At 47.8% G+C, this 57,671-nt stretch carries 51 protein-coding genes (2 of these 51 cut by a window edge); 27 read left to right on the forward strand and 24 right to left on the reverse strand.

Annotated features, from left to right (window positions below; genetic code table 11):
- A protein-coding gene (locus tag IRJ16_RS19225) for a CshA/CshB family fibrillar adhesin-related protein (RefSeq protein ID WP_194113271.1) crosses the window boundary here: on the reverse strand, positions 1-2,412 show its 5' portion. It extends 7,239 nt beyond the left edge of the window; only the first 2,412 of its 9,651 coding nucleotides appear in the window; the start codon lies at positions 2,410-2,412; the stop codon falls past the left edge of the window.
- 1,016 nt (positions 2,413-3,428) lie between these two features.
- Between IRJ16_RS19225 and IRJ16_RS19230 the strand changes: the two genes are divergently transcribed.
- Entirely contained in the window at positions 3,429-4,046 is a 618-nt protein-coding gene (locus tag IRJ16_RS19230; RefSeq protein WP_194113272.1) for a response regulator transcription factor, read from the forward strand.
- 21 nt (positions 4,047-4,067) lie between these two features.
- On the opposite strand, the gene IRJ16_RS19235 is transcribed toward IRJ16_RS19230, so the two are convergent.
- From IRJ16_RS19235 to IRJ16_RS19245, 3 genes are all read right to left on the reverse strand, one after another.
- A complete protein-coding gene (locus IRJ16_RS19235; protein WP_194113273.1) occupies positions 4,068-4,454 on the reverse strand; it encodes a helix-turn-helix domain-containing protein in 387 nt (128 codons plus the stop codon).
- A gap of 47 nt (positions 4,455-4,501) precedes the next feature.
- The gene (locus IRJ16_RS19240) at positions 4,502-4,684 is read right to left on the reverse strand and encodes a type II toxin-antitoxin system HicA family toxin (protein WP_194113274.1); all 183 of its coding nucleotides are present in this window, start codon (positions 4,682-4,684) and stop codon (positions 4,502-4,504) included.
- Positions 4,685-4,807: 123 nt separating this feature from the next.
- The gene (locus IRJ16_RS19245; protein ID WP_194113275.1) at positions 4,808-6,253 is read right to left on the reverse strand and encodes an aminotransferase-like domain-containing protein; all 1,446 of its coding nucleotides are present in this window, start codon (positions 6,251-6,253) and stop codon (positions 4,808-4,810) included.
- A gap of 74 nt (positions 6,254-6,327) precedes the next feature.
- Between IRJ16_RS19245 and IRJ16_RS19250 the strand changes: the two genes are divergently transcribed.
- Entirely contained in the window at positions 6,328-6,834 is a 507-nt protein-coding gene (locus IRJ16_RS19250) for a GNAT family N-acetyltransferase (RefSeq protein ID WP_194113276.1), read from the forward strand.
- Positions 6,835-6,843: 9 nt separating this feature from the next.
- Positions 6,844-8,031, forward strand: coding sequence for an aminotransferase class V-fold PLP-dependent enzyme (locus IRJ16_RS19255; RefSeq protein WP_194113277.1), 1,188 nt, complete (start codon positions 6,844-6,846; stop codon positions 8,029-8,031).
- 194 nt (positions 8,032-8,225) lie between these two features.
- Here IRJ16_RS19255 and rlmF read toward each other — a convergent pair whose 3' ends face one another.
- Complete coding sequence (gene rlmF, locus IRJ16_RS19260) at positions 8,226-9,191, reverse strand: 23S rRNA (adenine(1618)-N(6))-methyltransferase RlmF (RefSeq protein WP_194113278.1); 966 nt, start codon at positions 9,189-9,191, stop codon at positions 8,226-8,228.
- A 169-nt stretch (positions 9,192-9,360) separates the two neighbouring features.
- Between rlmF and IRJ16_RS19265 the strand changes: the two genes are divergently transcribed.
- The gene (locus tag IRJ16_RS19265) at positions 9,361-9,873 is read left to right on the forward strand and encodes a hypothetical protein (RefSeq protein ID WP_194113279.1); all 513 of its coding nucleotides are present in this window, start codon (positions 9,361-9,363) and stop codon (positions 9,871-9,873) included.
- Positions 9,874-9,880: 7 nt separating this feature from the next.
- Here IRJ16_RS19265 and IRJ16_RS19270 read toward each other — a convergent pair whose 3' ends face one another.
- Entirely contained in the window at positions 9,881-10,678 is a 798-nt protein-coding gene (locus tag IRJ16_RS19270; protein ID WP_228080333.1) for an SDR family NAD(P)-dependent oxidoreductase, read from the reverse strand.
- 55 nt (positions 10,679-10,733) lie between these two features.
- Here IRJ16_RS19270 and IRJ16_RS19275 point away from each other — a divergent pair, with 55 nt between their 5' ends.
- The 3 genes from IRJ16_RS19275 (at position 10,734) to IRJ16_RS19285 (ending at position 13,308) form a co-directional block, all read left to right on the forward strand.
- On the forward strand, positions 10,734-11,228 hold the full coding sequence (locus IRJ16_RS19275; RefSeq protein ID WP_194113280.1) for a Pvc16 family protein: 495 nt from the start codon (positions 10,734-10,736) through the stop codon (positions 11,226-11,228).
- A gap of 87 nt (positions 11,229-11,315) precedes the next feature.
- The gene (locus IRJ16_RS19280) at positions 11,316-12,326 is read left to right on the forward strand and encodes an aldo/keto reductase (protein WP_194113281.1); all 1,011 of its coding nucleotides are present in this window, start codon (positions 11,316-11,318) and stop codon (positions 12,324-12,326) included.
- Between the two features lie 70 nt (positions 12,327-12,396).
- Positions 12,397-13,308, forward strand: coding sequence for a helix-turn-helix domain-containing protein (locus tag IRJ16_RS19285; RefSeq protein WP_194113282.1), 912 nt, complete (start codon positions 12,397-12,399; stop codon positions 13,306-13,308).
- Positions 13,309-13,310: 2 nt separating this feature from the next.
- Here IRJ16_RS19285 and IRJ16_RS19290 read toward each other — a convergent pair whose 3' ends face one another.
- Positions 13,311-14,612, reverse strand: a complete 1,302-nt coding sequence (locus tag IRJ16_RS19290; protein WP_194113283.1) for a DASH family cryptochrome — start codon at positions 14,610-14,612, stop codon at positions 13,311-13,313.
- Positions 14,613-14,845: 233 nt separating this feature from the next.
- Between IRJ16_RS19290 and IRJ16_RS19295 the strand changes: the two genes are divergently transcribed.
- From IRJ16_RS19295 to IRJ16_RS19310, 4 genes are all read left to right on the forward strand, one after another.
- Positions 14,846-15,499, forward strand: a complete 654-nt coding sequence (locus tag IRJ16_RS19295; RefSeq protein ID WP_194113284.1) for a TetR family transcriptional regulator C-terminal domain-containing protein — start codon at positions 14,846-14,848, stop codon at positions 15,497-15,499.
- Positions 15,500-15,701: 202 nt separating this feature from the next.
- Complete coding sequence (locus IRJ16_RS19300; protein WP_194113285.1) at positions 15,702-17,021, forward strand: ABC1 kinase family protein; 1,320 nt, start codon at positions 15,702-15,704, stop codon at positions 17,019-17,021.
- A 243-nt stretch (positions 17,022-17,264) separates the two neighbouring features.
- Entirely contained in the window at positions 17,265-19,292 is a 2,028-nt protein-coding gene (locus IRJ16_RS19305) for a hypothetical protein (RefSeq protein WP_194113286.1), read from the forward strand.
- A gap of 129 nt (positions 19,293-19,421) precedes the next feature.
- On the forward strand, positions 19,422-20,117 hold the full coding sequence (locus tag IRJ16_RS19310; protein WP_194113287.1) for a DUF4397 domain-containing protein: 696 nt from the start codon (positions 19,422-19,424) through the stop codon (positions 20,115-20,117).
- 79 nt (positions 20,118-20,196) lie between these two features.
- On the opposite strand, the gene IRJ16_RS19315 is transcribed toward IRJ16_RS19310, so the two are convergent.
- The 6 genes from IRJ16_RS19315 to ruvX all read right to left on the reverse strand — a co-directional run bounded on the left by IRJ16_RS19315 (position 20,197) and on the right by ruvX (position 24,942).
- Entirely contained in the window at positions 20,197-21,288 is a 1,092-nt protein-coding gene (locus IRJ16_RS19315; protein ID WP_194113288.1) for an AI-2E family transporter, read from the reverse strand.
- Positions 21,289-21,316: 28 nt separating this feature from the next.
- Positions 21,317-22,120, reverse strand: a complete 804-nt coding sequence (locus tag IRJ16_RS19320; RefSeq protein ID WP_194113289.1) for a peptidase associated/transthyretin-like domain-containing protein — start codon at positions 22,118-22,120, stop codon at positions 21,317-21,319.
- 115 nt (positions 22,121-22,235) lie between these two features.
- The gene (locus IRJ16_RS19325) at positions 22,236-23,144 is read right to left on the reverse strand and encodes a glucosaminidase domain-containing protein (RefSeq protein WP_228080334.1); all 909 of its coding nucleotides are present in this window, start codon (positions 23,142-23,144) and stop codon (positions 22,236-22,238) included.
- A gap of 8 nt (positions 23,145-23,152) precedes the next feature.
- Positions 23,153-23,707, reverse strand: a complete 555-nt coding sequence (locus IRJ16_RS19330) for a glucosaminidase domain-containing protein (RefSeq protein WP_194113290.1) — start codon at positions 23,705-23,707, stop codon at positions 23,153-23,155.
- A gap of 3 nt (positions 23,708-23,710) precedes the next feature.
- Positions 23,711-24,349 carry an O-methyltransferase gene (locus IRJ16_RS19335; RefSeq protein WP_194113291.1) on the reverse strand — a complete coding sequence of 213 codons (639 nt, stop codon included), beginning with the start codon at positions 24,347-24,349 and terminating at the stop codon, positions 23,711-23,713.
- Positions 24,350-24,531: 182 nt separating this feature from the next.
- Positions 24,532-24,942, reverse strand: a complete 411-nt coding sequence (gene ruvX, locus IRJ16_RS19340) for a Holliday junction resolvase RuvX (protein ID WP_194113292.1) — start codon at positions 24,940-24,942, stop codon at positions 24,532-24,534.
- 162 nt (positions 24,943-25,104) lie between these two features.
- Between ruvX and IRJ16_RS19345 the strand changes: the two genes are divergently transcribed.
- The 3 genes from IRJ16_RS19345 to IRJ16_RS19355 are packed head-to-tail and all read left to right on the forward strand — an operon-like array spanning position 25,105 to position 28,380.
- The gene (locus IRJ16_RS19345) at positions 25,105-26,247 is read left to right on the forward strand and encodes a DNA polymerase III subunit (protein ID WP_194113293.1); all 1,143 of its coding nucleotides are present in this window, start codon (positions 25,105-25,107) and stop codon (positions 26,245-26,247) included.
- Between the two features lie 2 nt (positions 26,248-26,249).
- Positions 26,250-27,914: a PSP1 domain-containing protein gene (locus tag IRJ16_RS19350; RefSeq protein WP_194113294.1), complete on the forward strand. Its 1,665-nt coding sequence runs from the start codon at positions 26,250-26,252 to the stop codon at positions 27,912-27,914.
- Positions 27,883-28,380, forward strand: coding sequence for a gliding motility lipoprotein GldH (locus IRJ16_RS19355; RefSeq protein ID WP_228080335.1), 498 nt, complete (start codon positions 27,883-27,885; stop codon positions 28,378-28,380). Before IRJ16_RS19350 ends, IRJ16_RS19355 begins: the two co-directional genes overlap by 32 nt.
- Before the next feature lie 14 nt (positions 28,381-28,394).
- On the opposite strand, the gene IRJ16_RS19360 is transcribed toward IRJ16_RS19355, so the two are convergent.
- The gene (locus IRJ16_RS19360) at positions 28,395-28,946 is read right to left on the reverse strand and encodes an STM3941 family protein (protein ID WP_194113295.1); all 552 of its coding nucleotides are present in this window, start codon (positions 28,944-28,946) and stop codon (positions 28,395-28,397) included.
- Between the two features lie 81 nt (positions 28,947-29,027).
- Here IRJ16_RS19360 and IRJ16_RS19365 point away from each other — a divergent pair, with 81 nt between their 5' ends.
- The gene (locus tag IRJ16_RS19365; protein WP_194113296.1) at positions 29,028-29,258 is read left to right on the forward strand and encodes a hypothetical protein; all 231 of its coding nucleotides are present in this window, start codon (positions 29,028-29,030) and stop codon (positions 29,256-29,258) included.
- A 5-nt stretch (positions 29,259-29,263) separates the two neighbouring features.
- On the opposite strand, the gene IRJ16_RS19370 is transcribed toward IRJ16_RS19365, so the two are convergent.
- Positions 29,264-30,553: a tetratricopeptide repeat protein gene (locus tag IRJ16_RS19370; RefSeq protein ID WP_194113297.1), complete on the reverse strand. Its 1,290-nt coding sequence runs from the start codon at positions 30,551-30,553 to the stop codon at positions 29,264-29,266.
- A 211-nt stretch (positions 30,554-30,764) separates the two neighbouring features.
- On the opposite strand from IRJ16_RS19370, the gene rmuC reads away from it, so the two are divergent.
- Positions 30,765-32,117 (forward strand): DNA recombination protein RmuC, encoded by a 1,353-nt coding sequence (rmuC, locus tag IRJ16_RS19375; protein WP_194113298.1) that lies wholly within the window; start codon positions 30,765-30,767, stop codon positions 32,115-32,117.
- A 90-nt stretch (positions 32,118-32,207) separates the two neighbouring features.
- Here the strand turns inward: rmuC and IRJ16_RS19380 are convergent, their stop codons facing one another.
- Positions 32,208-33,710, reverse strand: a complete 1,503-nt coding sequence (locus IRJ16_RS19380; RefSeq protein WP_194113299.1) for an NAD(P)H-hydrate dehydratase — start codon at positions 33,708-33,710, stop codon at positions 32,208-32,210.
- 81 nt (positions 33,711-33,791) lie between these two features.
- Between IRJ16_RS19380 and IRJ16_RS19385 the strand changes: the two genes are divergently transcribed.
- The gene (locus IRJ16_RS19385; RefSeq protein WP_194113300.1) at positions 33,792-34,439 is read left to right on the forward strand and encodes a YceH family protein; all 648 of its coding nucleotides are present in this window, start codon (positions 33,792-33,794) and stop codon (positions 34,437-34,439) included.
- 45 nt (positions 34,440-34,484) lie between these two features.
- Here IRJ16_RS19385 and IRJ16_RS19390 read toward each other — a convergent pair whose 3' ends face one another.
- Positions 34,485-34,793: a type II toxin-antitoxin system RelE/ParE family toxin gene (locus tag IRJ16_RS19390; RefSeq protein ID WP_194113301.1), complete on the reverse strand. Its 309-nt coding sequence runs from the start codon at positions 34,791-34,793 to the stop codon at positions 34,485-34,487.
- Positions 34,783-35,037 carry a hypothetical protein gene (locus tag IRJ16_RS19395; protein WP_194113302.1) on the reverse strand — a complete coding sequence of 85 codons (255 nt, stop codon included), beginning with the start codon at positions 35,035-35,037 and terminating at the stop codon, positions 34,783-34,785. Before IRJ16_RS19395 ends, IRJ16_RS19390 begins: the two co-directional genes overlap by 11 nt.
- A 101-nt stretch (positions 35,038-35,138) precedes the next feature.
- On the opposite strand from IRJ16_RS19395, the gene ku reads away from it, so the two are divergent.
- Complete coding sequence (gene ku / locus IRJ16_RS19400; protein ID WP_194113303.1) at positions 35,139-35,909, forward strand: non-homologous end joining protein Ku; 771 nt, start codon at positions 35,139-35,141, stop codon at positions 35,907-35,909.
- Between the two features lie 3 nt (positions 35,910-35,912).
- Positions 35,913-38,453 (forward strand): DNA ligase D, encoded by a 2,541-nt coding sequence (gene ligD / locus IRJ16_RS19405; protein ID WP_194113304.1) that lies wholly within the window; start codon positions 35,913-35,915, stop codon positions 38,451-38,453.
- 126 nt (positions 38,454-38,579) lie between these two features.
- Here ligD and IRJ16_RS19410 read toward each other — a convergent pair whose 3' ends face one another.
- The gene (locus IRJ16_RS19410) at positions 38,580-40,397 is read right to left on the reverse strand and encodes an FAD-dependent oxidoreductase (protein ID WP_194113305.1); all 1,818 of its coding nucleotides are present in this window, start codon (positions 40,395-40,397) and stop codon (positions 38,580-38,582) included.
- Between the two features lie 51 nt (positions 40,398-40,448).
- Between IRJ16_RS19410 and IRJ16_RS19415 the strand changes: the two genes are divergently transcribed.
- Both IRJ16_RS19415 and IRJ16_RS19420 read left to right on the forward strand, forming a co-directional pair.
- On the forward strand, positions 40,449-42,128 hold the full coding sequence (locus IRJ16_RS19415; protein ID WP_194113306.1) for an amidase: 1,680 nt from the start codon (positions 40,449-40,451) through the stop codon (positions 42,126-42,128).
- Between the two features lie 7 nt (positions 42,129-42,135).
- The gene (locus IRJ16_RS19420) at positions 42,136-42,663 is read left to right on the forward strand and encodes a YfiT family bacillithiol transferase (protein ID WP_194113307.1); all 528 of its coding nucleotides are present in this window, start codon (positions 42,136-42,138) and stop codon (positions 42,661-42,663) included.
- On the opposite strand, the gene IRJ16_RS19425 is transcribed toward IRJ16_RS19420, so the two are convergent.
- Positions 42,638-43,480, reverse strand: a complete 843-nt coding sequence (locus IRJ16_RS19425; RefSeq protein ID WP_194113308.1) for a DNA-formamidopyrimidine glycosylase family protein — start codon at positions 43,478-43,480, stop codon at positions 42,638-42,640. The two genes, IRJ16_RS19420 and IRJ16_RS19425, sit on opposite strands and share 26 nt — an antisense overlap.
- A gap of 126 nt (positions 43,481-43,606) precedes the next feature.
- Between IRJ16_RS19425 and IRJ16_RS19430 the strand changes: the two genes are divergently transcribed.
- Complete coding sequence (locus tag IRJ16_RS19430) at positions 43,607-44,107, forward strand: DinB family protein (RefSeq protein ID WP_194113309.1); 501 nt, start codon at positions 43,607-43,609, stop codon at positions 44,105-44,107.
- Positions 44,108-44,637: 530 nt separating this feature from the next.
- On the opposite strand, the gene IRJ16_RS19435 is transcribed toward IRJ16_RS19430, so the two are convergent.
- The 3 genes from IRJ16_RS19435 to IRJ16_RS19445 all read right to left on the reverse strand — a co-directional run bounded on the left by IRJ16_RS19435 (position 44,638) and on the right by IRJ16_RS19445 (position 49,917).
- Positions 44,638-45,264 (reverse strand): hypothetical protein, encoded by a 627-nt coding sequence (locus IRJ16_RS19435; protein WP_194113310.1) that lies wholly within the window; start codon positions 45,262-45,264, stop codon positions 44,638-44,640.
- 68 nt (positions 45,265-45,332) lie between these two features.
- Positions 45,333-46,649 (reverse strand): amidohydrolase family protein, encoded by a 1,317-nt coding sequence (locus IRJ16_RS19440; RefSeq protein WP_194113311.1) that lies wholly within the window; start codon positions 46,647-46,649, stop codon positions 45,333-45,335.
- Between the two features lie 19 nt (positions 46,650-46,668).
- Entirely contained in the window at positions 46,669-49,917 is a 3,249-nt protein-coding gene (locus IRJ16_RS19445) for an amidohydrolase family protein (protein WP_194113312.1), read from the reverse strand.
- Between the two features lie 150 nt (positions 49,918-50,067).
- Between IRJ16_RS19445 and IRJ16_RS19450 the strand changes: the two genes are divergently transcribed.
- The 4 genes from IRJ16_RS19450 to trpC all read left to right on the forward strand — a co-directional run bounded on the left by IRJ16_RS19450 (position 50,068) and on the right by trpC (position 53,871).
- On the forward strand, positions 50,068-50,508 hold the full coding sequence (locus IRJ16_RS19450) for a cytochrome B (RefSeq protein ID WP_194113313.1): 441 nt from the start codon (positions 50,068-50,070) through the stop codon (positions 50,506-50,508).
- A 276-nt stretch (positions 50,509-50,784) separates the two neighbouring features.
- Positions 50,785-52,194, forward strand: coding sequence for an anthranilate synthase component I family protein (locus IRJ16_RS19455; RefSeq protein ID WP_194113314.1), 1,410 nt, complete (start codon positions 50,785-50,787; stop codon positions 52,192-52,194).
- A gap of 207 nt (positions 52,195-52,401) precedes the next feature.
- On the forward strand, positions 52,402-52,977 hold the full coding sequence (locus tag IRJ16_RS19460; protein ID WP_194113315.1) for an anthranilate synthase component II: 576 nt from the start codon (positions 52,402-52,404) through the stop codon (positions 52,975-52,977).
- A gap of 108 nt (positions 52,978-53,085) precedes the next feature.
- The gene (trpC, locus tag IRJ16_RS19465; RefSeq protein WP_194113316.1) at positions 53,086-53,871 is read left to right on the forward strand and encodes an indole-3-glycerol phosphate synthase TrpC; all 786 of its coding nucleotides are present in this window, start codon (positions 53,086-53,088) and stop codon (positions 53,869-53,871) included.
- Between the two features lie 195 nt (positions 53,872-54,066).
- Here the strand turns inward: trpC and IRJ16_RS19470 are convergent, their stop codons facing one another.
- Positions 54,067-55,602 (reverse strand): serine hydrolase, encoded by a 1,536-nt coding sequence (locus IRJ16_RS19470; RefSeq protein ID WP_194113317.1) that lies wholly within the window; start codon positions 55,600-55,602, stop codon positions 54,067-54,069.
- 97 nt (positions 55,603-55,699) lie between these two features.
- On the opposite strand from IRJ16_RS19470, the gene IRJ16_RS19475 reads away from it, so the two are divergent.
- Positions 55,700-57,671: the 5' portion of a S9 family peptidase gene (locus tag IRJ16_RS19475; RefSeq protein ID WP_194113318.1), read on the forward strand. 182 nt of this gene lie beyond the right edge of the window; the window shows 1,972 of its 2,154 coding nt (coding positions 1-1,972); it begins with the start codon at positions 55,700-55,702; its stop codon lies beyond the right edge, outside the window.

The following is a 57,671-nucleotide window of genomic DNA, read 5'->3' on the forward strand; positions in this document are numbered from 1 at the left end:
ATTATCCGGCACACCGATAGGCACAGCGCTCACAGTAACAGTTACTGTGATAGGATCTGATACCAATGCACCGTTAGTTAAGGTGTAAGTATAGGTATCAACACCTGTAAAGCCTGTGTTTGGTGTGTAGGTTACCTGGTTGCCGGCTGTTACCGTTGTACCATTGGTTGGCTGGGTAGCGATCACTGTAGCCGTAGCATTCACGGCGCCGTCGTTAGCCCTTACATTGGTAGTTACCGGGGTGTTGATGAGGGTGATATCTGTATCGTTAACACCCGCCGGCCTTACGGTGGCGCTGATCTGTGCTACAAGGTTAGTAGCGCTTGGTGCACCGTAGTTATCGCGGATAGTATAAGTTACCGGGGTGCTTGTACCTGCAAAGGTGATCAGCGGGGTAAAGGTAACCACACCGTTAGTAGTGTTCACTGTATAAGTACCCTGGTTAGGGATGGTAACCGATGTTTTGGCGACGTTGTCGGCAGGATCAATGATACGTACCGATGTGATGTCGACCGTACCGTCGGGATCCGAATCGTTAGCCAGCACGTTAATGGCTAATGGCTGACCGGCAACAGCAGTTACGTTATCGGTGACGGCGATAGGAGCCTGATCCAAACCAAAATCCAGACCGGTAACATCAAGGCTGGTGCCTGGCGTAGATACCGCTATCTGCAGGTTAGGCGTACCCGTCTCGATACCTGTACCTGCGCCGTTGTTAAGGCCAAAGGCCTCGCCCGATGGCACCCACGATAAAGGCAGGTTGGGCGCGACAGATGCTAACGTGCCACCAATGGCTGCGTTATTAGTAGATATAGCGACGATATAAGTACCGTTATCGGCACCGGCAAAAGTATAAGTGCCATTAGCGGCTACAGCAGCTTTATTAACAATGGTAGTACCGCTTACTAAATAAGCGAACAACTGCGAACCTGCTACAGTTGATATGCCTATGCCGGAAATAGATGCATCAAGGTTACCGTTAGGGTCGTTCACTACCGTACCCGAAATGGATATACCGATAATGCTCTTTAGGTTATAATCCTCGGCCTCGCCATCGGCGGCAAAGGCTGTACTGCGCTCATCCACCGTAGTTCCAGCAACATCAACCAAATTGGTGGTGGAGATACGGAAACGGGCATATAAAAGACCGGACCTGATGATACTCGAGAATAGCGCATTAGGATAATTAAGCGTAATATTTTGATTGGTTGTATTAGCCGGGATAGTTGCCGTGACCACCTCATTAGCGCCAAAAACACCATCGCGGTTAAAATCTATCCAGCCGTATAAAGTGGCAGGTACATTCTTACCGTTGGTTACGGGAAGGGTAACGGAGTAATCGCCGGGTTGGTTAACTCTCAGATCAGGCAGAGCACTTGGAGTGAGTGTGGCCTCATCATTAGCGCCGGTAAGGTCATCGTTGGTAGCAGCGGCACCAAATATCTGGTTACCATCAGCATCAACGTTGTTAGCCCCTATGTAAACGTTGGCTTGCGGGATCAGCGGTGTAGTTGGATAGTTAACTACAGCGTAAGTACCATCGCCCGAAAAAACATCGGTAATGGCAAAATTATCAATATAGTGGCCGGTTGCCCCGTAGGTTGCCGGGTTATCGCCAAGATCAAAAGGTAACACAAAGCCGATAGCCATAGCTGTGATACCCGAACCACGCATAGATACGTTATTAAGGTTACGGGCACCACGGGCAAACATTACCGCCTGTACACCAAAGTTTCCCGGTGCAAGGTCTGCACGCAAGCGGAAAGAGCGGCCACCGTTAGACAGGTCCATCAGGTAGTGATCATCAGACGCGCCCCCTTGCGAACGTTTGTTCAGCAACTGCCAGGCCACAGGGTTAGGGGTATCACCCGAGATATATTCGCCCTGCGAATCGATAGACTCGGCATCGCCGATCACCATACCCGGGTAGTTAACATCCGTATAAACACCGTTGATCAGGATAGCTACCTTAACGTCGATATCAAAAGTTGCGGTAGAGTTACCGGTGGTTGCCAAACCTGTACCTGCTATACCACGCGAACCTGGCTTGGGTAAATTATTCCCCGAATAGAGCAGATCCAACCCATCACCCTCAAAGTTACCGGGGGTGTAAGGGACCATGGTTATGGCGTTGGTGAACACCTGGTTAGACATGATAGCCGTGATACGCACCGTAGGCGAATATTGCCAAACGTAAGTACCCTCGGTAACGTGGTTAGCATCTGAACTGGCGGGTGCTGATATTAGCGTAGACCCTGCGACAGTAGGATCCCAGTTAAGCCAGAAAACCGACCCCGTAAGTGTAGAGCCGGCGGTACCGCCAACGGCATAGTGCTGCGCTTTAGCTTGGTTAAAAAGCTGAAAAACAAGCACAAACACAATGAAAAACCTTAAAAAGTATTTATTGCCCATATTAGGAGATATGATCGTGAAAAGGCGGAGTTACCACCGTAAAATTTAAAATAAAGGTGCGGAAGGCTGCGGCGCGGATGCCGCCTTGCTTAATAAGATATTGTGACAACGTAAAATTTATTTATACAGTAACTATTAAGTAAAACCATCACACTTTTCCGCTTACAAAAGTCTCAAAACGTGCATCATCTATCAATTACTTAAACAAGTAAACGGTTGCAGTGTATAAATAACAGGTCAAAATGCAGGCCATTTTTTTGCCGGCCCCATTTTGGCGTTAAAAGTAATCATTTATAACAAATTTTACACAGCATGCAAATAAGTTTGGCACGCTAACAACCAATAGTTGTTAGTTAAAATATTTGCCTTTCGAAGAAGCCATTATTAACGTTAAGTACATTATAAAGTTGTCCTAACAAAAATCTGCGAAATACCTGCCAGATCTTTTGCCAAAAAATTGATCAATATTTTTAAAGCCCTCCGCGCCTGCCCAAGGATTTGAAGATCAGGGGCAGATCGGCGCATTGGGCCATCACGCCCGATTGTGCCAAATATGTGGTAGAATATATTGAGCGGTTTGGTTTTAAACGATTGTTAAGGTATATGATCAATACCGAGAAAATTTCTTTTTCAGTCCATCACCATGCGATCATCATTTAAAAATTCGGTATCAATAATAACTATCGCTACGTTGACAGACCTGCCGACGGGCACGGGGCCGGATATTAAAGGTCAGCGACCTGGGCAACCTGCTTAACTCTGATCGTTTGTTCGCAGGCCGGTTCGACATCCGCGAAGACGAAAAGATATTTAGCCTGATAGATGAAGCCGTCGACCAAAAAGCGGCACTGCAACAATAACCGATAAACGGTTATAAGCCACTCCTAAAATTTATAGCCGATACAACCATCAAAAATTTTATATATAATTGTGCGTTAAAATAAACCGCAATTAGTATACACGTATAAACTTTTTGTTATAATTAAAAAGTAAACCAAGGCTTAAATTTTGCGCAAATGAAGGAGATAGCTCTTATTGAGGATGACCACGTTTTAAGGAATAGCTATCTTAAATATTTTAACCTCACCAATGCTTTTTCGGTACTTTTTTGTGTGAACGATATCCCCGACGCGATAGAGGTTAATCACCTGCAACCCCAGATCATTCTACTAGATATCAATTTGCCATCCGGCTCTGGTATTGATCAGATCGGCATCCTTAACCAGCATTTCCCGAACAGTAAGATCGTTATACTATCAAGTCTGGAGAACCCGGCTTTGACCCGTAAAGCATTAGAGGCAGGTGCAGTAGGCTTCCTGCTTAAATCGAGCAGTTTGGCTTACATTGCCGAATCGATATCTAAATTAGACGACGGCGGATCGCCATTCTCTCCCGGTACCATGTCGCACGTATTGCAACACAACGACGAACCGATAGAAGAACCCGGCGAATTTACCAAACGTGAATTGGAGCTGATCAAACTCATCAGCGAAGGCGTGGCCAACAAAACCGCTGCCGACAAGCTGAACGTGACCTACTTCACCATCAACCAGCACCTAAAGAATATCTACAAAAAACTGAATATCAATTCAAAATCCGAATTGATATCGTGGTATTTGAACAGGCGGAAGTAGGCCATCGCTAACTACGAGAGGCTAAGCAAACTCTGCCATTTCTGTTAACTCTTTACCAAGCTCCTTAAGCCCAGTGAGTATTTTGGCCGCTTGCTTGGGTGTCACGGTACGCTTGCCGTTAATATATTCTGATAACTGACTGTTTTGCATCTTAATACGCTTTGCAAAGCCGGTAGGACTGATCTCTTTGTGTAGCTCAAAAAACGAGCTAAGATCAAATAAAAAAGTGATCTGATCTTCAGTAATAGTTTTTTTGGTATCCTCGAAGAACAAGTTATAAGCCTGAACAACATCAGCTTTCAATTCAGTTATCGTTTGACCGTAACCTGCGATCAGACCGTTCGACTCCTCCCGGTGCGCCCAGTAACCATCTTGGTTCTTTTCAACTGTGAATTTCACGATCTTCATGATGATATTTTTAATTAAATATATGTATAGTACTAAAAGCAGCGTTCTTAAATTCCCGCCTGTTTCTTGATGGCATTTTCTAACCCTTTTGGAACCTCCTTTGCTCCATGATACGGGAAAATGATCGTCGCTGTTTTAATCGAGTGTTTCATCTTAATGTGGCTACCCTCTTGACTAACGGCGAACCAACCATCCTTCTTCAGTTTTTTAAATAGTTCTGATGATTTCATCTTCGTTCTTGCGGGGCTTATTCAAAAGTAAGATATATTTCACTATTCACCGACAGAGAGTGAAATATATTTCACTTAAATTACACCATCTATGTATCCGACCAACCTACTTCGTCTCAGCTATCAGTTCATTAACCCCTTCACCAATCCTCCCAACACTTTAAAACTCTTATCTACCGCATCGTCATATGGTATCCCAAAGCTTATCCTGATAAAATTGGTAAAGCGGGCATCGGTACTGAATATTTGCCCCGGCGCTATGCTGATGTTCTTTTGGATAGCGGCTTTATAGAGTTCAAAAGCGTCGATGCTTTTATCCAGCTCTACCCACAAGGCGTACCCTCCTGCCGGTCGGCTGATCTTCGTCCCCTCGGGGAAGTAATTATTGATCGCTTGCGAATACTGCAGGTGCTGTGTGTACAGCGCCTTGCGTAGCTTACGCATGTGCAGATCATACCTCCCCGTCTCAAAAAAATGCGCTACCGCCGCTTGTGTCGGTGTGGCCGAGGTAATGGTATGCATCATTTTGATGTTGATGATCTGCTGCTTGAACCTGCCGGGGATGCACCAACCTACCCGGTAACCCGGCGCTAAGGATTTGGATACCGACGAACACAACATAACCCAACCCTCGGTATCGTAACTTTTGCAGGTGCGCGGTCGGCGGTCGCCAAAGTAAATATCGCCGTAAAGATCATCTTCGATCAGCGGGATCTGTCTTTCGGTCACCATGTTCACCAGGCGCTGCTTGCGCTTATCGCTCATACAACTGCCTACCGGGTTGCTAAAGTTGGTGACGAACAGGCACGCTTTGATGTCGGTCTTATCCATGGCCTGCTCCAGATGATCCAGATCTATGCCGGTCTCCGCGTCGACCGGTATCTCCAAAACCTTCAGATCCAAACTCAGCATCACGTTAAAGATCCCAAAATAGGTAGGGCTTTCTATCGCGACGGTATCACCCGGTTTGGTGACCGCGCGCAAACAAAACAGCAAAGCTTCCTTGCAGCCCTGGGTAGTAACCACATCATCCGCAGTAATGTGCCCGCCCCAGCTAAAGGCATTCTTGGCGATCTGTTTACGCAAGGCCGGCGTGCCCTGTACCGATTCGTAATGCACATTGGCCGTCGGGCTGTTGCGTATCGCTTCCATCATCGACTTACTTAACTTAGCCAATGGCAGCAAACTCAAGGGCGGCGCAGCTAAAGACAATCGTAGCACCCCTTCCTCGGCCATGTTGTTGTACACCATCGCGATCATGTCCGTCACGCTGGTGGGGCAATGCTCATTGGCGGGCATTTTGGTCTCAGGCAGTTTGACGGAGCGCTGCGCCAAGTACTTCACATAATAGCCTGACTTAGTGCGGGCCTCGATCAAACCCATATTCTCTAACTCGGTGTAAGCTTTAAACGCGGTACTGATGCTGATACCCTGCTCTTTGCTTAATGCACGTACCGACGGCAGCTTGTCTCCTGCTTTGATCAGTTTCCCGCTTATCTGCTCGGCTATATGTGATACAATACGGCCGTATAAAAAATCGGTTTCGGGTGTGAGTGATGTGGCTAACATAACAGATCTGTTATGGTCAAAATTAATAATTCTGCATCTGTTTTGCTATTTATTGGTGCATTTATTTTGCATTTATGGAAACATCAATAAAACCGACGCTGAACATTATAGACTACAAACCCGAATATCAACCCTATTTTGAACGCTTTAATAAGGCCTGGTTAGAGAAATATTTCACCGTAGAGCCACTGGATAAATACGTTCTGGAAAACCCCGAAGAAGCCATGATCGACCATGGCGGCAAAGTTTACTTTGTGACCGATGACGATAAGATAGTTGGTACGGTAGCGCTACGTTATATTGAAACCGGCTGCTACGAACTGACCAAGATGGCGGTTGACGAGAACTTCCGTGGACACGGCATCGGCCAATACTTGTGCCAGGCAGGGATAGATAAAGCACGCGACTTGGGTGTAGAACGATTGATCTTGTTCTCGAACCGGGTTTTGGCTAACGCCATCCATATTTATCATAAATTAGGCTTTACCGAGATACCCGTACAGCCAGGCACTTACGGCCGGGCCGATATTATGATGGAGATCAATTTTAAAGAACAGGATGCAAGTATATTACATACTTAAAAAACAAACATGAACTTAAATAACGACCGCATAGCCCAACTACGTGCCGGGACTAAAGGCACACAAAACCTCATTCACTTTAACAACGCCGGATCATCTTTACCGCCGGATGTGGTGGTGGATACTGTGATAGATTACCTGCGCGATGAGGCTATTACCGGCGGCTACGAAGCAGAGGCTAAATACACCGTACAACTACAAGAGACCTATAGCCAGATAGCCCGACTGATCAATGCCGATACAAGCGAAATAGCCTTGGTAGAGAACGCCAGCGCGGGTTGGGATATCGCTTTCCATGGTATCGACTTTAAAGCCGGCGACGAGATACTGACCTCGGAAATGGAGTACGTAACCAACGTATTAGGCTTTATCGACGCGCAAAAATATCATGGTGTAGTAACCAAAGTGATCCCTAACGATGCTGATGGTAACTTTGACCTACAAGCCCTTAAAGCCGCCATTACCGACCGCACCAAGCTGATCGCCGTTACTCACATCGCGTCGAGCACGGGTGGCGTGATCCCCGCTGCCGAGATAGGCCAGATAGCCCGCGAACATAACATTTTGTACCTGCTGGATGCCTGCCAAAGCGCGGGACATATCCCGCTGGATGTGCGGGCCATTGATTGCGATATGCTATCGGTGACCGGCCGTAAATATTTGCGTGCCCCCCGTGGAACAGGTTTCATGTACGTAAAGAAAGACGTTCAGGATAAACTGAAGATCTTCTTCCACGATGGTTGGGCGATCAAAACCCTTAACGGCGACCATTACGAACCACGCGACGATGCCAAGCGTTTTGAATTGTACGAGCGTAACCGCGCATTGACGCTTGGCCTGGGCAAGGCGGTCAGCTACGCGCTCGAGCTGGGGTTAGATAACATCTGGCAGCGGATCCAACATCTGTCGGCGCAGTTGCGTCAGCAGCTATCGGCTATCGAGGATGTCACCGTTACGGATACCGGCTCGGTACAAAGCGGTATCGTCACCTTTACGGTAGCTGGCGTTGAAAGCACAGCCGTTAAAGCTAAACTTACCGAAAAGCACATCAATGTATCGGTCGGGTTACCAATGTCGACACCGTACTATATGAGCAAGCATCAGTTGAGCAGCGTGGTGCGTGCATCGGTACATTATTACAATACCGAGGAGGAAGTAGCGATCCTTTGCCGGGAAATACGGCAGATGATCGGCTGATAAAAATCGACATTGTATTCTCAATATTGGACTTTGCGGCTTTACGACCATGGGTGTCATCCTGAGCCTGTCGAAGGGCGACGTGCGCGGGGTGCCCCATCCAAGGTCGCCATTTGCATAGTTGCGACCCCTCCAAACCATAGTTCGACAAGCTTACTATGACACCCTAATTACAACACGTCATGGACCTAACATCAATCCACCCAAAAATCCTTCTTCCAGGCCTGCTGCTCTTCAGGCGTTTGGAAGGTCCAGGCTACAATACGGCTGGTCTTTTGGCCGTGGGTCATGGTGATGGTCTTTACCTCCAGGGCTTTGTGGCCATGTAAAGCTTTATTGATCAGCGGTAACGAATCTTTTTTAGATACCAGCGTAGTGAACCACAATACCTGCTTGGCTACCAATGCGCTTTGCTCCACCATTTTACGGATGAAGGCGATCTCACCGCCGGGTGTCCACAACTCAGCTTTTTGTCCGCCAAAGTTAAGGGCCGTCTTCTGTGCCTCCAGACCTAACTTTTTCCATTTGGTGGCAGTAGAGATCTGCGCTTCCTGCGCCGACGCGTGGAACGGCGGGTTACACATCGTCAGGTCAAAGCCTTCGCCGTCTTTAACGATTCCCTTAAAAATATTAGCCTTGTTGGCCTGCTGGCGCAACAGAATGTTGTTTTGGAACTTTGGATTGGCCGAAATAATATCTTTAGCAGAACGGATCGCTTGCGCATCGATATCGGCACCTACAAAACTCCAATCGTAAATTGCACTGCCGATAAGCGGGTAAACGAGGTTAGCTCCGGTACCAATATCCAGCACCTTGATCTTTTTACCACGCGGGGCTTTACCACCGTTCAGTTCGCCCAGCAGATCGGCAATGTAATGCAGGTAATCGGCACGACCGGGGATCGGCGGACAAAGGTACCCTTCGGGAATATCCCAGCTATCAACGCCATAGTATTGTTTTAGCAGAGCACCGTTCAGCGCTTTCACCGCGTTTGGATCACTAAAGTCGATAGACTCGGTACCTTGCTCCGTCTTAGTGACAAAAGGTTTCAGCTTATCGCTGATCTTGCACAGCGCCTTAAAATCGTACCCCGCTTTATGCGAATTACGCGGGTGCATGTTTTCTTTTATCTCGGGTTTGGTACTTGGCTTATCAGACATATGAACGATGCGGCGTGGATGATCGCCGGTGCAAATTTACAGAAAATGGATGTGGAATGCGATGATCGCTTTAGATACTAACAAAGATAGCGAAAAACATTAATAAATCCCAAATGGAAATATCTATATCCATGCAGAAAATCATAGATAATAATTATAACTTAGCTAAATGCCAAAGATCGTTATCACCCTTGTTATAATATTCACCGCCATCTTAACGGGATACACCCAACCGTCTCTCAACTACGAGTCTGAAGCGGTAAAATATTTTAGCCAGAAGATCTTGGGCGTCGACGAGCGGCTTCAAGGGATAATGCTCACTTTCCCAAAAACTTCGATGGGTAAGCCGACTGAGGTCTTTCATCTTGCCGACGCATTGGGAGACATCCAAGCATTGAAGCCCCTATCAGATGAACAGCAAAGGATGATCGACAGCTGTGAAAATGTGAACCAAGCTCTGCCTAAAGAACTCGTTGCTATACCAAAGATCAAAGCACCTGCCATGAGATCAGTGACTGACAGATATTCCATGTCGGTTTACAATAAGATCCTCTATAAAAATGCTTACTATGTCGAGATCTATTTGTTGAACAAAAGACACAACAAGGAAAAATTCATATTCGTAAAATTTGACAATGGAGCACCGGTCGGCTTTTTCCTTAGAAGCTTTATCGTCGATTAGATCCTGCTCAACTGTTCATCACCGCACCGCCATTCATATCCACCACCTGCCCTGTCATGGCTGATTGGCTAAGAAGGTAAGCCACTAACCCGGCAATCTCCTCGGGCTGGCTCATACGCCGAAGTGGGACGCTTTGCATGGCGATATCATAAAACTCATCTTTAGTGATGCCGATGCCATCGGCGATGCCCTGCATGCCTGTTTGCGACATTTCGGTATCGACCCAACCCGGGCAAATGGCGTTCACCAATATCTTTTCAGGAGCATACTGTACCGCCCACGAGCGCATCAACCCCAGCAAACCGGCCTTTGATGCACAATAAGCCGAGTAATTAGCCACTCCCAAACGCGCCAATACCGACGATGTGATAAGGATATGCGAATCAGTACCGGCCAGGCGCAGATTGGGCAAGAAAGTATTCACAAAGTTGTAGGTCCCCGTTAGGTTGGTACTGATGATATCGTCCCAGCGGTCGGCATCGCCCCATTGGTTCTCGCCGCCAATGCCGGCATTGGCGATCAGTCCATGTATGGCCATATCTTCCAATTGCGAAGCGGTATCCTCTAAACTTTCCTTATCGCGGATGTCGGCGCCTACTACCAGGCAGCGGCCTTTGGGTAGCAGTTTAAAGGTTTGGTTCAGCCTGGCTTCGTCGCGGCCAAGCAGGATGCAGTTATGTCCGTTATCTATCAGTTTAACGGCGATAGCCTGGCCAATACCACTGCCGGCCCCGCTGATCAGATATGTTTTTCCCATGCGGTAAAAGTACGAGGTGCGGGCGATAAATAACAATTGATCCGCCATAGTTGTTATCATTGTATGCGGCGGCAAAATGGCTGCGCATCAAAACATCCCTACCATGCTAAAACAAACCCTATCTGCCATCACCGCCGCGCTGAACACGCATTTGCAACAAAGTTTGAACAATGCCGAAGACTTGGCGGTACTCTCAGGCATCGTCAATATAGATGGCTCATCCGCCGTAGCGGCGCAGAATAAGATCCTGATCACCCAGGTACACGTAGCCAGCGACCTTAAGCTGCGCAATACCCGCCCGATCGGCTTTGGTCCGCAGGATATGGCCAACCTTGGGTTGAATCTGAAGCAGCGTATCCTGTGTTCAGCCGCTTTCTACAACGAGAATTATGCCGACGGTTTGGAACTATTAGAACTGGCCATGCAGTTCTTTCATGACAGCCCTATCCTGACCATACCCGCAGGCGAAGGCAAGCCCGAGATCAAATTAGAGATCGTCGCCGCCGACCTATCCCCTGCCGAATTGCAACGCCAGTGGATGGTGTTAGGGTCACGGTACCTGCCATCGGCAGCGTATGATGTTATTGTGGTGGGCTGATCCGTTTTGTTTACAAACTTATCCGTTAAGTATAATTTTAGGGCTGGGCCTATGCGGACATTTGTATCATCAAAAACAGATAACAACATGAGCACTATTAAAACAACAGCATTAGGCAGCCAGGGACTGACCGTACCCGTGCAGGGTTTAGGTTGCATGGGCATGACCACCCTTGCCGGAGCAGATATTTATGGTAAAGCCGACGAAGCCGAAGGCATTGCGACCATCCACCGCGCGTTGGAACTGGGAATTAACTTTTTAGATACTGCCGACCTGTACGGTCCCATGCTTAACGAACGCCTGATCGCCAAAGCCATCAAGGGAAGCCGTGATAAATACATCATCGCCACTAAATTTGGTTGGGAGATAGATGATAACGAGCAATTGACCTGGGCCATTAACGGGCAGCCCGGTTATGTAAGAAAGTCGATAGAGCGGTCGCTTAAAAATTTGGATACGGATGTGATAGACCTTTACTACCTGCACCGGGTAGACCCCAACACGCCGATAGAGGATACCGTTGGCGCCATGGCCGATCTGGTAAAAGAGGGCAAGGTGCGCTACATAGGCCTGTCCGAAGCATCTGCCGAAACTATCCGTAAGGCGCATGCCGTGCACCCGATCACGGCCTTGCAATCAGAGTATTCGTTATTTGAGCGTGAACCAGAGGTGAATGGCGTATTGGATACCCTGCGCGAATTAGGTATCGGCTTTGTGCCATACTCGCCGCTTGGCCGTGGCTTTATCACGGGCGAGATCAAAAGTCCGGATGATTTTGCGGCCGATGATTTCCGCCGACAGATACCGCGCTTTCAAGGCGAGAATTTTTACAAGAACATGGACCTGCTGAAACAGATAAACCAATTAGCAGCCGAGAAGGACGTCACCCCATCGCAATTGGCATTGGCCTGGGTATTGTCCAAAAATGCGGTAGCTATCCCGGGCACTAAGCGGATAAAGTACCTGGAGCAAAATGCTGCTGCCACCGATATCGAGCTAAGCGCGGCTGAACTGGCATCATTAGAGTCGATCATACCGCCGGGTGTAACGGCAGGAAACCGCTACGATGACTTTTCTATGAACGGCGTAAATATTTAACCCGTGAACGACCATGCGCCGCGGCAACAATAGCGGTGCATGGTCGTTTACTTTTTTTAGAGACACAAAAATGAAGACCACCCAGACCGACCCGATCATGATCAGATCCATTACCGACTTTTGCGATCTGCTGGGCCACCCTAAGCCTGAGCATCCATTGTTGACAATGGTAGAGCTGACCTGCGGCGCCAATTACCCCGAACTGCCGGGCAACAAGCTGATCTATGATTTTTATACTGTCTTCATCAAGCGCAATGTCAAGGGTGTTATGAAGTACGGGCAAAAGGAGTATGATTTTAAAGAGGGGGTGATGGGCTTCTCGGCACCCAAACAGGTTTTTATGATCGACGGGCTGGATCCGAGTACCGAGATCACGGGCTGGTTCCTGGCTTTTCATCCGGATCTGATACGCAAGTATGATCTTGGCAAAAAGATCAAAGACTACAACTTCTTTTCGTATAGCGTTAACGAGGCATTGCACCTATCCGACAAAGAGGAGCGCATGATAGAGAAAATGATGCGGGACATCCGTACCGAGTACCAGCAACCGATAGATGCATTTAGTCAGGATGTGATGGTATCGCAGCTTGACCTGCTACTCACCTACTGCAACCGCTTTTACAACCGCCAATTCATTACCCGCCGCAATGCCGAAGAAAGCTTGTTGAACAAGTTCACCGACGTGGTATCAGCATATTTTGAGCAGGAACATATTGATGAGCTACCCAACGTGAACGATATATCGGCCCAACTTAACGTATCGCCGCATTACCTGAGCGATATGCTGCGGACCTTGACCGGACAAAGTGCCCAGCAACACATCCACGGGCATTTAATAGAAAAGGCCAAAGAACTTTTACTGACCACCAATCTATCTGTGAACGAGACCGCCTATCGCCTTGGATTTGAGTATCCGCAATATTTTAACAGGCTATTCAAAAATAAGACAGGGGTTACGCCGGCTGCGTTCCGTAATAATTAGCATTATCCCGCCATTGCATCCAGCTCCGCCCCGTTTGCCGGCAACCAGGTCTGGATGAAGTCATCCTTAGGGTCATGTGCTGCGGCGGGTTTGGCGGGGATGAAGTATTTGTTGTCGCGTGGGTCGCTGCCTACGCCGGCTATAAAGGCCCAATTACCCCAATTGCTGGCGGGCGAATAATCGATCAGTTTTTCCTCAAAGTAAGCGGCGCCTTTGGTCCAGTCTACCTGCATTTCTTTCACCAGGTAAGTGGCCACCATTTGGCGGCAGTAGTTATTGATGTATCCCGTAGCAGCTAACTGGTGCATGCTGGCATCAATAAACGGGATACCGGTGTTGCCACTCTTCCATTGTTCTAACAGGGCATACTGATCGGCGCTAACTTTCGGGGCCTCATCTTTAAAACCATCGGCCTTAAAAAATTGATTACCGTATTTTTTGAACATGAAGCGGAAGTAATCGCGCCACAACAGTTCCAATATTAGCCGGGCATCGGTCTTTTGGCCATGTTTGACCGACTGCCAATAAACCTGGCGCGGCGACATGCACCCGAACGTTAACCAGGGCGACAGGTGCGAACCGGAGTTGGCATTCTTCACCTTGCTATGCAGGGCAAGGTCATAACCGGCAAAGAATTGTTGCAGGCGTTGATGCGCCACCGTCTCGCCGCCGGCAAAGTGGAAATGGTCGCGCGGGTCATCTGCGGGTTCTTCCAGGCCAAGGTCTTGTAAGGTCGGTATCTCGCCCGGTTCGGCAATGGTCGGCGTATTGATCACCTCGGGCGATGCGGCTATCACCCGCACATTACTATCGCGCTCTATCTTTTTGCGGAAAGTGGCAAAACTATCCGGAATATCCTTGATCGGGAATGGCAGGTCCTCTTTATGATAGAGTGTATGGCCGATGAAATGCTTCAGGTTCAGTTTGATCTTCCATAGCGCGGCTTCAACCTGTTCAGACACGGCGGTCTCCTCAAAAGCTACTTCGCGGTGATGGTAAACTTCGTTCACACCAAACTCGGTGGCCAACGCAGGGATCACTTCGGCAGGAGAGCCAACGCGCACCAGCAGGTCAGATCCCATGGCCCTTAAATTTTCGCGCAGGTTGTGTACCGACTCAATTAAAAACTTAGCCCTGAAGCTGCCCGTTTTTTGCGTCCCTGAAGGCGTGATCTTAAAATAGAATGGGTCGAACAAATAGACCGGCAATACTTTATCGGCTTTGCGGGTGGCCTCTAACAATATCTCGTTATCGTCAATTCGCAAGTCGTTCCTAAACCAAACCAGTATCGTTCTTTCGCTCATGTTAGTGTAGTGAAGGCGGGAAAATTCAGCTAATCTACAAAAATGCAAATAAATAAGGCTTTGGAGTAACGGTTAGGTGAGATATGACAGGGGGATGAGGGAAGTAATAAGTTCATGGTCATGGCGGCGTAAGAAGAAATGCTGCTATCAACTATTATCCATGAACGATGAACTTGCAAACAATAAACAAGAAAGATCGTCGTACATTTATATAACAAATTAACATACAGCTTATGGCAACTGCAGATAGTATCCGCGACGCATATATCGACTACGTACTGACCGAGGGACACGAGCCTGAATCGGTTTACAAATTCGCTAAGGCCAATGAAATGACCGAGGCCGAGTTCTATAACTTTTACGGCTCTTTTGAGGGCTTAGAGCAAACCATTTGGTCCGGCTTTGTTCAGCGCACAATCAACGAGGTGAAGGCGCAGGAGATCTGGCCGCAATATTCATCGCGCGAGAAGGCCTTGTCCTTCTTCTACAGCTTTTTTGAGTTGCTGAAGGGTAACCGCAGCTTTGCCATCTACAGTTACAAAAAAGCGCCGCGCACTTTGGGTGCACCCAGGGTGTTCACTAAGATGAAAGACATTTTTGAAGAGTTTGCCCAACAGATCCTGAACGAAGGTTTGGAATCGCAGGAACTATCCGACCGTAAATCTTTTAGTAAAAAATATAAGGATGCCCTTTGGGTGCAATTAGGTTTTGTGCTGAACTTTTGGATGGCTGACAACTCGGCCGGTTTTGAAAAGACCGACGAAGCGATAGAAAAAGGATTAAACGTGACCTTCGACCTTTTCCAACGTAGTCCGATAGATAACCTGTTAGAGTATGGCAAGTTTTTGGCTAAGAATGGTGGGTTTAAGGAAGCGATGGGATTGTAGGCCCTTTGATATATGTAGAGCCTTGAACGCTGTTTCCCCGCTTGAGCGGGGACGCACCGAACGAACATAATACACAACCTTTAACAGGGGCGTGTCCTTTCGCTGACCTTGCAACCGAAGGACACACCCCTGACCACGCTCAAGTGGGGAAGCGCGACTTAGCACCCCTCTGACCGAAGCCTACCGCACTGATAACTAATTTATGAGCACTCCCAAAGAACAGAATAGCATACCCACCAGCAAAGTAGAACGGTCAACCAAGTTTGTGAAGACCGGGTTGAAGGTTGGCGGCAACTATATTAAACACTACTCAAAAAAACTCTTCAACCCGGACCTTGACCGCTCGGAATTGAACGAGGATAACGCAGCCGATATCTACGAGTCGCTTAGCGAACTGAAAGGCAGCGCTCTGAAGGTTGCCCAGATGCTGAGTATGGATAAGAATTTGTTACCAAAGGCTTATGTAGATAAATTTTCGCAATCGCAGTATAATGCGCCGCCGCTATCGGGACCGCTGATCGTGCAAACTTTCAAGAAATATTTCGGTAAAACCCCTGATCAGATCTATGATAAGTTCAACCTAAAGTCTACTAACGCGGCATCCATCGGGCAGGTACACCAGGCCGAACTGAAGGGCAAAAAACTGGCGGTGAAGATCCAGTACCCGGGCGTGGGCGATTCCATATCGTCAGACCTGAAACTGATCAAACCCTTTGCCTTCCGTATGCTGGGGATGAGCGAAAAAGAACTGGACGTTTACATGCGCGAGGTTGAGGAGCGATTGGTAGAAGAGACCGATTACGAGTTGGAGGTGCGCCGGTCGATAGAATTTAGTGAGGCTTGCTCGATATTAAATAATGTGGCCTTCCCTACTTACTATCCAGAGTTGAGCAGCAAACGCATCATTACTATGGATTGGCTGGAGGGTAAACACCTGCGCGAGTATTTGCAGACCAACCCATCGCAAGAGTCGCGTAACATCATTGGCCAGGCCCTGTGGGATTTTTATAACTTTCAGCAACACGAGATACGCGCCGTACATGCCGACCCGCATCCGGGCAATTTCATGATCACGCCCGATGGCAAATTAGGCGTAATAGATTTTGGTTGCATTAAAGAAATGCCGGATAGTTTTTATACACCGTTCTTCTCGTTGACGGCATCAGACCTGATGGAGAATAAAGAGGAGACCATTAAGGCCTTCCGGCTGTTAGAGATGATCCTACCTGCGGACACTCCGGCCCAAGTGGAGTTCTATTATCAAAATTATAAAGAGATGATCGGCTTGTTCGCCCTGCCGTATATCCATGATACTTTCGATTTTAGTCAGACCGCATTTTTTGACAAGCTTTATTACTTTGGCGATAAGATATCCAAGATGCCCGAGTTTAAACAGGCGCGCGGGGTAAAACATTTTATTTATGTTAACCGCACCAATTTTGGCTTATACAATATCCTGCACGAGTTGAAAGCCACCGTTAAGACGGATACTTACAAGCCGCATGTGGTTTTAAGCTATTGACGTTTTATCTAACCACAAAGCACAAAGGTTTCACAAAGGACACAAAGCGATAGGTTAGTCCCTGTAAGGCTTTGTGCCCTTTGTGGTTCCTTCTTTGTGCCCTCTGTGGTTAATTATTCCCCCTAAATGTCAATCAGTTAAAATTTATAAATCGATGGCGTATCATAAAGTTAACGCATTTACGTATTAGGCTATATCAACCCTAATACTATATTTGCCCCCGCTAACCTTGTTACGCCCTTTATGAAAAAAACACTATCTATGCTGACGCTGTCATTAGCGTCGTTCACATTTATTGCCAAAGCCCAAACCGACACTACTAAACATCAGCTTGGCCGTATCGCACTTTCCAAAAAATTCACGCAAGCCGTCACCGTTAAAGGTACCGATCTGGAGAAACAACCCTTCGTTACGCTGAGGGAAGCCGTTAACTCGTGGTTTTATGGTGCATATGGGATATCGACAAATTACGTAACCGTTGTAGATGGCAACCTGCTGACCGACATTAACGCTTACAGCGTTTTTGACATTGAGGAGGTGACCATGGTACAAAACTCGCTGACCCATCTTAACGGTATCTCACCATTTCAAATATTGCTGCTGGTGAAAACCAAACGCGGTAACCGTACAAGTAGTTCGGGTGTAGACGTAGCCGCGCAAACCAATTTTGTCGATGTTCGTAATTTGGGTACCGATGGTAAAAGTACTAATAATATGTACCATCAGTACTACGTGTCGCCTTATGTAAATAACGATAAATTAAAAGCAGGTGTCTCAGCCAGTTTCCAGCGCAACGTATGGGCGGGCATGGAGTTAGGCGGCAATCGGGCTAACAGGCCGCTGGCTTTATCTCGGCTAAGACTTAACGGTTATGCCGACCTGAAATTAGGCGACAACACTACGCTATCTGTTAGCGCGGGCTATACTCCTCAAACAGATACCGCGAGATACCAAACCGGAGGCACCGGTTTTGAGAACCATTACGGGCTGCACAGAAGCCACGATCTTTGGTACGGGCAGGCAAAATTGTTCACTAAGATCAGCAGCAAATTAAGCAACAATTTAAGTGTTGGTATGCAACACTACAAACGTAACTCGTTCAATAACATCGTTAGCTCGGGCATTTACAACTCTTTCTCATCTACCGATACCACAAGTAACATTAAACAATACCTCATCAGCGATGATATCACTTACACGGCAAAGGCCGGCCGCTGGCTTTTTGAACCAAATGTAAATTTCAGCTACCGTTGGTTCAAAAACGACATTACCGGGGTGAATAAAGCCCCGCTCAACGAATTTAGGGGAGAATATAGGTTCAGTGAGCGTGCCGCTTTTCTAACCCCATCGCTGGCCATCAGTCTTGATAAGGCGTTAATGATCCAGGTTGGTGCGCAATATTATCTTAACACGGTAGGTGAAAAGAGCCATGACCGTGCGCGTTTCCTGCCATTTGCATCGTTAACGGTCAACATCCTTCGGTCGGACCTTAGCGATAACCCTAACACCGCATGGAACATCTATACCTCTTACGCCAAGACCACGAACAATATGGGCGACCCTATTGGTAGCCTAAGCAGCGGCGACAGGGGCTATTGGGGGCCAGGCAGGATAAATGGCGTCCCGGTCTTAAACCTTTCGTCCGACCTATATTCTGCGGTACATCAATACCAGGCCGGTACAACCTTGGCATTGCTTAAAAACAAGATCAATATCAGTTATAACTACAGCGCAAACAATTTCGCGGCAGCTTACGGCACGTATATTCCAATGCCCGAATCAGCGTCTGCCTACGCGGTATTATACCAAGACATCACCCAGCACATTCACCGTTTAAGTTTTGATATACGCGCCGTACAAACAAACAGCTTTAGCTGGATCACCGGACTAAATGGCACATTGATCAAACGCGACCAGGTTGCTACAGCAGGCTCTGCAATTCTTTTTGATACCGACCCTTATAACTTAGGCAACCCGGTAACAGGAGGTTTTGTTAACAGGTTAGCCTATAAAAAATTCAGCGCAGGGTTGGATGTGCTTTACCGTATCAACAGAGAAACCTACAGCGCATCGGCATTTAGCGGCTTACCGCAAAAGAGAAAGGTAAATTCTTTTGACCTTAAAAACGTTTACTTAGGTTATCAGCCATCAGTAAGTTGGGCTAAAGGTGCCGAGGTATTTGTGAATGCACGCAACGTAGTGCAAAACAAAACGTCGGATCTGGGCGAAGACCGCCGCTATTACGGCTTTGGGGTTAAATTTAGTTTATAGACCGAACTAAATTCTCTACAATTGCAGCGCTCGTTAGTCGCTCGGGGAAGTTAACAGTGTATTAGATCAGCATTAACTAAACTGGAACGGTATTTGGAAAGGTGCAGTATCTATAAAAAAACAAGTGATATGAAAACTCTAACAAACAGATCATCTATTAAGTACCTGTTCTTATTTTTAGCAGCAACGGTAACGGCATTGTCTTCGTGCAAAAAAGACGACCAAGCAGGCAACAGCACACCTACCCAGGCGGTAATATCTATAACTAACGCTGTAGAAGGCTCGTTAGGACAGGATTTTTATGTGGGCGACGTAAAATTGAATACATCGGCCATTGCATATGCTCAAAACACAGGTTATTTAAGCACCAACACAGGCGATAAGACCGCCAAGTTCACCAACACCGGTACAACTACTGCTAACGCGCAGTTCAGTTTAAAGCTTGAAGCCGGCCAATATTACAGCGTGTTTTACACAGGCGGTGCTTCGGCTTCGTCATCAAGCTATTTAGTTTTGACAGACGAAGGTGTGAAACCTGCTGCAGACAAGATCAAAGTACGTTTTGTTAACCTGACCACAGGTTTAGCATCGGCTTTAGATCTCGGTATCAGTGCCACTAACAAGCTGGCTACCAATATAGCTGCAAAAACAGCATCTGCTTATTACACGCTCGACGCGACCACTCAATTTAACCTGTATGCCAATGCGTCGTTAGATGCTTTATTAAGCATCCCTGTTACTACACGTCCGGGTAGTGTATACACCATTTACGTAACAGGTTCGTCTACCACCAACCTTAAGTTACATTTGATCAATCAATTGTAATACAAACAGGTAGTTATCTAAACAGAAAAGGGACGGCAGATCAAACTGCCGTCCCTTTTTCTATTTCGCCCCTTTTTAATTATTCTACATGAACATCATCTGTCGACGGTACTTTTGCCCCCTCAGGGTTGATCTTCTTTACGTATAACTCATCTATCAATATCATCAATATCGCCAGCATCGGCACAGCTAAAATAATACCCAGCGGGCCTGACACTACGCCCATGATGAGTTGACTGATCAACGTTAGTGCCGGCGGTAACTTAATGAGCTTACGCTGGATCAGCGGATTAACGATATTGGCCGTGATCGTTTGCGATGTAATATAGATCAATGCGACGATGATACCCGTTTTAGTATCCACCGTAAGCGCCAGCAGTGTACCCGGGATCATAGCCAGTACCGAACCAAAGTTAGGGACGATCTCCAGGATACCGGTTATCAGCCCCAACACCATAGCTACCGGGATCCCCATAATAGTCAAACCGGTGGTGATCAGTATGGTGACCAATACGATGGATGCCATCATGCCCTTCAGCCAGCCTTTTAATGATGTGCTAATACGGTTCATGATATGGATGCCGATCAGCTTACGGTTTTTAGGTACAAGCAGCAGGATACCATCTTTATACATCGACGGGTTGGATGTAAAAAATATCCCCAGGAACATAATGATGTACAGATCGCCCAAAACACCAAAGCTGGTGGTGAAAAAAGATTGAGCGGTATCTACCATTGTTTTAGAATTGGTACTACTAAATCCCTCCAATATTTTATGCCCGATAGATGACTCATCCAGTTTGGCTTTAACGTTATTGATGGTTGCAGGCAAGGTCTTGCTCAACTCCTCCACCTGCGATTGTATGGTCGTCCCCATAAACCAAAGCAACAACGCCAAAATGGACAAGGTGCCCACTACAGATACCACCATGGCCAACTGCCGCGATACTTTGAAACGGCGCTCTACCACATCGCCCACACCATGAAAGTAAGTGGCTATCAGGCAACCCGCCATGATCATCAGCACCACGTTAAATGCCACACGGGCGATCAGGATAACAGATACAATGAGCGCTACAATGGCCACGGTTTGCCACACCTTTTCGGTATAGGTCATTTCGCGTCTGTTGCCGACGTATGGATTTGATGGGCGGAAAGGAGTTTTAGCCATTTCAGTATTTTTAGGAGTACCCCTATAACTACTTTACCGGCCGTTCTGTTTTGAGGGTGTCCTTAAAAGCTTTTTTGTCGCCCAGGGTAACCGGCGCAGATGCGCCTCCCAAGCTATCCAGACCAAAAGCTACGGGGTTGCGCTGGTACCGTTTGAAACTGGCCGTCACCATGTTGATGAACTGGTATTGATCATAATTTTTCACCGCGTAATAAGTTGGGCGGTGCTTGCGCATAAAGTCGGTCAACTTAGGTTCTTTTAAGCCGGTAATGTTGGTCACCAAAGTTTTATTGAAACGGTAATCTATCTCGGCCTCATGATAATCGCGTTCGATCACTTCCTGTAAGCGCGCGGCATTTTTCCCTTCACGACTGATCGAATTCCATATCGCATCGATACTGATCCCCGCCCCGCCCGGACCAACAGATAATATATCGCGAAATGCTGCCGAACCGTAGGCTTTGTTATAATCTTGCCGGGTGGCCAAAAATCTTTTTAGCGGGGTCTCGAGCGTATCCTTGATATTTACTTGCTTTAGCATCGTGGCGCTTGGTTTCAGGTAAACAAATATGGTATGGCTCTCGGGAACCTTCACGGTATCATTATAATATCCGTCTCTGCTAAAAATAAGCACATCGGCGGCACGTGCAGCTATCTTAAATTCGGCTTTCAGGTTATTATACACGATCTTGCCCGTTCGGATGTTGTGGATGGCGACTTTGGCGATACGCTCGTTACTGGTCTTGTCGAACACGATACCCTCCGTCTCCTTGTCCTGCGCCAGGGAGTTAAGGCTAAAGCCCAAAAAGAATATCAGCAACCAAGATCTCATTTGTTTTTTGTACGGGACGGTAAAGCTATAACCTAACGGGCGGTTTATGATATGGTTTAACAAAAATTAACAGAGATAGCTTCCATTCCCTCCCCCAAGGAGGGAATTTGAAAACCTACTTCACCACCACTAATTTCTGTCCCAGCTTGATATTGTTATCGGCCATATTGTTCAGTGCCTTCAACTCTTCAACGGTCAAACCAAAACGCTTGGAGATGTTATATAGTGTATCGCCTGTTTTAATGGTGTATAATTTATCGGCAGGGGTAACGGCAACAAGCGAGTCCTTTACCGCTTTGCCTATGTTTTGGTTGATCTCTGCAAACACACGGTCTTCACGTTTGATCTTGGCGATAGCCCCTTCCGGGCGGTCGAATTGGTCCAGCGCATACCTTTGAATAACACCGATCAGCAGGTCGGGATATTTTGGGTTAGTGGCATAACCGGCCTCTTTCAGACCTTTGGCCCAGCCTACGTAGTCATTCTTATCCAACTCGAATAATTTGGCGTAACGTTTCTTTTTCAAAAAGTCAGAGTGATCCCGGAAAGATGTTTCAGGGTTATCATACACCCGGAAACAGTCGTTCTCCCGGTCATCGTTCTTGTAATAACTTTTGCCTTTCCAGTCGCTGGTACATTTGATCCCGAAGTGGTTGTTAGCGATACGGGCCAGATCGCTATTCCCAAAACCTGATTCGAACAAGCCCTGAGCTAAAGTAATACTCGCGGGTACGCCATACAGGTTCATTTCTTGTATGGCGATGTTCTTGAACCTATCGATATATTGCTGGGCTGTATAAGTTGGATAGTTGGCAATGGCATTGCCTCGTTCCTTCATCAACGCATCGTTATTTCGGCGGGCATCACTGTTAGATACGGATGGATTGGCCGGTGGCGATCCCGCAGGCCTCGCCACCATTGGACGGTGCGATGAACATGCGCTGAATAATAAGCAAAAGAAAAGCCCGACAATGCCGGGCTTTAAATATGGTTTGTAGCTGTTGGCCGTCATTACGCCAAACATAAGTAAAATTATTGCTTGTTCACCGGTGGCAACATGATAGATGGTGCAGTTTCGGTACTATCGACATTCTTATCATAGTCGTGCAGATCATATTTGTTGATCAGCGCTAAAACCTGCGCGCCCCATTTGCGGCTGCTGGCGTAACCGGCTTTTTGGATGCCCTTTACCCAACCTTTGTAATCGACCGAACTTAGCTGATCTTGCAGGTGGGCAAATTTCTTTTTCTCGGTCATGATGCGGGCAAAATCCTCAAATGATTCTAAAACCGAATCGTAAGATTTATAAGCGCTCTTAACCTTTTTGTTGTTTTTGTAGTAAACAGATGTGGTGCCGCCCTTCATCCCGAACTGGTTATTAAGATTTTTAGCGATAGCGCTGTTCCCGTTAGCACTCTCGTGCATAGCAATGCCCAAAATGATGCTGGCGGGGATACCGCTCTGATGCATAATGGCTACAGCGTTGTCTTTGAATTTTTCAATATACGACTGAGACGTATTTCGCTCCTGCGCCGAAACGGCTAATGCAGACACCAATAGAATGGTAAGTAGTACTGTTTTCTTCATAATTTACTTTTTTCTGATGAGCAAAATGCCATCCCTTACGGGTAGTATCACTTTCTCCACTCGCGTGTCGGCAGCGATCTTGTCATTCAACTCGCGGATCAGTTTGGTGTCGGTGTCGTTAGCGTCACCGTAAACCTTCCCTTTCCACAAAACATTATCAATTATAATTAAACCTCCCGGCCTTACTTTTTCAAGTATGGCTGCAAAGTAAAGCAAATTATTTTTCTTATCCGCATCAATAAACACCAGATCAAAGGGTTGGCTTTCAAAATCGGCTATTACGTCTACGGCAGGGCCGATATGCAGCCTGATCTTTTTTTCCACACTTGTTAGCGAAAAGTTGTGCCGAAGCGTTTCTTCCAGCTCCGCATTCACCTCAATGGTGTCGATAAAGCCGTCGTCGGTCAGCCCCTCCGCCAGGCAAATAGTAGCGTATCCGGTAAAAGTACCTATCTCCAAAATGCGCTTAGGCGATACCATTTTGCTCAGCATACTCAACAACCTGCCCTGGTAATGCCCTGACAGCATATGCGGTCGTAATACCTTTACATAAGTATCACGGTTGATCTTTTTTAGCTCATCCGGCTCGGCGTCGAGGTGGGTATCAATGTATAGTTGTAGGTCGGTGGGGAGAATTTCCATTGTGTGTGAAACGTTAAAGCGCATATAACGCTGATTTGTTTCGGCAAAGGTATCTAAAACTTGTCATTGCGAGGAACGAAGCAAACTCATAGGCAGGTCCTCGTTGCTTGTCAGCTGAGATTGCCACGTCGCCCTCACGCACATTTCCTCCCCTTCGCTCCTCGCAATGACAATAGGGGAAATTAGCGCACCGTGTCCATCCAATTCTGAAGAAGAATAGTCGCCGACACCGTATCCACCAACCCCTTATCCTGCCTATCCTTCTTATTCCTACCACTTGCAAGTATCGCTGCCGATGCCATCTTAGACGTAAACCGTTCATCCAGCATCGATATAGGTATCTCCGGGAAACTTTTCTTCAGCAAGGTCACAAAGCCTTTAACATGCTGGGCCGACTGTGATGGCGTATTGTCCATCTGCTTGGGTTCGCCCACTATAAAGCGTTCTACTTGTTCAGTCTGCAGGTATTTTTTTAGATAGTCGAAGATATCTTTTGGGTGGATGGTATCCAGTCCAGTGGCAATGATCTGCAACGGGTCGGTCACGGCTATGCCGATGCGTTTGGTACCGTAATCGAAGGCCATGATCCTCATTTAGTTTTGAGTTTTGAGTGGTGAGTTCTGAGTTGGATAGCACTTTGCTATCATCAGGCAAAGGTAATTATTCTGTCACAGATCAAGCTGATCACATCAATTAGTCGGGCAATTCTTAAAACTCATTACTCAAAACTCAGCACTAATCACTAATTTGCACGGATGCAGTTCAAACAAATTGTTGGGCAAAGCGCCGTTAAGCAAAGGCTGATCAACTCGGTGAAAGAGAACCGGGTAAGTCACGCGCAGTTATTTTTGGGACCTGAAGGTTCGGGAAATCTGGCGCTGGCTGTGGCGTATGCGCAATACGTATCGTGCGAGGATAAGCAGGTTGATGACTCTTGCGGCGTGTGTTCATCCTGCCGTAAGTACATGAAACTGGCCCACCCCGATCTGCATTTTTCGTATCCTTTCTTTGCCAAACATAAGGATGATACAGCGCTCACGTTCATAGAGCAATGGCGCGAAGCTTTGCTGGCTAATAACTATCTGAATCTTGATGGCTGGCGCGGTTACCTGGAGGCCGATAACAAACAGGCAAACATCAATATTGCCGAGTGCCATCAGATCATCAAAAAACTAAGTTTAAAACCCTTCGAGTCGGTCTACAAGGTTTTGATCCTTTGGCTGCCGGAGTATCTTGATAAAGAAGGCAACTCGCTGCTGAAGATCATCGAAGAACCTCAACCTAACACGCTGTTCTTGTTGGTCGCACAAAATCAAGATCAGATCCTGAATACCATTCTGTCCCGTACCCAACTGGTAAAAGTTCCGGCGTTGGACTATGAGGATATCAAGACCTACCTCATCGAACACGGGCAGACCCAGCACGCGGCCGAAGAGATCGCTTACCTGAGCAACGGCAACATGGCCGAAGCGTTGTCTATGACCGACCAGGATAGCAGTAATTACCACCAGCTATTTATGAAATGGTTGCGCTTTTGCTTTGGCAATAAGGGCAGCGATGTGATCCCTTTTACTGATCAGCTAAGTAAGCTTGGGCGCGAAAATCAGAAGAACTTTTTACGCTACGGTATCAGCTTTGTGCGCGAGTGCTGTCTGCTATCGGCCGGGGCGGGTAACCTGGTGCATTTGCCTGCAGCCGAACTTGATACGGCCCAAAAAATGATCACGGTGATGAACATGGCGCAGTCCGAAGCGATAAGCACCGAACTGGAAAAAGCTCATTATCATGTGGAAAGAAATGCTAATCCCAAGATATTGTTTTTAGACGTATCTTTACAGCTTATAAAAATTTTACATTTTAAAACGTTCCCGCAAGGGGCTCATTATATACCGAACTAATTATGGGATGTGGAAGTTGTTCAACAGGCGGCGGTTGTGCCCCTGCTGGCTGCAAAAGTAATGGCGCTTGCCTTACTAACGGATGCAGCAAACTGGATGTTTACGACTGGCTGTCGCACATGGACATGCCGGCAAATTATAAGCCTTTTCAAGTGGTCGAGATCAAATTTAAAGGCTCTCGAAAGGATTTTTACCTTAACCACGATAACATTTACTTGGAAGCAGGCGAACTGGTGGCTGTAGAAACGGCTACCGGCGGTTACGATATCGGTCACGTTTCTTTGACCGGCGAATTGGTGCGCATGCAAATGTCCAAACGCCATGTAAAAGAGGCCGACGTTGCCAAAAAGATCTACCGCAAAGCTACCGAGGCCGACGTTAACAAGTGGAAAATGGCCAAGGACCTGGAATGGGAGACCATGCACAAGGCCCGTACTTTAGCCCTTGAATTAAAGCTGAGCATGAAGCTGAGCGACGTTGATTACCAAGGCGATAAAACCAAAGCTACTTTCTATTACACTGCAGAGGGCCGTGTGGATTTCCGCGAGCTGATCAAGAAGATGGCCGAGGCTTTCCGCATCCGTATAGAGATGCGTCAGATCGGTATGCGTCAGGAAGCAAGCCGTTTAGGCGGTATCGGCTCTTGCGGTCGCGAATTGTGCTGCAGTACCTGGCTGACCGATTTTAAAACGGTATCTACAGCTGCCGCACGTTATCAAAATCTATCCCTGAACACTTTAAAACTGGCCGGCCAATGTGGTAAGTTAAAGTGCTGCCTGAACTACGAATTAGACACGTACATGGATGCGCTGAAGCACATCCCTGATAACGTTAACATACTAAAGACCGAGAAAGGCGACGCCCGCTTGCAAAAGACCGACATCTTTAAAAAGACCATGTGGTACAGCTTTTCTGGCGAAACAGATTGGGTGCCTATTAAAGCTGCCCGCGCCCGCGAAGTACAAAAAATGAACCGCGAAGGTATCATCCCTGCCGACTTGGGCGACCCTGTAGAAATTGCCGCACCGGTGGCTAAAGCACTGGATTACGAAAACGTAGTTGGTCAGGATAGCTTGACCCGTTTAGATGAGCGCAGCCGTAACCGCAGCCGTAACGATCGTAACAAAAAGCCTAACCAACAGGGCGGCGGTCAAAGCGATCAGAACCGTGGCGGTAATAGGGATCAACGCGCTAAAGGTCAGCAACCGCAGGGCGACCGTAACAGACAAGACCGTCAACAACGCCCACCTCGTCCGGAAGGGCAACAAGGTGGCGAGCAGGGCGAACAGCAAGATCGTCAGCAACAGCCAAGGCAAGACCGTCAACAACGCCCGCCACGTCCTGAAGGACAGCAGGGTGAGCAACAGAACCGTCAGCAAAGGCCACCACGTCCTGAAGGTCAGCAAGGCGGCGAAGGTCGTCAGCAACAACAACGTGATCGCCAGCAACGACCGCCGCGTCCCGAAGGGCAACAACCAGGTGGACAACCAAGGCAAAACCCGCCTCAACAAAGTAATACTGAAGGTGGACAGCCGAACGAACCACGTGACCCGAACGCCCCGGAGCGTAGTGGCAATAACAAGCGCCGCAACCGCCCTAACCGCAACAGAAACCGTAACAACAATCCCGGTGGCGATGCCGGCAGCAGTAATGAAGCAGGCGCGTAATTTTATATTGAATGCAATGATATTGTTCATCCTGAGCCTTGGCTCGGGATGTAGCGACCCCAACGGAGTGCTGGACCACAGCACTACCATACCTAACCGTAATTGGGGATACGTTAACGACATTAAAGAGCATGTTACCATCACCGATAACAGCGTGCCTTACAACTTCTATTTCAACGTGCGGGTGACGGGCGATTATAAGTATAGCAACATGTTCGTGCTGTTGCACACCACCGGCCCCGGTATGAAACCTCATGTAATGCGCTACGAATTAAAACTGGCCGACGTTACCGGCAAATGGCTGGGCAGCGGCACCGGCGGCGTGTACGCTTATCAGATCCCTTTTAAACAAGGCTTCCGTTTCCCGACCAAGGGCACCTACAACTTTTTAATAGAGCAGAACATGCGCGATAACCCCCTGCACGAGGTGAGCGATATTGGTTTGAGGGTGGAGAAAGCGAAGTAGTTTTAAGTCTGGAGTCAGAAGTTCTCAATTTGAGGCTTGGTATTTGTTTGAGCGTTATCCTCTATCGCTTTTTCCAATGTATTCATCAACTCTTTGTGTGATATCTTTAAAACATTACTGGATATAGATACCGGCGTGCCGCTCATATTTGCATTAGCGCGCATCAGCTTTTGCGACCATTTATTCTGCTGAGCAGCTATTACCTCTTCAACATTATCAATAAAGATCAACACTAATTTAGTACGATGTACGATCATTTCGCCCATCCCTGTAATATGCTCCCACGATACGAATGTGCTTTTAGAAAAACTGCTGAAGATCTGTAGTCCATCTTCGTTAATGATCAACCCTGGCCTTTTATCAAAAAAGGTTTTAACACCGATGCCTAAGCAAGCGCCGAAGAATATTACGCAAGCACCACCCACCATCTTTGCAATAATTGGTGGTCGGCGTGTTTGCACATCGGCGATCGACCACAGCCAAACGCCCAATGCCACAAAAATAATGCTGCCCAGTATCAACAGAACTATTTTGACTTTGCTTAGTGGTATCTCTATGGTTTTCATAACGTTCTTAATGGGAATTGGTCTTGTTCGAATTTAGAATATTATAACCAAACCTACCACCTGTTTATCGGTTGCTATAATATGAAAAAGATATTCCATATAGCCATACTCTGCTCGATGTTAACCTTTGCAGCTTGCGGCGGCTCGCCTAAAACCGGCGGTGCCGAAGCTGACTCAGGCAGTCACGGCAGCTCGGGTGCAGCAGACACACTTACCAATACTAACGGCACAGGAACGAGTGCATCATCCAACGGCAGCAGCGACACCAGCAAAGCTAAGATCTTGGATACATCGAGGCAGGAGAAGCACTGACCCTGCTACTCTATCTTCAAACTCTTACTCAAAAAATCCTTAAATGCCACCATCGATTCATTCTTGATGAACTCGCAGCTATCCAGTAAGATCAGGTAACGCATTTTGGTATTAAAACGACCAAAGGTGCGTTTGCTGCGGTAATAGGTTACCTGGCCGTTAGTGCTTACCGGCTTCTCTATCGCTTCTTCAAACGCCATCCCGGGGTATTCGGCACGGTCGCTCTCTACGGCTATGGCATACATGCGCGCGCCACCCCATTGCGGGTAAATTCGTGAGTCGGTCATTTCAAAGGCGATACAATTCTTGAACCCGCCAACATCAAACATGCGGCGGTCTTTATTAGTATGGCGAATGGTAGCGTCTACCAAAAAATCCTCCAACGATTCGTTCGGTTTGGCTACACCTGCGGTGATCAGCATCGAATAACCGATGGTAGGCCCCTGTACCGACTTGATCTGCGGCGGTATGATCATCGCGAAGCTGTTCTTATCCTTATACGGATACGGGCGGATGTTCCAGGTGCTATCCACGCACATATCTATACCCAGCGCCCAGTTGGTGTATTTCCAGGTGTCGGCTTTACGCTTGGTCAAAAACCACATTTGGTTAGGCTCTAACAGGGTATCTATTGGCGGTGCATGCAGCGATGTTTTCCGAACCCCTTGCATCATCGTTTCGGCATAGGTGCGGGCACCGGCCGCCACACTCGACTGATGGGCAGCGTACAGCGCGGTCGAGGGCATATCGGCCAGCGTGCAAGCATTGGCATAATCGGCCCAAAACCACGAAGCTGTTTTAGGTAAAGGCTGATGCGCCACCGCCTCGCGAAAACTTTTGATAGCCTTCGGCGTGACCGCCGAGAGCGCGTAATGATGGCCAAGGAACCAGTAAGCGCGGTAATCATTAGGCGCTATCTTTTTGGCAGCCTCGTACGTGTCCACCGCTTTTTGGAAGGCGTCCTTAGCATCCATATTATACAAAAAATGCGCGATATCGCCCAGCAGCAATTTGGTCTCAATGTTGTTGGCCGGTAACTTTTCCAGCTCCTTGCTTAGCGCGGTAAGGCGGGCTATCACCTCGTCTTTGGCAACGGTCTCTTTCCATTCGGGCACCCATGTGGCGTACATTTTTTGGTCAGCTATCAGCTGATCAATTTGCGCCTGCAATTCTTTAGGATAACGCACCTTGGTCAGGTCGATAGCGTTCAAATTAGCGTACGAACGGCTGAAGCAAACAAGTAAAACGATAAGCATTAAAGCCGTGCGGCGCAATGCAGTGATGTGAGGGTTCATGTGGTTTAGATCAATAATTGGTGACCTAAATATACGCAAAAAGATCAAGATATCCAAATGAATTTTTAACGCAGATGAAGCGTTAATAGCATCCCTGCCGTCCCCGATCCTCATATTTTTCTCACCCCAAAAAACCTTTCACCTTTATCCTTTTACCTTTATCCTTTTACCTTTCGCCTTAAAAAACTAACTTTACTAATATTTTTATCAAATGGATATGATCATTATCGGGGTGGCCTTGGTCATCCTCATTATAGCGCTGGTCTTGTTTTTAAAACGCCCGCGGTCGACGCAAGAACTGTCGCAACTAAAGACCGAAGCCGATACGCTACGCATAGACAAGGCCAAAGCGGAAGAACGCTCCGCAGGACTGGCTTTTGAGCGTGACAAAGCCGAAAAGAACTTACAAGAGGAACGGCTACGTTACGAAGCCATGCTGCGTGATGTCAATATCGAACTGAACGCCGAACGTTCCCGCCTTACCCGTGCCGAAGAAACCTTTAAAGCCCAGCGCGAACGCCTGGCCGAACAGGAGCTATACATGCAGGAGCTTCAGCAAAAATTCAAACTGGAATTTGAGAACGTGGCCGAGAGACTATTGAAAGAAAAGAGCCGCGAATTTGTGGATACCAACAAGGCCAATATGGACCACATCCTGAACCCTTTAAAGGAGAACCTAAAGGTGTTTGAAGAAAAGGTGGACAAGGTGTACAACATGGAAGCCGCCGAGCGCAACACCCTGAAAGGTGTGATCACGCAGTTGATGGAGCTGAACAAACAGATCAGCGACGAAGCCCAAAATCTTACCAAGGCCCTGAAGGGCGACACCAAAAAGCAAGGCAACTGGGGCGAGGTGGTTTTAGAACGTGTATTGGAAAGATCGGGCCTGGTGCGCGACCGCGAGTACCGCGTGCAAGCCAGTTTACAAACAGTAGATGGCACCCGTTTTCAACCCGATGTGATCATTGACCTGCCGGATGATAAACACTTGATCATCGATGCCAAAGTATCATTGGTAGCCTACGAGCGATTGGTTAACGCCGAGACCGAAGACGAACGCAAGCTATATTCTAAAGCGCACGTGGAATCCATCCGCAGCCACGTATTGGGTCTGTCATCCAAAAACTACCATGACCTGCACCAGATCAACTCCCCCGATTTTGTGCTGCTTTTTGTGCCGATAGAATCATCCTTCAGTTTTGCGGTGCAGTTGGATGCTGAGTTATTCAGCGATGCCTGGGACAGGCGGGTAGTGATCGTTAGTCCGTCGACCCTGTTGGCTACCCTCCGCACCATCTCCAGCATCTGGAAACAAGAACGACAGAACCGCAATGTATTAGAGATAGCCCGCCTGAGCGGCGAGATGTACGATAAATTCGTCGGTTTTGTAGGCGATATGGAAAGCATCGGCAAAAACATAAAACAAAGTCAGGACGCTTATGATAAGGCCCTTAATAAACTGACCGATGGCCGTGGTAACCTGACCATCACTGCCGATAAGATCAAAAAGCTGGGTGCCAAAGCCAACAAGCAGATCGATCAGAAATATATTGGGGAGGAGTGAGTTTTTCGGAGTTAATCACGAAGGACAAAAAGCTTTGTGCTCTTTGTGACAGCCTCTGTGCACTTTGTGGTTAAACTTACAAACAGATCTTTACCCCATCAACTTCCCCATCGTCAACGGTAATTGCTGTATCAATTTCCCCGGTAATACTACAGACATGCGGTTAGGCAAGGCCAATTCATCCCCAGCTTTTCCGTGGATGAAGCAGCCAATGATACAAGCCTCAACAGGTGAATATTTTTGAACCAATAACGCAGAGAGAATACCCGTCAATACATCTCCCATACCGCCGCTTGCCATAGCAGCGTTCGATGTGGAATTGAAATAAGCTTTACCCTCGGGCGTAACGATAACGGTATAAGAGTTTTTTAGGACGATACAGATCTTCAATTCCGTCGCTTTGACGATAGCCGTCCGTACTCTTGCCCACCAACTTTGATGCTCACCAAATAAGCGGTCAAACTCTTTCATGTGCGGCGTGAGGATACTATTGGCCGGGAGCTTCTTTAATAATTCCGGATCATCGGCTAATAGATTGAGTGCGTCGGCGTCTACAACAACAGGCTTTTTAAAATTCGCTATCAGATCATCTAACAGATCTTTGGCATCCTGCTCCTTACCCAAGCCTGGCCCAATGGCTACCGAACTGAATTTTTCCCAGTTGATGTCAGCCACTTTAACACCGCGGACGATCGCCATCACCTCGGGCTGATAGGTGTTTAAAGCTGTCAAGCCGCTTTCAGGAATACAAGCGGTGGTTAACCCTGCTCCCGCGTGCGCACAGGCTGATGCGCTCAGCAAAGCAGCCCCCATAGTTTCAGGCTGACCGGCAATGATCAGCGCATGGCCAAATGTCCCTTTATTACTGAAACGCGTTCGGGGCTTAAGCATCTGCCGGATATCTTTCTCTTCGATGTATTGGTAAGGTGAGTCTAGCGACCTGATGAAACGCTCATCTAAACCGATATTTACACATTGCCAATGATCCACATGGCCACCAGATCCTGGTAACAAAAAGCTTAACTTAGGTTGTTGAAAGGTGATGGCGAGATCAGCTTTTAACACTACGCTATCTTTAGGTTGGTCGCCTTCGGTGTAAAGCCCTGTCGGCACATCTACAGCTACTACGGTCTTTTGCAGGTCATTCAGATAGGTCACCAGTCGCAGATAGTCCCCTGCCAAAGGTTTGTTAAGGCCGCTGCCTAAAAGGGCGTCGATCAAGATATCGCTCTTTTCTTCGGGGAGGTCATCGTTAGCTTGTATTTCGGTGTATGGGATCCCGGTAGCGATCAACCGTTCAAAGTTAATATCAAAGTCGGCAGTGCTATTCTTGCCGAAACGGGCTATCACTATCTTGATATTTAGATAGCGGTGATGACCCAACAAACGGGCAACGGCCAAACCGTCGCCGCCATTGTTGCCTGTCCCGCAATAGATGGAGATACTTGCCGATCGCTCGGGGAAATGGTTGATGAACCAAGCTACAAAAGCCTTGCTTGCCCGTTCCATCAGGTTTATAGAAGATATTGGCTCATGTTGGATAGTATGGGTATCGGCCCGGCGGATCTGTTCGGCAGTTAGTAATGGCAGCATAATGGATAAAGTTAGCGTTTATGCTATTTGTTTTGGCGGCTAAAAAGTATCTTGGCTGCCCGAACCAAATTGATCTTACCAATGGATACTCCCGCAAAACTGCCCCTGCTTGATGCTACCGAACTACGTGTGCTTGGCTCCCTGATGGAAAAAGCCCGCACGACGCCCGAATATTACCCCATGTCGTTAAACGGATTGACCGCCGCCTGCAACCAAAAGTCGTCGCGCAAACCGGTGGTTAGTTATGATGAGCAGACGGTGGCCATCGCTTTAGATTCTTTACGTAAACGCGGCTTGGTATCTACTGCCACCGGAGCGGGTAGCCGAGCGGTAAAATACAAGCACAACTTCGCCATCGTGTTCCCGCTGGTGCCGGCCGAGGTGGCGGTGATCTGCTTGCTGATCCTGCGCGGACCATTAACGCCCGGCGAGGTGAACACCAACAGTAACCGTCTGTACGATTTTGAGTCGATAGAAGAAGTACAGCAGATCCTGGAAAAATTGGCTACCGATGAGCTGGCCTATGTGCTGCAGTTACCCCGCCGCCAGGGGCAAAAAGAAGCCCGCTATGCTCATCTGCTTGGCGGTGTGCCCGAGATAAATGACGATGAACCGGATGCGCCGATCGTACAACACTCCAGCGGGTTGGAAGCACGAGTGACCAAATTAGAAACAGAGTTGGCTGAGTTAAGGGAGGCTTTTGATAAATTGATGAAGGAGTTAATGTAGAAGATATTGCTATGCAGTCGCTCGGCTCCGGCCAGGTGATGGCTATTATTTTAATTTTCTTTTGGGATGACGGCTTGTGTTAAAAACGGAAAACACACGAACGATCTTTTCCTCTTCTAAAACTTCGTAAACTACTAAAAAGGGAAAGACATCCAATAACACCTCCCTGTATTTACTTCCTTTACGTTCAATCTTGACCGCGAATAAAACAGCATTGTTGCTTATAAAATCGGCTTTCTTGTTAAAGTCAGCCATAAATCGATCACCCAACCCATTCCGGCGCCCTTCATACCAGTCATAGGCTTCCTGCAGTTCCTTGGTCGCTTTAATGGTTAGGTCAACTTTATAACTCACGATGCTGGCTGCGTTGTGTTTTTAATTTATTGAACATTGCGTTAACCTCGTTTAAAGGAATAGTAGGGTCGACACCACTCTTAATACGATGTTGTTGTTCATCAAGGTCGGCTAAAAACTCCTCATCCTCAAACCACTCTAAAGCTTTTTCACCTTCCAATTTGGCCAATATCTCCACCAATTCAACATCATTGGCTTCGTCTACCAATTCATGCGCCCGTTCTCTCATTGCTGCAATTGTCATAACACTCGCTTTTTAACAAATTTAATTAATTACCCTCAAAATTCATACCTACAAACTCTTTGCCGTTCCCGATAGTTATACCTATTCAACATCAGGGAATTATGAGATCGATATGGAAAGGCTCTATTGGGTTTGGCTTGGTAAGCATCCCCATTAAATTATACTCGGCAGTACAAAGCAATTCGCTTGACCTGGACATGCTGGATGGACGTGATCATGCCAAGATCAAGTTCCAACGCGTTAACGAGCACACCCGTAAAGAGGTACCGTACGAGAAGATCGTAAAAGGCTACAAGCTTAACGACGATTACGTGATACTGGAGGAACGCGATTTTGAAGACGCTGCTCCAGAAAAAAGCAAGACCATTGAGATAGAAAGTTTTGTAGATATTGACGAGGTGAACCCAATGTATTACGAGACCTCCTACTACGCTGAGCCGGATACCAAAAACAATAAAGCTTATACGCTGCTAATACAGGCCATGGAAAAGTCGGGCAAAGCCGGGCTGGCCCGTTTTGTGTTGCGTAGTACAGAATCATTATGCGTTGTACATCCCGTAGAGAACGTATTGGTGGTGACGCGTATCCGCTTTGGGCAAGAGATACGCGCGACTGACGAGTTGAATATCGCCAAGGATGTTAAGATCACCAAAAAAGAACTGGATGTGGGTCTGGCGCTGATCGGTCAGTATGCCGAGAAATTCGACGTCAGCAAGTTCAAAGATGAATATCATGATGAATTGCTGAAGATCATTCAGGCTAAGGCCAAAGGCAAACGCCCTACCATTAAAAAATTGAAACCGACCAAGACCAAGGGCACCGACCTGTACGAGCAATTGATGCAAAGTTTGAACAACAAAAAGGAAGCATAAACTATGGGACTGGCCGAATATGTTAAAAAGCGGGACTTTAAAAAGACCAGCGAACCCAAAAGCGGAAAAAGTAGCAATAAAACGCTGTCATTTGTGGTGCAGCGCCACCATGCCTCGCATCTGCATTACGATTTTCGGTTGGAGCTGGACGGCGTGCTAAAAAGCTGGGCCGTGCCTAAAGGTCCGTCACTGAACCCGAACGATAAACGCCTGGCCATGATGGTGGAGGATCATCCCTACGATTATAAAGATTTTGAAGGCATTATCCCCAATGGCAATTATGGTGCCGGTGTAGTGATGATATGGGACGAGGGCGAATACGAATCTTTAGCTGATGACCGCGCCGATGATGTGAAGCGTTTGCGGGCCGGATTAAAATCAGGCGATCTGAAATTTAGGTTGAAGGGCAAAGTGCTTCACGGCGAATTTGCTTTGGTGAGGATGAAGCATGCGGAAGGTAATTCGTGGTTGCTGATCAAACATAAGGATGAATATGCATTGGATAAATTCGACAGTGAGGACCTGGTCCCTGATAAGATCAAAGTTTTAAAGAACAATAAAGACGGAAAGGTAAAAGCTGTACCGAAGCATAAAAAATTAGCTATCGATCTTGGAGATGTCGAAAAGGAAGCCGATGCTGATATCGATGATACGGAAGTAGAAGACCAGCCAAAAACATCCGGCAGGCACTTCCAACCCATGATGGCCAAGTTAGCTGATCAGGTCTTCGATCACGAAGACTGGATCTATGAGAAAAAGCTGGATGGTTACCGTGCCATTGGTTATACTGCAAAAAAGGCTAAACTGATATCCCGCAATGGTATCGACTTTAGCGACCAATACGCTAAGGTTACCGAGGCTTTAAATTCACTAAAAAAAGATGCCGTATTAGACGGCGAGTTGGTGATCGAAGACAAGCAAGGCAAAAGCCGTTTCCAGGATATTCAGCATTACGAGGGAGATACTAAAGATCTGACGTTGAAATATTATGTATTCGACCTGTTGAGTTTGGACGGCCACGACCTGCGGGATATGGAGCTGATCAAACGCAAGGAGTTGCTGAAATCGTTATCGTCGACATTCTCTAAAGATAGTCCGATCATTTATCATGATCATATAAAAGAAAAAGGTACGGACCTACTAAAAAACGCAAGCAAAGAAGGTTGGGAAGGTATAATCGGTAAAGATGCCAACAGTTACTACAACAGCGGCAAACGAACCGACCGGTGGTTGAAGTTTAAGATAACCGCATCGCAAGAGGCGATCATTTGTGGGTTCACTGCACCGACCGGTTCACGTAAGCATTTTGGCGCTTTGATATTGGGGATGAATAAAGGTGATCATATCACCTACATTGGCAATTGTGGTACCGGCTTTAACGAGGCCACGCTAAAGGAACTATTTGATGAGATGACGCCCTTGGTCACCGATAGAAAACCATTCGAAGATAAACCGAACAATCGCACCAAAACCACCTGGCTTAAGCCCAAATTGGTTTGCGAGGTAACCTATAGCGAATGGACCGACGACGGCCACCTGCGCCACCCCGTTTTTAAAGGCCTAAGAGAGGATAAGTCACCCGAAAAAGTTACCATGGAAACACCCGACAAACAAATGGCCGACGAGGAGAGCGTAACCATCGGCCGTAAAAAGTTAAAGTTGACAAACCTTAACAAAATTTTTTGGCCCGATGAAGGTATCACTAAAGGAGAGTTGCTGCATTACTATCGCGATATGGCGGGATACATTGTGCCTTTCTTGAAGGATAAACCACTATCCATGCGCCGTCAGCCCAACGGCATCGGCGATGAAGGTTTTTTTCAAAAGGACGTCGACGCTGATAAGTTACCGGCGTGGATAAAAACGCAAAAGATCCATTCTGAGAGTAATGATAAGGATATCAACTACATCGTAGGGAGCGACGAGGCGACCTTGTTGTACATCGTCAATTGGGGGTCGATCGAGATCAATCCATGGCTAAGCAATTATCAAAAACCAGAGCACCCGGAGTTTATCGTTATTGACATCGACCCGCATGATGTGCCATTTACCGAAGCGGTGGAGGTAGCCCTAAAAGTAAAAGAGGTTTTCGACCGGATGAAGACCGATGTTTACATCAAAACGTCGGGATCGAAGGGCCTGCACATTTACTGCTACGTGGGAGGTAAATATGACTACGACTTTGCCAAGATGTTCGCGGAGTACGTTGCCCACATCGTCCATGCCGAATTGCCTAAAACGACAAGTATAGAACGTAGTCCGGCCAAGCGGCCCAATAAAACTTACATCGACTTTTTACAGAACCGCCGCGGGCAGACGATCGCCTGCCCCTACTCTGTTCGCCCTAAACCCGGCGCAACAGTATCCACGCCTTTACATTGGCACGAGGTTAATAATAAACTGAAGCTATCGGACTTTACGATATATAATGTAAAAGAACGGTTGACGAAGATCGATGACCCATGGAAAGATCTGATGAGCAAGAAGGCTGATCTGAAAAAGGCATTGGAGGTGTTGAAAGAGATGGAAGGGGAGCAAGACTAAACCTAAAAGGGTGTCACCCTGAGCCCGTCGAAGGGTGGAGCGCAGAGGCCTGCCCACAATGCTTCGACAGGCTCAGCATGACACCCCTGTTTGAGTTTGTCCTTTCGCAATTGGCATCGATCAAACTCAATTCACGATCTTCCCCGTCACATCAACACTCCGCGCAAACGGATTAAGATACCGGTTCACCAGCACGGCAAACTCGTAACGGGTAACGGGGCGCTGCATATCAAAGGGTTGTTTGAATTTATAATAGTCGTGCCATTGGCGCTGCATCATGTTTTTGAGCGTTTTAGGATCGGTCAGGGTATGGTCGCTAATGTAGGATACCAGGTCTCCTACGGCAAAGGTCTCGGCCGGTTTATTTTTACCGAACCAGATGAAAGCCCGGGTATAGGTTTCCAGCATGATAGGTTTGATGTCGGCTGTGTTCACTGTGCTATCCGGTTTAAACACCACATCCATTTTATTGCCGTTAAGTTCCTGCACTTGCTTAAGCAAGCCTGTGCCGGTCACCTGCTGCACGGCGCGGTAATAGCGGTCGGTTTGGGGGATGTCGGCATATGGGTAGATCATCGAGCCGTAAAGGGTCGCTTCGATCTGTATCTTGCGCACGTCCAACTGTTTGGTGTTCAGATCAAAGAAGGCGCAATAGGCCGCCACCGTACCGGCACCCTGACCGATAGCCATCTGTACCGACGGGTACGATGTACTGGCATTGACCAAATGTGTAACCGACATGGCCTTTTCGGTCACCACCAAATTTGGGATATCCTTATCCACCACTGCACCGAGCGGGACAGTATAGGCCGGCATGGGCGGATAGTTTATTTTCGGGGCTAATGGATCGGCGTATTGTTGTGTAAACGGCGCATCGCCAACGGCGATAGAAGTGCGGTATAAATTATTTACGTAAGGCGTGTAGATCTCGCGCGTGGTCATACGGGTTTGCCCTATGCTACGACGGTATTCGCGAATGTAGGGAATAAATGGCAAGTGATCACTCGACGGGAATTCAGAATCATCGATACCGATATTGCGGAAACCCAACTCGTTCTGCAGGTAATATACTAATCCCAATGTATGCAGGCGCAAGGTCTTATAATAAGCAATGCGGCCTTCAATGCTCATTTGCGCTACCGATGTCCCGTAAGTATTTTCTGTCCATTTGATCTGAAACTTATTGTTAGGCAAGCGGCCCTCTTCCAGCATTTTCTTAATATTCTTGGTCTTGAGGGCTACATACCTTGCCGGGTCATATTCCGCAGGTTTGGGCATCAGGTAAATGGCATTCTTTTCAAACTCTTTCACGACGGCTATCCAGGTTACATCCTGAATTATCGGCGATGCTGTTTCGGGCGCTAAGCTTTCACCTGTATCCTGTTTGCTATCAAAACCCGATACCAGTTTAGCGCCGGCCAATGCGGCAATATCGCCGTTCGGTGTGGCATCCACCAAAACCTTAGCCTTAATTGTCGCTTCTTTACCGTCTATCAAAACAGTGAGCACCCATTTGCCGCTGTCGCGTTTAGCGGTCAGGTATGGGGTATTCAGTTTTAGGGTAAGGTGGTTAACGGTATCGCAAATGCGTTTAAGTACCGCGGCACCTGTGTAGGGTTCAAATTTTAAAGGGGCGGTGCTGGTGGTATCATAGCCCGGTGTGCGTTTGTAAAAATCACGCACGCGCTTGCGAAATTCGGCCCAAATGCCCGATGATAGTTTTGGGTTGGCATCCAAAATACTCATCCCGCCTGCGGTCATTTCGCCGCCTAACCAAGGGGTAGGCTCTATCAATAAGGTCTTTACCTGACTGCGCGCGCTCTGTATGGCCGCCGCTACGCCGCTGGCCGTACCGCCTACAACCAATACATCGGTCCGGATGGTTTCGGCAAAAAGGGTAATAGGGGTAAGGAAAAGAACGATCAGCAATAACTTTTTCACCATCAATAAAATAAACAAACGTAAAACGCTAATTTAGGACAAACCATATAGGGTATGAAAAAAATCGGCCTAAAGTACACTACTATTTTTACCATCGGGGGCCTCAGCTTTGTTTTCGGCGCATTTGCGTCCCGCGTATTCGAGCGGGTGCCGATCACGCCGGCCATTGTGTTAGAAGCGCAAAAGGTCATCGGCTTTAATTTTACCCAGCCACAGGCCGATTCTATGCTCAACAACCTTAACCAGTGGAACGTCTATTACGAGCGTTTCCGCGCGCTGAAGATGCCTAATAGTATTGTGCCTGCCCTTAGCTTTAACCCCATACCGGTAGGTTTTGTTCCGCAAGATAAAACTAATGGATTTGTGTTGGGCAAAACCGCCACCGTAAAACTCCCGGCCGATAAAAATGAGCTGGCCTTCTTCACTGTAAGGCAGTTAGCTGAACTTATCCGCACCAAACAGATCACATCGGTAGAGCTGACCAAATTCTATATCGACCGCCTGAAAAAATACGATCCCAAACTTTTGTTCATCGTTACGCTCACCGAAGAGCTGGCCCTAAAACAAGCCGGCCAGGCCGATGCCGAGATCAAAGCCGGTAAATACAAAGGTGTGCTGCACGGTATCCCTTACGGCGTAAAGGATCTGCTTGCTACTAATGGTTACAAAACTACCTTTGGTGCGGTTCCGTTCAAAGACCAGACCATTGACATGGATGCCACCGTGGTGACCAAGCTTGAACAAGCCGGGGCCGTACTTTGCGCTAAACTCACCTTAGGGGAATTGGCCCAAGGCGATGTATGGTTCGGCGGAAAGACCAAAAACCCATGGGATACTACCCGCGGATCCAGCGGTTCATCGGCCGGACCAGCGTCGGCAGTGAGCGCGGGTTGTTTGCCATTTGCCATTGGGTCCGAAACCTTGGGGTCCATCGTGTCGCCATCTACCGAATGTGGAGATACGGGCTTGCGCCCATCATTTGGGCGTATAAGTAAATTTGGTGCGATGGCTTTAAGCTGGAGCATGGATAAATTAGGGCCGATCACCCGTAGCGTGGAAGATGCCGCCATTGTTTTTAACGCTATACAAGGGACCGACCCTAACGATCTGAGCACCATTGCTGCCAACTTCAATTACAATGGTAATGTAAAAAGCCTGAAAGGATATAAGATCGGTTACACCAAAGCCGATTTTGAGCGCAAGTCGCAAAATCAGGCAAGTGATTCGCTGACCTTGGTCAAACTGAAAGAATTAGGTGCTGAACTGATCCCGATAGATTACCCGCGCGAGATACCCACCAGTTCGATGGGTATTATCTTAAGCGCCGAAGCCGGCGCGGCTTTTCAGCATTTACTTTTAGATGGCCGTACCGATGGCATGGTTTTGCAAAGAAAGTCATCATGGCCTAACACTTTCCGCTCGGCGCAATTTATCCCGGCGGTAGAATACATCCAGGCCAACCGTGCGCGGACGATGTTGATCCAGGCCTGGTACGAAAAGCTGAAGGGACTGGACCTTTACGTCAGCCCTTCTTTGGGCAACCTAAACTTGAACATCACCAATCTCACCGGTAACCCATGCGTGGTATTGCCAAACGGCTTTAATCCGCAAGGCCGACCGATGAGTATCACTTTTACGGGCCAGTTATTCGGCGAGGGTAAATTGCTGCAAGCCGCGCAGGCTTACCAAACCGCTACCGACTTCCATACCAAACACCCTGCTTTGAACTTTTAAAAGATATATGCTTACCGACGAACAAATGCGCTACCCCATCGGGAAATTTGAAGCGCCATCAACCATTACACCCGAACGATTACAACAATGGATCGATTCTGTCCGCGCCCTGCCGGCCAATGTACGCGCGGCCGTTACCGGCCTGACCGACGCCCAACTGGATACCCCCTACCGCAAGGACGGCTGGACCATCCGCCAGGTGGCACACCACTTGCCCGACAGCCATATGAATAGCCTGCTCCGTTTTAAATGGGCCATGACCGAGGATAATCCTATCATCAAACCTTACGACGAGGTAGGCTTTGCGTTGCTGGCTGATTATAAACTGCCGGTAGAATCATCCCTGCAAATGCTGGAATCAATACACGTGCATTTGGTATGCCTGTTCGAGAGTTTTACTGCTGATGATATAGAGCGCACGTTCACCCATCCAGCTACTGGTAAAACATTAACCTTAAAACAAGCAATAGGCATGTACGCCTGGCATGGGGATCACCATCTGGCGCATATTATTGAGACGGTGAAGAAGTTTTAGCCCGGGACTTTGCTTTGTCATATTTTTTTGTCGACGGATTGCTCTTGTACAATATCTGGCACTTGTTACAAAAGTAACAGTGCCTTTTTGTTTTACCCAGATCGGCTTTATGAAGCGGGATGTGGTTTCGGGGGCATTCCTCCTGCTCGTAAGCTTGCAGGTGCTCGTCCAACTTGCCTACTTTGCGCCATTTATAAAACTCGTCACAAAAAGTGATGGCTTCTTTGATGAGTTGCGTTAGCTTGCGCGGAGGGATATCGCCGACCTTATTTTCGGGGTGGATCTTGGCACGGAACAGCGCTTCGTTTTTTACAATATTTCCCGAGCCGGCGAATACATCCTGATCAAGCAGTACGTCGCATATCATTCTATCCGGCTTGGCCAGCAGTTTTTCTTCGGCCTTTTTGATGCTGAACTTCGGGTTCATCAGGTCGGCGGTCCAGTCGTAAACCTCATCCAGCGGTTCTTCGATCAGTTTTACGTTACTGATGTAAAAGTTGACCTCACCATCATCTTTAAAACCCATGTGTAAAGATGCGTTCCGCTTGCCATGCTCGTTGATCTTATAGCTACCGAACAGACCCATGTGGATGCGGATGGCAAAGTCGTGAAAGCAGATGAGCAGGTGTTTACCCCAGGTCTTGATATCAGTAATGGTCTGGTTCTTCAGGATGTGCGGATCAAATCCCTTGGCATAGCCCTTAGCCTCCAGTATTTTATGGTGCTTGAACGGGTCAAGCTTCTCCTGTAATATTTTGATGGACGGTCCTTCGGGCATAATTGATATATACCATACCTCACCACTGATTGTTTTCATTAAGCATTCTTAGCTCTCTCGCCACTCAAACACTTTGTCGCAAAACACCCGCCAAGCTGTCGTTGTTGCGGGTCACGGTCAGCTGCGCATCTGCCTACCTTTGATATATCATTAAAAACCAACATTATGAAGACTGACATCATCACCGAACTGAAGACCACCCGCGAAGGTTTCCTAAACGCATTGGCACTATCCGACCATAGCAACTTCAATACCATCCCGTTCGAGGGCAGCTGGACGGCTGGACAAGTCGCTGAACATATCTATAAGTCGATAGACGGTATGCCAGGACTATTATCAGGCGATGCCAAACCGACCGAACGCGACCCGAATATGATGACCGCCGGCCTGCGCGAAATGTTCCTGAATTTTGAGACCAAGATGCAGTCGCCGGATTTTATTTTGCCTTCGGATGAGCCGAAGGAACTGGCATCACTTACCCAACAGATCGGCGATACGCTGAACGGCATTATCGAAGCGGGGCAACACATCGATGTCAACCTCACGGTTGTAGGTTTTGAATTCCCCAACGCCGGACCTGTTACCCGGATAGAGTTATTGAACTTTGTATCGGTACACGTGCAAAGGCACGCGCATCAGTTAAAACAGATCAGGGAGCGGTTGTAAGGAGCACCGGGTACAACCGTCTATCGGCGAACGGGCATTTTGTGTGGATGAATGGGTGTTGCAACGTGGAAAAGATCCTATCACCGTTCATGTTCACGCGTGAACATGAGGCAGGCAATTAGTGTAACTATTTGATATTCAATATTAATTTTCTTTGCCGTGAACAATCTTTTGGCGAATTTTGCGCGATTAATTCAAGCTATAATATTGATGATCAAATAATTAATAATGCTATCGGTTGACATTTGCTGTGAACACGCGCGTGAACGATCAAAAAAGCATCTTTTTTACAAATGCCGTCACGAGTTACGCTTCGCTAAACTCGCGACGACAGAGCATGCTTTTTGATCAAAAAAGATGCGTTTTGATGCGTTTTTTCATGGTTTGGAATTTTTTACAAAACGCGCAACTGATGGGTTGCGTAAATTTTGATATCCTCGCACTTATCGATCTTATCAATATCCCCCGCTGGCTTCAGTGATAAATTGAAGCCAGTGAAGGGCTCCGAAAGGATCCTTGCGACGAATACTTTAAAATTTCAACTTGTTCGATTTCCAGATCCCGTTTTTAGACAACTTCCATAAACGCCAGTGATGCTTGGAAAACTTAAACGGAAGATGCGCTTGCATGCCGTTAATATAAGCCCTATTGGGGTCGGACAGATCAATGAATGGTAACGCAAACCAAGCAGACATCGTCGACTTCAATTTAGAAAGGCGAAGGTACGCTTCCGAATTATGGACCCTAAAGTCAATAATGGTAAAGTCTTGCTGCCCGGGTAACTGTTGCTTACTTTGAACATCCACAAATCTGAATCTCCATACAATACATAAGGTCAACTTTTGGTCGCTACAGATCTCGTTAATATAATGAGGAATGTTCTTACTTAAGAATCTCCATCTAACTCGTCTGTTTTGCTTCACATATAAACCACTGTCGTCAAATCCCGGTAGCCCGAATCTTAGCGAATATTTAAAGATGTTATATAAATTCCAGTCCGGTGCTTCTATCCAGATCTCGGTTGGTCCGTCCTTATCTGTATAATGCTCAATAAACTTAGTTGTGGTTTGATAAACGTCTGACGGCTGTTGAGCACTTAAATGATGCGCGCCTCCGGAACTGATCGGTAAACCATCATATGTGATAAAGGTGTCCATGACCAAATATATCACAAAAAAAAGCGCCCCGTCCCCGGAGCGCTTTTTAATATCAAGTAAGCAGACCTTTACAACTTAGCTTCGATGCCGTATTTGGCGGCAAATTTGCGGTATAGTTGTTTGTGCTGGTTGTCCAGGTTGATGTCGCGGCCCTGGATGAAGGCTTTTTGAACATCAAGGCCGATCATATCCAAAGCGTCGCCGCCTGATATGAACAGGTTGGCATCTTTGCCGGTCTCTAAAGTACCGGTGGTTTTGTCGATGCCCAGGATCTTTGCGTTGTTCAGGGTGATCATAGATACAGCTTGTTCTTTTGTCAAACCATAACCTACCGCCTGACCGGCCTCGAAAGGCAGGTTACGCTGACGCCAGAAACCGGTACCTGTTAAGCCGTACAATACGCCTGCTTGTTGCAGCAGGTTAGGTAATTTGTAAGGCAGGTAAACATCATCCTCGTCGCGCTCAGGCAATGATTGCGTTTCGCGGATGATCACCGGTACATTGTTCTCTTTTAAAGCCTCGGTAACCAGGTACGATTGTTTACCGCCAACGATCACCAATTGCAATTTGAACGACTTGGCAAAATTGATCGCCTGCACGATCTCTTTAGCGCCATCGGCATTTACAAATAGTTTTTTGCTACCGTCGAACAGGCCTTTCATAGCCCCGAACCTTAGGTTGGTCACTTCAGGTTTTTCGATCTCGGCATAAGCTTTGGCCTGCGCGAACAGATTAGTGATCGCGTCCAACGCTTTTTGGGCACGCTCGGCAGGGCTTTCTTGCGGACCAGCACCCGGTGCTGCAAAACCACGGCGACCGCCACCGCGGCTGCTTGGCCAGTTCAGATGAATAGCCATGTCGGTCTTGTAAGCCGCGTCTTCCCAGTTCCAGGCATCCAGTTGTACTACCGACGACTCGCCCGAAACCAGTCCGCCTGTCGGTGTAGGCTGTGTAAGCAGAACGCCGTTAGAACGTACCGTAGGGATGATCTTAGAATCTGTATTGTAAGCGACGATCGAGCGTACGTTAGGGTTCAGGCTACCGGTCTCCGCGTCGTCCACAGTACCGTTAGCGCCGCTTTCTACCTCGATCAAACCAATGGTGGTTACCGGGGCAATAAAGCCCGGGTAAACCTGTTTGCCTTTAGCATCGATCACATCGGCACCCGCAATAGCCGGGGCCGATCCTGAACCGATGGCAGTGATCTTACCTTTATCAAAAGCCACATAGCCGTTATCGATCACCTGGCCGTTACCCACGTGGATAGTGGCACCGGTGATCACCACCGCTTTGCTTTGCGCTTTGGCCGGCAATATGGTTGCCTGGCCGTATGTGAGGGCTGTGCCAAGCAATAACCCTCCTAAACTTAAAAATGTCTTTTTCATCTGTATTTGATCTTGGGGGTTATTGTTTAGATGTTTTTTGAGCCTTGTGCAATGCAGCACGCTCTTTTGCATCCTGTACGTAAGCATCGTTAGCTACTGTAAAGTTCTCCTCTTCCAAGGTCTCGCACTCGTAACGCGGGCGGCGGCCGGCATTACCTGCAGCAGCGCCTTGTACGGCAGATCCGCCACGTTTAGCCTCGATCATTTTTTGGATGATGCGGCCGCTTTCAGTCTTCATGGCTTTTTGTACTTCAGCGTCTTTAGACAGATCCCAATAAGCGATACCATCAACATAAGTTTTCTCGCAAACAGCGTAGATAGACAGGGGATTGGCAGACCATACCGCTATATCAGCATCTTTGCCGGCCTTTAAGCTACCTACACGGCCATCAATGTGTAACATTTTGGCCGGGTTAAGGGTAACCAATTTCAATGCATCCTCTTCGCTCATTTTACCGTAAGTGATCGCTTTTGCAGCCTCTTGATTTAAGCGGCGCGCCATTTCCTCGTCATCAGAGTTAAAACCGGTGTTCAGGCCAACCTCGTGCATTACCTTACCATTGTAAGGGATAGCCTCGGCAACCTCATTTTTGTAAGCCCACCAATCGCTGAAGGTAGATGCAGAGATACCATGCGCCTTCATTTTATCAGCCACCTTGTAACCCTCTAAAATGTGGGTGAAGGTATTGATCTTAAAGCCCATCGAGTCGGCAACGTGCATCAGCATGTTTATCTCTGACTGTACGTAAGAGTGGCAAGTGATAAAGCGTTTACCATCTAATATCTCCACCAAAGCGTCCAATTCCAGATCGCGGCGGGTAGTGCTGCCTTTAACGGCGCGGGCGGCTTTGTATTCTTTAGCACGGGTGAAAGCATCGATCATGGTCTCCTCTACACCCATACGGGTTTGCGGGAAACGTGGGTTGGTGTTAAAGCCGCCATTGTTGCTGCCTTTAACGTTCTCGCCCAATGCGAATTTGATAAAGCCATCGGCATTCTCAAATTTCAACTCTTCGGGCAATACGCCCCAACGGTGTTTCATTAATTGCGATTGACCACCGATAGCGTTAGCCGAACCGTGCAGGATCTGCGAGGTAGTGACACCACCGGCCAATTGGCGATAGATGTTCACATCCTCAGGATCGATCACGTCGCCAATACGAACCTCGGCAGTAACTGACTGCGAACCCTCGTTGATACCGCCAGTACCGGCAATGTGCGAGTGCTCGTCAATAATACCGGCAGTGATGTGCTTGTTGGTCGCGTCGATAGTTTTAGCGCCTGCCGGAGCGGTCAGGTTTTTACCAACGGCTTTTATCTTGTTACCTTCGATCAGTACGTCGGCATTTTTCAATACGCCTTCTTTCTCGTTGGTCCAAACAGTAGCATTTTTAAATAAAGTAGTTTCAGCCTTAGGGACTACTGCGTTGCCATAAGCTACGAAAGGATAGATCACCGGGCCAACCGTTGGGGCAACTTTAGGGGCATCGGCCGCAGGAGCACCGGCCGGAGCCGCGCCGCCTGTTGGAGCAGCACCACCGGCACCCGGAGCACCGCCCTGACCGCCACGGTTACCACCGCCTGCTAAGCCACCTTGACCACCGCGACCGCCGAAGCCACCGCCACCCGGGCCACCAGCCGGAGCCGGACCTGTGTAAACAGCTGTCCAGGTACCGGTAGTACCATCAGGCATGATCGAACTACCTTTAAAAGTTAATGGCGATGTAGAAGAGATATAACCTGAAAGGCGGATAGTGCCTTTAGGATTTTTTTGCAGATCAAAGTTCAAGCTAACGATATCGCCGCCACGGATAAAAGTGCTGGTCGCGTGAACGCTGTCAGCACCTGTACGGTCGATAGTTGCAGTATACGAACCAGGGTTGCCGGTAACGGTAAGCGTGGTGTTAGCAAAACCATTCCCGGTTAAAGTGAATTTACCTTTAATGTCGGACACGTCCATACGTGCTACCACAAATTGGCGGCCTTGTACCCAGTTCTCGTAGATCACCGCGTCGGCTTTAAATAATCCTGCAGATGATATCACAAAGTTGGCCAGTTTGCCTTTAGCCAAGGTACCCACCTTATCGCTGATGCCTAACATTTCAGCAGGGATAGTGGTCAGGGCATTTAAAGCGGTCTTTTCGGTCAGACCAAATTCCATCGCTTTGCGGATGTTCGCATAAAAATCGCGAGAGCTTGATACGCCAAAAGAGGTCAAGGCAAATTTCACCCCCGCTTTTTCTAAAGCGGCAGGGTTGGTAGGCGCCAATTCCCAATCTTTCAATTGCTCAAAGCTGATGCTGCGTGCATCAAGCGGATCCTCGATATCGAACGGAGCCGGGAAACTTACCGGGATAATGAAAGTAGCGCCCAGCGCTTTGATCGCATCTATCTTTTGGTACTCCTTACCCTCGGTTTTGTAGATGTAAGTTTTACCGAATTCTTTACCCAGTTTGGCTGCGCGCAATACGCTGGCCGGGTCGCTCACCTCAAATATTTGCGGCAGGGCTTGGGTCTTGTTAAACTCGTCTAAAGAGATATTGTACTCGCCGCCTTTTTGGGTCTTATACCAGGCAGCATCGTAATAGCTTTGGCGTAATAGGGCCACGCTACCCATTAACGATGATGGATAGTTGGTAGCAGCGGTACCCTTGCTAAAAGAGTAGTGAGCAGCAACCGCGTCATTCAGCATTACAAAGTTATCGCGGTCCTCTCCTAAAGTAACGGCAGCAGATGTACCACGGGCAATACCATCACGGATGATAGATTGCACCGCGCCAAAACCGTAACGTTTCAGATCCTGCGCTTTAGCAGCATCAGCATGGAAAACGGCTTTAACATTCATCTCGGGCTTAATAGCCTCGTTCCATCCGTAAGCGCCCGGCTTGCTTGATGTCATTACAGATGTACGCACACCCGGGATGCCTGCACCGGCACCACCGGCGCCAAAAGCAGCACGGGCAGCATCGGGCGTACCGTAAGCGGTGAACGCGTCTACTAAAGCAGGGTAAATGAACTTGCCTTTCAGGTCTACCGTAATATAGCCTTTAGGGATTGCAACACCGGCGCCAACGGCCTCGATGGTGCGGTCTTTCACCAACAGGGTACCGTTGGTAATGGTTTGATCGGCACTAACAACTATAGTAGCGTTAGTAAAAGCGTATTGCCCGGGGCGAACATCCCACGGCCCGTTAACAGGATAGGTATCCTGCGCGTGGGTGAGGTGTGTAAGCAATAAAGCAAAACAAAAAAGTAATAGTTTCTTCATTTGTTAAGGGTTTGAGAGCAACTAAAATATCAATAAATTAACATAGAACCGAAAGCCCCTGCCCCAAATCATACATTTGTTACAACGCCCATTAATATTGCCCAACAAAAGCCGTTCAATTACTATCTTTGAGGCACAAAACAAACAACTATGTACAACATCATTAAAGAATTGCACTCGGGTTTCAGGTACATCGCCGTGGTGCTTATCCTGGTAGCCATCCTGTTCGCCTTTATTGGCTGGCTGGGCAAAAAAGAATACAAGAACGGTAACCGTTTGATCAACCTGTTCGCCATGATATCGCTGCACACGCAATTACTGATCGGCATTGTGCTTTACTTTGTTAGTCCGTATGTACAATTCACTAAAGGTGTAATGAAGGATGCAGTTGGCCGCTACTACACGGTAGAGCATTGGGTGATGATGCTGATCGCGATCGTGCTGGTGACCATTGGCCATAGCAAGTCTAAAAAAGCTGTTACCGCCGAGGCTAAATACAAAGCCATCGCTATATTTTATACCATTGCCATTTTGGTGGTGTTTGTTGCGCTTGCGCACGGTGGCATCCCATTTTTTGGCAGTAACCGCTAAACTATACAGGAATGGTAGACTTTTGGGCGCAACATAGTGTAAAAAAGACACTTGGTGTACCCAAATTTATTTTTGAGAAAAAGTTTGCAGTTTAATTTTAATTTATATTTTTGCTTCCCAATGATGAAGATAGCACATACTTTTAGCTGGTGGCACCAAACTATTTTGGCAGCCGGTTAAGTTTGTGGTCTGAAACACTAAGTGATTATAAACCTATTATGTAAAACCCGGCGCACCATCGCCGGGTTTTTTCTTTTTAGGCCTTTTTGAATATCCATGAAAAAAATAAAGATCAACACTAAATACACTAAGCTATTAGCCGATACCACTACACCGGTGAGCATATATCTGCGCCTGAGGGACGTTTTCCCTAACTCACTTTTGCTGGAAAGTTCGGACTATCACAGCCGCGAAAATAGCATGAGCTATGTGTGCTGCGAACCCATTGGCGGACTAAGTTTGACCGACGGCGAATTAGCCATTAGCTACCCCGGCCACCAAAAAGAGACCTACAAAAAAGGCGAGTTCGATCTGCTGGAACAACTGGATAATTTCCTTGCCACTTTCGAGACCGAGCAGATCGGGTTAAAGATCATCTCTAACGGATTGTTCGGTTACTTTACCCACGAGGCGGTAGAACATTTCGAGACCATTAAGCTGAAAGTGTCCGACAAGACCGAGCGCAAGATCCCCGAGATGCAGTACCATATCTATAGGTACATTATCGCCATTGATCACTTTAAGAATGAACTTTACATTTTCGATAACCAAGTCGACGGCACAGATAAAGAGGACGGCTTAGAAAAGATAGCCTACCTGATCAAGAACAAAAACTTCCCTGAATATCATTTCCAAACCCAGGGCGACGAGCAAAGCAACCTGACCAACGAAGGTTTTATGGCGATCGTAGAGAAGATGAAGCAGCACATCTATCGCGGTGATGTTTTCCAGATCGTACCATCGAGGGCGTTCTCACAGCAATTCTCGGGCGATGAGTTTAATGTTTACCGGGCTTTACGTTCGATCAACCCATCGCCATACCTATTCTATTTTGATTATGGCGATTTCAGGATATTCGGTTCATCGCCCGAGGCACAGATCACCGTGAAGAACCGCGTAGCAAGCATCTTCCCTATCGCCGGTACCTTTAAACGCAGCGGCGACGACGAGAAAGATGCCGAAATAGCCCGCGCCCTGGAAGCCGACCCCAAGGAATCGGCCGAACACGTGATGCTGGTAGACCTTGCCCGCAACGACCTGAGCCGCCATTGCACTCAAGTAGAAGTGAAGGCTTTTAAAGAGGTACAATACTATTCGCACCTCATTCACCTGGTATCGCACGTGAGCGGAGTTTTGAAACCGGGTGTATCATCATTTAAAGTTGTAGCCGATACCTATCCCGCAGGTACGCTAAGCGGAGCCCCGAAATTCCGCGCGATGGAGATCATCGACGAGAACGAGAACATTAAACGCAGCTTCTACAGCGGCGCTATCGGCTACCTTGGCTTTAACGGCGATTTTAACCACGCTATTATGATACGCTCTTTCCTGAGCAAGAATAATACTTTGCATTACCAGGCCGGGGCCGGCATCGTAGCTGATTCTATTGCCGAGAGTGAGTTGAAGGAAGTAGATAATAAGATAGCGGCGCTGAGGAAAGCGCTGGAAATGGCGCAGGATATATAGTGATCAGTGAACGGTTGATCAGCGAACAGGCCTGACCGACCGGAAAGCAACACGAACGGAAATCTCCCCTCTTGAGAGGGGACGCACTGAATAAATAAATAGCAGAAACTTTAATAGGGGTGTGTCCTTTCGCCGACTTTGCAAACGGAACACACCCCTGACCCCTCTCGAGAGGGGAAGCGCGACTTGATATAAGAGAGCAACACAATGAACAACAAAATACTGATCATAGACAATTACGATTCCTTCACCTACAACCTGGTGCATTTGGTCAACGAGCTTGGACTGGAATGCGATGTGTGGAGGAACGACCAATTTAAAATAGAAGATGTGGACGCCTACGACCGCATTATTCTTTCACCCGGACCAGGGATACCATCTGAGGCAGGTTTGCTTTTAGAGGTGATCAAAACATACGCACCAACCAAAAGTATGTTCGGTGTATGTTTAGGTCAGCAAGCTATTGCCGAGGTTTTTGGTGGAAGTCTTTACAACCTGAGCCGCCCCATGCACGGTATCGCTACGCCCATCAAAGTGACCGATAACGAAGAACGCTTATTCAAAGGACTGCCGGATACGATAAAAGTAGGCCGCTACCACTCGTGGGTAGTATCGCACGAGGGTTTGCCGGATAGCCTGACCGTTACCGCCATCGACGAAAAGGATAATTCTATTATGGCCCTGCGTCATAAAGATTACGACGTACGTGGCGTACAATTCCACCCGGAGTCGGTATTGACGGAGTTGGGTAAGGAGATGATGGCGAATTGGCTTAAGGCTTAATATATTAATCGGGGTGTCACCCTGAGCTTGTCGAAGGGTGGAGCGCAGAGGCCTGCCCACCATGGTTCGACAGGCTCACCATGACACCAATCTAAATTGCAAGAATAAATGAGTACTATCCTCGATAAAATAGTCTTACAAAAAAAGGAAGTTGTTGCCCTGTCAAAGCAGCAAGTAAGCATAGCACAACTGGAAGCATCCGAATACTTTCAGCGTGCGCCATATTCCTTACGTCACTTTTTGACGGACCCGCAAAAGACAGGCATTATTGCTGAGTTCAAGCGCAGGTCACCGTCTAAGGGTATCATTAATGATAAAGTGGAGGTGACCGACGTTACTGCTGCTTACGCGGCTGCGGGTGCATCGGCCATATCGGTGTTAACTGATACTGAATTCTTCATGGGTAAACCTGCCGACCTGATCGCGGCCCGCGGGGTGAACACCGTCCCGCTGCTGCGCAAAGATTTTATGATAGACGAATATCAGATCCTGGAAGCGAAGGCCATGGGTGCCGATATCATCCTGCTGATCGCGGCCATCTTAACGCCCGATGAGATACAGGCCTTAGGTTCTTTAGCCAAAAGTTTAGGCATGAGCGTGCTTTTAGAAGTGCATAGCCTGGAAGAATTACAACGCAGCATTAACCCTAACGTTGATGCCATTGGCGTAAACAATCGCAACCTGGCCGATTTTACGGTTTCTGTAGAGACCTCATTCCGTTTGGCTGAACATATCCCGTCGCAATTCTTAAAAGTGTCTGAGAGCGCGATCAGTGATGTGGAGACCATCAAACAACTAAAGCAAGCCGGCTTTAACGGTTTCCTTATCGGCGAGAATTTTATGCGTCAGGAAGATCCGGGAGCAGCTATGCGGGAGTTTGTGAAGGGGTTATAGGGAAGAAAGTCCGGAAGATATTCTATTCGCAAGATCATGGCAAGCGTTGACATTTTGGGTTTCCTAAATGTCAACGCCTGTATTATTTGCTACTTACCCAAAACCGCCTTTATCACCTCCTCCGGCGATCTGTTAACGTCTACCGTGATATCCGGTCGTAGCAAACGCATTGTATCTCTACAGAGGGAGGCCTCCTCAATTCACCTTCCTAAAATCATACGTATTCATCTCGACAAAATCGGCTACTTTGACGGTAATGCCGGTCACCTTGTTATTGGCGACGGTGAAGGGGAATATGGCCTTGCCAAGCACAGGATCCGAGAAGTTGACATAAAATCTATTACCGCCCAAAGGTTGCGCCGTAGCGAACATTTTGGGGTGATGCTCAAAACGTAGCTGCAACTGGTCGCGGTCGCCGCCTATGGTGATGGTCATTTTACCGTAGAGGGTATTATCGTAGCTGCCGGTGTAGGCGCTTAGCGGGAAAGTTGGCTGGCGTTTTAGGGCGATCGTGTCACGTAGTTTTTTATCGGCTAAAGCGTCTTCGGCCTGGCCGGATTTGAAACGCTTCAGGTAAACTTCGCTGTAGTTGCGGTAGGGTTGCTTAAAGTAAGCATCCATAATTTCCCATCGCAGGGCTTCGTACAGGCTGTTCTGGTCGGTATTGGTGAGGATGATAATGCCCAGTTTATCCTGAGGTACTAAAGTCACCGATGATACATAACCATTCACGCCGCCATCGTGCATTACAATGCGGTGGTTGGCATAGTCTTGAATGAACCAGCCTAATCCGTAAAGCTGAAAATTGGTCTCGCCATTCAAATGTCTTACGCTGCCTACGATATCCTGCGGTTGACGGGTAGCTTGTATGGCCGCCGTCGGGATGATCTGCCGCGGACCAACCTTGCCGTCGTTCAACAAGGCCATTACCCATTTGCTCATATCGTTGATGGATGAACTGATACTCCCGCATGGCGCCATAGCATCTATCTGGCAATAAGGTATGGTCACCAAACGGCCATCTACCAAGGTATGCGGTACGGTACGGTTAAGCGACTTAGGCAGATCTGCACTTAAAGCTAAAGTGTTGGTCATACCCAGGGGCGCAAAAATGGCTGCTTTCACATAAGCTTCCCAGGGCTGCTGGGTCACGCGCGGGATGATCTCGCCGGCGGTGAGGAAGGCTGAGTTAGTGTAACCCCACTTGGTACGGAAAGCGTAGTCGGCCTTGATGAGACCCATTTTGCTGATCACATCATTACGGCTCAGGTTGGTATTATAAAAAGTAAAATCGCCCTGAAAAGTGTTGAATCCTAAACGGTGACAAAGCAGATCGCGGATGGTAGCTTCCTCGCCGGCAAATTTGTTGTCCAGCTTAAAGTAAGGCATGTGCTTGGTCACCTTATCATCCAGCGATAGCAGCTTATTCTCTTGCAGCATGGCCATGGCAGTAGCAGTGAAGGCTTTGGTGTTACTGCCGATCATAAACAGGGTATTCTCATCCACCTTGCCGGGCAGGCCAAGTTCTTTTACGCCGTAGGTTTTCATCACTACCACCTGCCCGTCCTTCACCACGCAAACGGCGGCGCCGGGGATACGCCAGTTGGTGAGGGCGCGGTTCATATAAACGTCCAGGCTGTCGCGGATAAAATTGCTCCTGTCGGCCACCTGGGCCAATGTGCCAAAAGCAACAAGCATCAACATTACATATATCGTTACGAACTTTTTCATTACCATTGCCCCGAGTTTATAAAGCGGAATGTATTAATTTAACGCCAAATTTATAACGTATCTAACAGTTAAAATTTATTAATTAAAAATAGTGTAAATGAATATCAGATCTGTTTACCGTATCACATTGATGTTGTCGGTGGCCTTGCTTTTCAGCGTAGCTGCCAAAGCGCAATGGGCTAAGGACGGTTACCATTATTACAGCATGCAGGCCGGTGCCATTGTGGAGCAAGACATCCGCGACGCGGCATCGACCAAAACCATTGTGACCACCGCCATGCTCACCCCGGCGGGCAAAGCGGCTTTGCAACCACGCAGGTTCGCTTTCTCTGAAGACAACACAAAAGTGTTACTGAACACCAACACTAAACAGGTTTGGCGTTACGATACCCGTGGCGATTACTGGGTGCTGGATATGAAGACCAATAAGCTTAGGCAGTTGGGTAAGGGCAGGCCGGAGTCGTCACTGATGTTCGCTAAGTTCAACCCTGATGGCAGCAAAGTAGCTTACGTGTCCGAACATAATTTGTATGTGGAGGATGTAGCCTCGGGCGCGATCAAGGCACTGACCACCAACGGCAGCAAGCACCTGATCAACGGTACTTTTGATTGGGTTTACGAGGAGGAATTCGACTGTCGCGATGGTTTCCGCTGGTCGCCTAATGGTACTACTATTGCTTACTGGCAGATAGATGCCCGCAAAACCAAGAACTACCTGATGCTGAATATGACCGATTCTGTTTATTCACGCGTTGTCCCGGTTGAATATCCGGTAGCCGGTGAAGACCCAAGCGCCTGCAAAATAGGTGTTGTCGATATCGCGACGGCTAAGACCCGCTGGATGAACGTCCCGGGTAGCGCGGTGCAAAATTATATCCCGCGTATGGCCTGGGCCGGTAACCCTAACGAGCTGATCATGCAGCAACTGAACCGCGCGCAGACCGTAAGTAAGATACTGGTAGCCAATATATCAAACGGAACCGTCCGCGCCATTAATACCGAAGAGGATAAAGCCTGGATAGATGTTAAAGGCGACGATGAATGGATCTGGCTGGATAAAGGACGCAAATTTGTTTGGCTGAGCGAAAAGGATGGATGGAGACACATCTACACTATCGATCGCGACGGTAAAGAGCAGCTGATCACCAAAGCTGATTACGATGTGGTAAGCGTAGAATCTATCGACGAGGCTGGCGGCTTGATCTATTTCATCGCATCGCCGGATAATGCTACGCAGCGTTATTTATATAAAGTAGCAGTGACAGGTGGCAAGCCCGAGCGTGTTAGTCCGGCAGATCAACCAGGCACCCATAGCTATAACGTTACGCCTAATGGTAAGATCGCTTACCACACTTTCTCTAATAGCTACACCGCTCCTGCGCGCGAGATCGTGAGCCTGCCCGAGCATAAGCACCTGAGCGGATCTGACATTAAATTGAACGAAGCTGGTAAAGCTAAAGGCCCCGAATTTTTTAAAGTAAAAACCCAGGACGGCATTGAGATGGATGGATGGATGGTTAAACCAACCAACTTTGACCCTGCCAAAAAGTACCCGGTTGTATTTATGGTGTACGGCGAACCGGCATCATCAACCGCGCCGGATAGCTATGGCGTTGGCCGTAACGCGCAATATGTAGGCAGTATGGCTAATGATGGCTACATCTACATGTCGCTGGATAACCGTGGCGCCCCCGTACCTAAGGGCCGCGAGTGGCGCAAAGCGATCTACAAGAACATCGGTATCGTAAACGTGCGCGATCAGGCCATGGCCGCTAAAGAGATCCTGAAATGGAACTTTTTGGATACCAGCCGCGTAGCAGTGTGGGGCTGGAGCGGCGGCGGTTCATCAACATTAAATCTGATGTTCCAGTACCCTGAGATCTACAAAACAGGCATCGCAGTAGCTGCCGTAGGCTGGCAACTGACCTACGATAACATTTACCAGGAGCGTTACATGGGCGTACCGACCGACGAGGCCGGCAAAGCGCCATTCATCAAAGGTTCGCCGGTAACTTATGCCAAAAACCTGAAAGGTAATTTATTGTACATCCACGGCACTGGTGATGACA

The sequence above is a fragment of the Mucilaginibacter myungsuensis genome, from assembly GCF_015222005.1.
GTDB classification, from domain to species: domain Bacteria; phylum Bacteroidota; class Bacteroidia; order Sphingobacteriales; family Sphingobacteriaceae; genus Mucilaginibacter; species Mucilaginibacter myungsuensis.

Excerpts from the sequence above, each read along its gene's own strand:
- IRJ16_RS19230 (WP_194113272.1), top strand. The coding sequence starts at position 3,429 with ATGAAGGAGATAGCTCTTATTGAGGATGACCACGTTTTAAGGAATAGC.
- IRJ16_RS19235 (WP_194113273.1), bottom strand. The coding sequence starts at position 4,454 with ATGAAGATCGTGAAATTCACAGTTGAAAAGAACCAAGATGGTTACTGG.
- IRJ16_RS19240 (WP_194113274.1), bottom strand. The coding sequence starts at position 4,684 with ATGAAATCATCAGAACTATTTAAAAAACTGAAGAAGGATGGTTGGTTC.
- IRJ16_RS19245 (WP_194113275.1), bottom strand. The coding sequence starts at position 6,253 with ATGTTAGCCACATCACTCACACCCGAAACCGATTTTTTATACGGCCGT.
- IRJ16_RS19250 (WP_194113276.1), top strand. The coding sequence starts at position 6,328 with ATGGAAACATCAATAAAACCGACGCTGAACATTATAGACTACAAACCC.
- IRJ16_RS19255 (WP_194113277.1), top strand. The coding sequence starts at position 6,844 with ATGAACTTAAATAACGACCGCATAGCCCAACTACGTGCCGGGACTAAA.
- rlmF (WP_194113278.1), bottom strand. The coding sequence starts at position 9,191 with ATGTCTGATAAGCCAAGTACCAAACCCGAGATAAAAGAAAACATGCAC.
- IRJ16_RS19265 (WP_194113279.1), top strand. The coding sequence starts at position 9,361 with ATGCCAAAGATCGTTATCACCCTTGTTATAATATTCACCGCCATCTTA.
- IRJ16_RS19270 (WP_228080333.1), bottom strand. The coding sequence starts at position 10,678 with ATGGCGGATCAATTGTTATTTATCGCCCGCACCTCGTACTTTTACCGC.
- IRJ16_RS19275 (WP_194113280.1), top strand. The coding sequence starts at position 10,734 with ATGCTAAAACAAACCCTATCTGCCATCACCGCCGCGCTGAACACGCAT.
- IRJ16_RS19280 (WP_194113281.1), top strand. The coding sequence starts at position 11,316 with ATGAGCACTATTAAAACAACAGCATTAGGCAGCCAGGGACTGACCGTA.
- IRJ16_RS19285 (WP_194113282.1), top strand. The coding sequence starts at position 12,397 with ATGAAGACCACCCAGACCGACCCGATCATGATCAGATCCATTACCGAC.
- IRJ16_RS19290 (WP_194113283.1), bottom strand. The coding sequence starts at position 14,612 with ATGAGCGAAAGAACGATACTGGTTTGGTTTAGGAACGACTTGCGAATT.
- IRJ16_RS19295 (WP_194113284.1), top strand. The coding sequence starts at position 14,846 with ATGGCAACTGCAGATAGTATCCGCGACGCATATATCGACTACGTACTG.
- IRJ16_RS19300 (WP_194113285.1), top strand. The coding sequence starts at position 15,702 with ATGAGCACTCCCAAAGAACAGAATAGCATACCCACCAGCAAAGTAGAA.
- IRJ16_RS19305 (WP_194113286.1), top strand. The coding sequence starts at position 17,265 with ATGAAAAAAACACTATCTATGCTGACGCTGTCATTAGCGTCGTTCACA.
- IRJ16_RS19310 (WP_194113287.1), top strand. The coding sequence starts at position 19,422 with ATGAAAACTCTAACAAACAGATCATCTATTAAGTACCTGTTCTTATTT.
- IRJ16_RS19315 (WP_194113288.1), bottom strand. The coding sequence starts at position 21,288 with ATGGCTAAAACTCCTTTCCGCCCATCAAATCCATACGTCGGCAACAGA.
- IRJ16_RS19320 (WP_194113289.1), bottom strand. The coding sequence starts at position 22,120 with ATGAGATCTTGGTTGCTGATATTCTTTTTGGGCTTTAGCCTTAACTCC.
- IRJ16_RS19325 (WP_228080334.1), bottom strand. The coding sequence starts at position 23,144 with ATGTTTGGCGTAATGACGGCCAACAGCTACAAACCATATTTAAAGCCC.
- IRJ16_RS19330 (WP_194113290.1), bottom strand. The coding sequence starts at position 23,707 with ATGAAGAAAACAGTACTACTTACCATTCTATTGGTGTCTGCATTAGCC.
- IRJ16_RS19335 (WP_194113291.1), bottom strand. The coding sequence starts at position 24,349 with ATGGAAATTCTCCCCACCGACCTACAACTATACATTGATACCCACCTC.
- ruvX (WP_194113292.1), bottom strand. The coding sequence starts at position 24,942 with ATGAGGATCATGGCCTTCGATTACGGTACCAAACGCATCGGCATAGCC.
- IRJ16_RS19345 (WP_194113293.1), top strand. The coding sequence starts at position 25,105 with ATGCAGTTCAAACAAATTGTTGGGCAAAGCGCCGTTAAGCAAAGGCTG.
- IRJ16_RS19350 (WP_194113294.1), top strand. The coding sequence starts at position 26,250 with ATGGGATGTGGAAGTTGTTCAACAGGCGGCGGTTGTGCCCCTGCTGGC.
- IRJ16_RS19355 (WP_228080335.1), top strand. The coding sequence starts at position 27,883 with ATGCCGGCAGCAGTAATGAAGCAGGCGCGTAATTTTATATTGAATGCA.
- IRJ16_RS19360 (WP_194113295.1), bottom strand. The coding sequence starts at position 28,946 with ATGAAAACCATAGAGATACCACTAAGCAAAGTCAAAATAGTTCTGTTG.
- IRJ16_RS19365 (WP_194113296.1), top strand. The coding sequence starts at position 29,028 with ATGAAAAAGATATTCCATATAGCCATACTCTGCTCGATGTTAACCTTT.
- IRJ16_RS19370 (WP_194113297.1), bottom strand. The coding sequence starts at position 30,553 with ATGAACCCTCACATCACTGCATTGCGCCGCACGGCTTTAATGCTTATC.
- rmuC (WP_194113298.1), top strand. The coding sequence starts at position 30,765 with ATGGATATGATCATTATCGGGGTGGCCTTGGTCATCCTCATTATAGCG.
- IRJ16_RS19380 (WP_194113299.1), bottom strand. The coding sequence starts at position 33,710 with ATGCTGCCATTACTAACTGCCGAACAGATCCGCCGGGCCGATACCCAT.
- IRJ16_RS19385 (WP_194113300.1), top strand. The coding sequence starts at position 33,792 with ATGGATACTCCCGCAAAACTGCCCCTGCTTGATGCTACCGAACTACGT.
- IRJ16_RS19395 (WP_194113302.1), bottom strand. The coding sequence starts at position 35,037 with ATGACAATTGCAGCAATGAGAGAACGGGCGCATGAATTGGTAGACGAA.
- ku (WP_194113303.1), top strand. The coding sequence starts at position 35,139 with ATGAGATCGATATGGAAAGGCTCTATTGGGTTTGGCTTGGTAAGCATC.
- ligD (WP_194113304.1), top strand. The coding sequence starts at position 35,913 with ATGGGACTGGCCGAATATGTTAAAAAGCGGGACTTTAAAAAGACCAGC.
- IRJ16_RS19410 (WP_194113305.1), bottom strand. The coding sequence starts at position 40,397 with ATGGTGAAAAAGTTATTGCTGATCGTTCTTTTCCTTACCCCTATTACC.
- IRJ16_RS19415 (WP_194113306.1), top strand. The coding sequence starts at position 40,449 with ATGAAAAAAATCGGCCTAAAGTACACTACTATTTTTACCATCGGGGGC.
- IRJ16_RS19420 (WP_194113307.1), top strand. The coding sequence starts at position 42,136 with ATGCTTACCGACGAACAAATGCGCTACCCCATCGGGAAATTTGAAGCG.
- IRJ16_RS19425 (WP_194113308.1), bottom strand. The coding sequence starts at position 43,480 with ATGAAAACAATCAGTGGTGAGGTATGGTATATATCAATTATGCCCGAA.
- IRJ16_RS19430 (WP_194113309.1), top strand. The coding sequence starts at position 43,607 with ATGAAGACTGACATCATCACCGAACTGAAGACCACCCGCGAAGGTTTC.
- IRJ16_RS19435 (WP_194113310.1), bottom strand. The coding sequence starts at position 45,264 with ATGGACACCTTTATCACATATGATGGTTTACCGATCAGTTCCGGAGGC.
- IRJ16_RS19440 (WP_194113311.1), bottom strand. The coding sequence starts at position 46,649 with ATGAAAAAGACATTTTTAAGTTTAGGAGGGTTATTGCTTGGCACAGCC.
- IRJ16_RS19445 (WP_194113312.1), bottom strand. The coding sequence starts at position 49,917 with ATGAAGAAACTATTACTTTTTTGTTTTGCTTTATTGCTTACACACCTC.
- IRJ16_RS19450 (WP_194113313.1), top strand. The coding sequence starts at position 50,068 with ATGTACAACATCATTAAAGAATTGCACTCGGGTTTCAGGTACATCGCC.
- IRJ16_RS19455 (WP_194113314.1), top strand. The coding sequence starts at position 50,785 with ATGAAAAAAATAAAGATCAACACTAAATACACTAAGCTATTAGCCGAT.
- IRJ16_RS19460 (WP_194113315.1), top strand. The coding sequence starts at position 52,402 with ATGAACAACAAAATACTGATCATAGACAATTACGATTCCTTCACCTAC.
- trpC (WP_194113316.1), top strand. The coding sequence starts at position 53,086 with ATGAGTACTATCCTCGATAAAATAGTCTTACAAAAAAAGGAAGTTGTT.
- IRJ16_RS19470 (WP_194113317.1), bottom strand. The coding sequence starts at position 55,602 with ATGAAAAAGTTCGTAACGATATATGTAATGTTGATGCTTGTTGCTTTT.